This window comes from Leclercia sp., assembly GCF_036780805.1.
Classification (GTDB): Bacteria; Pseudomonadota; Gammaproteobacteria; order Enterobacterales; family Enterobacteriaceae; genus Enterobacter.
The window spans coordinates 1-42172 of record NZ_DAIQCE010000021.1; the positions used below are offsets into that span (position 1 = coordinate 1).

At 57.0% G+C, this 42172-nt stretch carries 36 protein-coding genes and 1 pseudogene; 11 read left to right on the forward strand and 26 right to left on the reverse strand.

Going from position 1 to position 42172, the window contains the following annotated elements; translation table 11 throughout:
* The 5 genes from V7Q49_RS22990 to dapA form a co-directional block, all read right to left on the reverse strand.
* A partial coding sequence (locus tag V7Q49_RS22990; protein ID WP_442913095.1) for a tRNA(Met) cytidine acetyltransferase TmcA occupies positions 1-1346 on the reverse strand: 1346 nt, incomplete at its 3' end.
* A gap of 15 nt (positions 1347-1361) precedes the next feature.
* Positions 1362-2228 carry a KPN_02809 family neutral zinc metallopeptidase gene (gene ypfJ, locus V7Q49_RS22995; RefSeq protein WP_333855562.1) on the reverse strand — a complete coding sequence of 289 codons (867 nt, stop codon included), beginning with the start codon at positions 2226-2228 and terminating at the stop codon, positions 1362-1364.
* A gap of 122 nt (positions 2229-2350) precedes the next feature.
* A complete protein-coding gene (gene purC, locus V7Q49_RS23000; RefSeq protein WP_333855564.1) occupies positions 2351-3064 on the reverse strand; it encodes a phosphoribosylaminoimidazolesuccinocarboxamide synthase in 714 nt (237 codons plus the stop codon).
* Between the two features lie 109 nt (positions 3065-3173).
* Complete coding sequence (gene bamC, locus V7Q49_RS23005; protein ID WP_333855566.1) at positions 3174-4208, reverse strand: outer membrane protein assembly factor BamC; 1035 nt, start codon at positions 4206-4208, stop codon at positions 3174-3176.
* Positions 4209-4224: 16 nt separating this feature from the next.
* Entirely contained in the window at positions 4225-5103 is an 879-nt protein-coding gene (gene dapA, locus V7Q49_RS23010) for a 4-hydroxy-tetrahydrodipicolinate synthase (RefSeq protein ID WP_142486664.1), read from the reverse strand.
* Between the two features lie 145 nt (positions 5104-5248).
* Between dapA and V7Q49_RS23015 the strand changes: the two genes are divergently transcribed.
* Together V7Q49_RS23015 and bcp are read left to right on the forward strand one after the other, a co-directional pair.
* Complete coding sequence (locus V7Q49_RS23015) at positions 5249-5818, forward strand: glycine cleavage system transcriptional repressor (RefSeq protein ID WP_333855568.1); 570 nt, start codon at positions 5249-5251, stop codon at positions 5816-5818.
* The gene (bcp, locus tag V7Q49_RS23020; protein WP_333855571.1) at positions 5818-6288 is read left to right on the forward strand and encodes a thioredoxin-dependent thiol peroxidase; all 471 of its coding nucleotides are present in this window, start codon (positions 5818-5820) and stop codon (positions 6286-6288) included. The genes V7Q49_RS23015 and bcp overlap by 1 nt, the downstream gene beginning before the upstream one ends.
* Positions 6289-6334: 46 nt before the next feature.
* On the opposite strand, the gene V7Q49_RS23025 is transcribed toward bcp, so the two are convergent.
* Positions 6335-7396 carry an AI-2E family transporter gene (locus V7Q49_RS23025; RefSeq protein WP_333855573.1) on the reverse strand — a complete coding sequence of 354 codons (1062 nt, stop codon included), beginning with the start codon at positions 7394-7396 and terminating at the stop codon, positions 6335-6337.
* A 222-nt stretch (positions 7397-7618) separates the two neighbouring features.
* Here V7Q49_RS23025 and bepA point away from each other — a divergent pair, with 222 nt between their 5' ends.
* Positions 7619-9082 (forward strand): beta-barrel assembly-enhancing protease, encoded by a 1464-nt coding sequence (bepA, locus tag V7Q49_RS23030; RefSeq protein ID WP_333855575.1) that lies wholly within the window; start codon positions 7619-7621, stop codon positions 9080-9082.
* A 10-nt stretch (positions 9083-9092) separates the two neighbouring features.
* A complete protein-coding gene (arsC, locus tag V7Q49_RS23035; RefSeq protein ID WP_333855577.1) occupies positions 9093-9452 on the forward strand; it encodes an arsenate reductase (glutaredoxin) in 360 nt (119 codons plus the stop codon).
* Positions 9453-9487: 35 nt separating this feature from the next.
* Here the strand turns inward: arsC and V7Q49_RS23040 are convergent, their stop codons facing one another.
* From V7Q49_RS23040 to V7Q49_RS23055, 4 genes are all read right to left on the reverse strand, one after another.
* Positions 9488-10189, reverse strand: coding sequence for a DnaA inactivator Hda (locus V7Q49_RS23040; protein ID WP_333855622.1), 702 nt, complete (start codon positions 10187-10189; stop codon positions 9488-9490).
* 95 nt (positions 10190-10284) lie between these two features.
* Entirely contained in the window at positions 10285-11574 is a 1290-nt protein-coding gene (gene uraA / locus V7Q49_RS23045; protein ID WP_333855579.1) for a uracil permease, read from the reverse strand.
* An 87-nt stretch (positions 11575-11661) separates the two neighbouring features.
* Positions 11662-12288 (reverse strand): uracil phosphoribosyltransferase, encoded by a 627-nt coding sequence (gene upp, locus V7Q49_RS23050; protein WP_154128364.1) that lies wholly within the window; start codon positions 12286-12288, stop codon positions 11662-11664.
* Between the two features lie 247 nt (positions 12289-12535).
* Positions 12536-13966: a 6-phospho-beta-glucosidase gene (locus V7Q49_RS23055; RefSeq protein WP_333855583.1), complete on the reverse strand. Its 1431-nt coding sequence runs from the start codon at positions 13964-13966 to the stop codon at positions 12536-12538.
* A 279-nt stretch (positions 13967-14245) separates the two neighbouring features.
* On the opposite strand from V7Q49_RS23055, the gene purM reads away from it, so the two are divergent.
* The 4 genes from purM to ppx all read left to right on the forward strand — a co-directional run bounded on the left by purM (position 14246) and on the right by ppx (position 19732).
* A complete protein-coding gene (gene purM / locus V7Q49_RS23060) occupies positions 14246-15283 on the forward strand; it encodes a phosphoribosylformylglycinamidine cyclo-ligase (RefSeq protein ID WP_333855584.1) in 1038 nt (345 codons plus the stop codon).
* The gene (purN, locus tag V7Q49_RS23065; RefSeq protein ID WP_333855586.1) at positions 15280-15921 is read left to right on the forward strand and encodes a phosphoribosylglycinamide formyltransferase; all 642 of its coding nucleotides are present in this window, start codon (positions 15280-15282) and stop codon (positions 15919-15921) included. Before purM ends, purN begins: the two co-directional genes overlap by 4 nt.
* Positions 15922-16126: 205 nt before the next feature.
* The gene (ppk1, locus tag V7Q49_RS23070) at positions 16127-18187 is read left to right on the forward strand and encodes a polyphosphate kinase 1 (RefSeq protein ID WP_333855587.1); all 2061 of its coding nucleotides are present in this window, start codon (positions 16127-16129) and stop codon (positions 18185-18187) included.
* A 3-nt stretch (positions 18188-18190) separates the two neighbouring features.
* A complete protein-coding gene (gene ppx, locus V7Q49_RS23075; RefSeq protein WP_333855589.1) occupies positions 18191-19732 on the forward strand; it encodes an exopolyphosphatase in 1542 nt (513 codons plus the stop codon).
* Between the two features lie 8 nt (positions 19733-19740).
* Here the strand turns inward: ppx and V7Q49_RS23080 are convergent, their stop codons facing one another.
* On the reverse strand, positions 19741-21981 hold the full coding sequence (locus V7Q49_RS23080; RefSeq protein WP_333855624.1) for an EAL domain-containing protein: 2241 nt from the start codon (positions 21979-21981) through the stop codon (positions 19741-19743).
* Between the two features lie 345 nt (positions 21982-22326).
* Between V7Q49_RS23080 and V7Q49_RS23085 the strand changes: the two genes are divergently transcribed.
* Positions 22327-22533, forward strand: a complete 207-nt coding sequence (locus V7Q49_RS23085) for a YfgG family protein (protein WP_333855591.1) — start codon at positions 22327-22329, stop codon at positions 22531-22533.
* A 26-nt stretch (positions 22534-22559) separates the two neighbouring features.
* Here the strand turns inward: V7Q49_RS23085 and V7Q49_RS23090 are convergent, their stop codons facing one another.
* Positions 22560-23444 carry a LysR family transcriptional regulator gene (locus V7Q49_RS23090; protein WP_333855593.1) on the reverse strand — a complete coding sequence of 295 codons (885 nt, stop codon included), beginning with the start codon at positions 23442-23444 and terminating at the stop codon, positions 22560-22562.
* Between the two features lie 98 nt (positions 23445-23542).
* On the opposite strand from V7Q49_RS23090, the gene V7Q49_RS23095 reads away from it, so the two are divergent.
* Positions 23543-24742: an MFS transporter gene (locus V7Q49_RS23095; RefSeq protein ID WP_333855594.1), complete on the forward strand. Its 1200-nt coding sequence runs from the start codon at positions 23543-23545 to the stop codon at positions 24740-24742.
* 21 nt (positions 24743-24763) lie between these two features.
* On the opposite strand, the gene guaA is transcribed toward V7Q49_RS23095, so the two are convergent.
* Together guaA and guaB are read right to left on the reverse strand one after the other, a co-directional pair.
* A complete protein-coding gene (gene guaA / locus V7Q49_RS23100; RefSeq protein ID WP_333855595.1) occupies positions 24764-26341 on the reverse strand; it encodes a glutamine-hydrolyzing GMP synthase in 1578 nt (525 codons plus the stop codon).
* Between the two features lie 63 nt (positions 26342-26404).
* On the reverse strand, positions 26405-27871 hold the full coding sequence (gene guaB, locus V7Q49_RS23105; RefSeq protein WP_333855596.1) for an IMP dehydrogenase: 1467 nt from the start codon (positions 27869-27871) through the stop codon (positions 26405-26407).
* Between the two features lie 159 nt (positions 27872-28030).
* Between guaB and xseA the strand changes: the two genes are divergently transcribed.
* Positions 28031-29404 (forward strand): exodeoxyribonuclease VII large subunit, encoded by a 1374-nt coding sequence (xseA, locus tag V7Q49_RS23110; protein ID WP_333855598.1) that lies wholly within the window; start codon positions 28031-28033, stop codon positions 29402-29404.
* On the opposite strand, the gene V7Q49_RS23115 is transcribed toward xseA, so the two are convergent.
* The 12 genes and pseudogenes from V7Q49_RS23115 to V7Q49_RS23170 all read right to left on the reverse strand — a co-directional run.
* The gene (locus tag V7Q49_RS23115) at positions 29401-29616 is read right to left on the reverse strand and encodes a zinc ribbon domain-containing protein (RefSeq protein WP_333855600.1); all 216 of its coding nucleotides are present in this window, start codon (positions 29614-29616) and stop codon (positions 29401-29403) included. The two genes, xseA and V7Q49_RS23115, sit on opposite strands and share 4 nt — an antisense overlap.
* A 52-nt stretch (positions 29617-29668) precedes the next feature.
* Positions 29669-30703 carry a Gfo/Idh/MocA family oxidoreductase gene (locus V7Q49_RS23120; RefSeq protein WP_333855601.1) on the reverse strand — a complete coding sequence of 345 codons (1035 nt, stop codon included), beginning with the start codon at positions 30701-30703 and terminating at the stop codon, positions 29669-29671.
* 62 nt (positions 30704-30765) lie between these two features.
* Complete coding sequence (locus V7Q49_RS23125) at positions 30766-32319, reverse strand: peptide MFS transporter (protein ID WP_333855603.1); 1554 nt, start codon at positions 32317-32319, stop codon at positions 30766-30768.
* A gap of 300 nt (positions 32320-32619) precedes the next feature.
* Positions 32620-34092, reverse strand: coding sequence for a ribosome biogenesis GTPase Der (gene der / locus V7Q49_RS23130; protein WP_333855605.1), 1473 nt, complete (start codon positions 34090-34092; stop codon positions 32620-32622).
* 109 nt (positions 34093-34201) lie between these two features.
* A complete protein-coding gene (bamB, locus tag V7Q49_RS23135; RefSeq protein ID WP_333855607.1) occupies positions 34202-35380 on the reverse strand; it encodes an outer membrane protein assembly factor BamB in 1179 nt (392 codons plus the stop codon).
* 10 nt (positions 35381-35390) lie between these two features.
* Positions 35391-36011 (reverse strand): YfgM family protein, encoded by a 621-nt coding sequence (locus V7Q49_RS23140; RefSeq protein ID WP_333855610.1) that lies wholly within the window; start codon positions 36009-36011, stop codon positions 35391-35393.
* 13 nt (positions 36012-36024) lie between these two features.
* Positions 36025-37299, reverse strand: coding sequence for a histidine--tRNA ligase (hisS, locus tag V7Q49_RS23145; RefSeq protein ID WP_333855612.1), 1275 nt, complete (start codon positions 37297-37299; stop codon positions 36025-36027).
* A gap of 91 nt (positions 37300-37390) precedes the next feature.
* A complete protein-coding gene (gene ispG / locus V7Q49_RS23150; protein WP_333855614.1) occupies positions 37391-38509 on the reverse strand; it encodes a flavodoxin-dependent (E)-4-hydroxy-3-methylbut-2-enyl-diphosphate synthase in 1119 nt (372 codons plus the stop codon).
* 30 nt (positions 38510-38539) lie between these two features.
* Positions 38540-39544: a cytoskeleton protein RodZ gene (gene rodZ / locus V7Q49_RS23155; RefSeq protein WP_333855616.1), complete on the reverse strand. Its 1005-nt coding sequence runs from the start codon at positions 39542-39544 to the stop codon at positions 38540-38542.
* Between the two features lie 292 nt (positions 39545-39836).
* Positions 39837-41003: a bifunctional tRNA (adenosine(37)-C2)-methyltransferase TrmG/ribosomal RNA large subunit methyltransferase RlmN gene (locus V7Q49_RS23160; protein WP_333855618.1), complete on the reverse strand. Its 1167-nt coding sequence runs from the start codon at positions 41001-41003 to the stop codon at positions 39837-39839.
* 169 nt (positions 41004-41172) lie between these two features.
* Positions 41173-41604 (reverse strand): nucleoside-diphosphate kinase, encoded by a 432-nt coding sequence (ndk, locus tag V7Q49_RS23165; protein ID WP_333855620.1) that lies wholly within the window; start codon positions 41602-41604, stop codon positions 41173-41175.
* Between the two features lie 155 nt (positions 41605-41759).
* Positions 41760-42172, reverse strand: a pseudogene (locus tag V7Q49_RS23170) (peptidoglycan glycosyltransferase PbpC); the annotation flags it as partial.

Consider the following 42172-nt stretch of genomic DNA (forward strand, 5'->3'; position numbering starts at 1 on the left):
AGGGTGGCAGCCAGCGGCGAGCCGCCGTGCGCCGCCAGCGATTGCGCCACCAGATTGCCGCGTGGACGGCGGTAGCCAGCCCACACCGCCTGGCTGAGTGCCGGGCTCAGACCGCCCTCCTCCACCAGCCACAGCGCGCCGCAGACGTTCTCTCCGGCACGGGCGACGGCAAAATGCTGCCCCGGCGCGTCCATCATGCGCCGCAGGTCGAGGGGTGAGGTCCGGTAGTGGGCGGCACAGAGCAGTTTATAGACCGCCGCCGGAACCTCTGGGTCACGGCTCCAGGCCTCCTGCTCCAGCGGCGAACAGATGATATGCCCCTGCGGGACACTCTCGCCGGGTTCGTCATCAAACAGCAGCACCTCGGCGATAATGCGCTCCAGCGGGCAGCCCACCGCCCAGCGCACGGGTTCATTCAGGGTGAAGTAACGCAGCCCGGCAAAACGGGCGCAGAATTTCAGCAGAAAGCCTCTGCCGGTGCCCTCATAGCCCTGCACCGTGGTGGTCAGCAGCACCCGGGGGAAGCGTGTTACCAGCCGCGCCAGCAGCGGGCCGGGGATCGCTGCCGCCTCATCGACGATCAGCCAGTCGGCGCGCTCGTCCGAAGCCAGCAGCGCGTCAGGGGCCATAAAGCGATAGCGGTCGCCACCGAAGCGGGCGATAACCTCCGTTGCGGCTCTGGCGGGGGCCGTCACAATGGCGTGGCCTGCAATACGTTGCAGCAGCATGCCCGCCAGCGCCGACTTTCCGCGCCCGCGCGCTGCGGTCACGGCGGCGACCCCTTCGGGCATCGTCATCAGATGGTCGAGGATCGCGGCCTGCTCGCGCTGTGGCTCACCGCTGGCAGGGTGCCAGTCGTGAGCAGCTACCCTGTGCATACGGGGAGAAGGCGCGCCCTGCTGCCAGCGTATAACCTGCGGATCGCGGGCGATATGGCGACAGAAATGTTCAATAAAGCGTGGCGTGGGGATCGGCTCGGCCCGGTCGCTCCAGCGCAGCGAGTCCCGATCGACTTGCTGCGGCCAAAGCGCCAGGGCGGGCGTGAGTAACACCATCACGCTTCCGGCACGCAAGGTGCCGCCTACGGCCGCAAAAGCCGAGACGTCAAAACCCCGACGGGCATCGAAGATGGCATGGAGAAACTCGCGGCCCAGCAGCTGATTCAGCGCCTGGGGCGAGCAGGACGGGGGCTGGGGAGTATCGTCGCCTACCCACAGCCAGTCGCCGGGACAGGCCTCTTTCAGCCGCAGCGCCTGCTGCTGTGTCCAGGCTTCGTCCCCGCTGAGCACCAGCAGTCGCCGGTGCCCTTCCCGCGCCAGTTGTTCAGGTAGATCTAATAAACTCATCCCTGACATTGTGGATTACATGGCCTTACCGAAGGTGTTGCATTGGGCCGGATCGCCGCCATCAAAACCTTTTTTGAACCAGGTGTAGCGCTGTTCAGAGGTCCCGTGCGTAAAGCTGTCCGGCACGACGTGCCCCTGGCTTTGCTGTTGCAAACGGTCATCGCCAATGGCGTTGGCGGCATTGAGCGCCTCTTCCAGATCGCCCGCTTCCAGCACCCCTTGCTGCTGCATATTGTGGCCCCAGACGCCGGCAAAGCAGTCGGCCTGCAGCTCCATACGCACCGACAGCGCATTGACCTCTTTCTCGCTGGCGTTCTGCTGAAGCTGACGGACTTTAGGCTCGATCCCGAGCAGTTTCTGCACGTGGTGACCCACTTCATGGGCGATGACGTAGCCCTGGGCAAAGTCGCCATCGGCGCCCAGCTTGCGTTTCATGTCATCGTAGAAGGAGAGATCGATATAGACGGTAGAATCGGCAGGGCAGTAGAACGGCCCCATCACCGATTGCCCGGTCCCGCAGCCGGTACGCGTCGCACCGCGGTACATTACCAGCTTCGGCTGCTGGTAAGTCCGGCCCATTTTATCGAACAGCTGGCCCCAGGTATCTTCCGTCGTGGCGAGGATCACCGAGGTAAACTTCGCGGCTTCATCTTCGTTCGGACTGATAGAGCGCGGAGATTGATACTGTTGCTGCTGCATCGGTTGCCCGGTCAGCAGGCCGCTCAGGTCGACACCGTAGTAGCCTGCCACCACAACCACCAGCAGGATAATGATACCGCCCTTGCCGCCCGGTAGCCGAAAGCCCGGGCCGCCCATGGACGGGCCCCCGCTGCTACGTCTGTCATCCACATTGTCACTTTCACGACGCCCTTGCCAGCGCATAACCACCTCGAAAATATCATCATAATAATAAATATGATCGTAGGCGGTTCGGGGCAAGATTACCACTGCAAACAAGGATGAGATGCCAGAGGGACAGGCGTCCCTCTGGCGGTAAGGCGGGATTAGTCGAGTTTAACGCCCAGACGGTGGGCAACGGCTTCGTACGCTTCAATCACGCCGCCCAGGCTTTGGCGGAAGCGGTCTTTGTCCATTTTATCCAGCGTCTCTTTGTCCCACAGGCGGCTGCCATCCGGGGAGAATTCATCACCCAGAACCACCTCACCTTTGTACAATCCGAATTCCAGTTTGAAGTCGACCAGGATCAGGCCCGCGTCGTCAAAGAGCTTCTTCAGCACGTCGTTCGCTTTGAACGTCAGCTCCTGCATGCGCGCCAGGTTCTCTTTGCTCACCCAGCCGAAGGTTTCGCAGTAAGATTCGTTGACCATCGGATCGTGCATAGCATCGTTTTTCAGGAACAGGTCGAACAGCGGCGGGCTAAGTTCGATACCCTCTTCAATACCCAGACGCTTCACCAGAGAGCCTGCGGCGCGGTTACGGACGACACATTCCACCGGTACCATATCCAGCTTTTTCACCAGACATTCGGTATCGGACAGCAACGCTTCCATCTGCGTCGGGATACCCGCTTCTTCCAGCTTGCTCATAATGAAGTGGTTGAACTTGTTGTTCACCATCCCTTTACGATCGAACTGTTCAATGCGCGCGCCATCTCCTGCTGACGTATCATTGCGGAACTCGAGCACCAACAGATCCGGGTTTTCCGTGCTGTATACGGTTTTCGCTTTGCCACGATACAACTCAGCTTGCTTCTGCATCTTCATTACTCCTGGTGTGATGATTTCTGTTCAAAACTGGCGATATTATGCCACGCACACGTTTGCGTAGCACGAAAATAAAAAGGGCTGGATTAACCAGCCCTCCTGTTTATTTGCTGAATGCCGCCTGGAAGACAGCGACCAGCGCATCGTTCTGCGACTGGGTCAGGGTATGACCTTTCGGATCGATAAACTGCAGGCTGCTACGGTTGTCCAGATCGCCGACCTGAAGCTTGTAGTCGCCGGAAGCCAGACCCGGATCGCGTGCGCCCAGCTCTTCCCAGTTGCTGTCAGACAGCGGCTTGTAGGTCACCGCCATGCTGCCGGTTGAGCGGGTGCTGTCGGTCACTTTCATGCCAACGCGCTCAAGGGTGGCAGGCAGACGCTGCCAGACCTGGTTAAACGGACCACGTACGACCAGCATTGGCAGACCGGTATCGTCGGCAGCGCTCTGCACGTCGAAGGTTGCGCCATTGCGGCTCTGAGCAGCATTGGCAGCATCGGTTGCGTTTTTGTCGAGGCCCGCCGCGATGGTGTTAAGCATCTCGGTGCTGTAGCGCTGCAGGGAAGCCGCATCTGAGACAGGCTTGCCCGCCTGCTCCAGGTTCAGCAGCTTAACCACGACCGCCTGCTGATAACCCTGAGGTTTAACAGAGACTTGATAACGTCCACGGTACTGTTGATCTTCATCCAGACGGGTCCATTCGATCCAGTCTGTCGACAGCGTCTGGCTGGCGTCGTCGCGTTGCGTGATGGTGTAGTTCTTCGACTGAATCACGCTGACCACCTGCGGCCACAGCGTGGCATTACGCGCGTTCTCAACCTGCAGCGTCGCGGTATCGCCGGTGAACTGAGTACGCGCCCCGCTCACCAGAGCCAGCGGCTGTGCCGGTGGACGGATATCAAGCGCTTTGCCTACCGCGCCGCTTCCGTTGGTGACCGGAATGTTGTAGTCGCCATTCTGAATCGGCAGGATCATGCCAGCGGGCGCATGAAGTTCAGCAAGCGGCGCAGCATCCAGATAGGATTCGTCACCGCTCACCTGGCGCTTGTAGCGTGAATCTGAGCTACAGGCCGCGAGCAGCATAACAAGCGAAACACCCGCAACCTTCACCAGGCGCGACTTCTGTACTGAGTAAGCCATCAAATCTCCCTAAACTTTACAGCAGACCGGCATGCTTCAGCGCGCTGGTGACCGTTTCGCGACCGTGGTCGGTAATCGGGGTCATCGGCAAGCGCAGCGTATCGGTCGCTACAAGTCCCAACTCCTTACATGCCCATTTCACTGGGATCGGATTGGGTTCGACAAATAATTTGTTGTGCAGCGGCATCAGACGCTGGTTAATCACGCGTGCTTCCTGGTAATGACCGGCAGCGGCCAGTTTACACATTTCAGCCATATCGCGGGCTGCAACGTTGGAGGTCACGGAAATTACGCCGTGGCCGCCGAGCTGCATAAAGTCCAGCGAGGTCGCATCATCACCGCTCAGCAGAATAAAGTCGTCTGAAACCAGCTCTTTGATCTGGTGAACACGGCTTAAGTTCCCGGTCGCCTCTTTAATACCGATAATATTTTTTACTTTCGCGAGGCGGCCAACCGTTTCTGGCAGCATATCGCAGCCAGTGCGTGACGGCACATTATACAGGATTTGTGGCAAGTCAGTATGTTCCGCGATGGCTTTGAAATGCTGGAACAGACCTTCCTGCGTTGGGCGGTTGTAGTAAGGCGTTACCGTCAGGCAACCCACTACGCCGCTGTCGTTGAAACGCTGGGTCAGGCTGATGGCTTCGGCGGTCGCATTGGCACCCGTACCGGCAATAACCGGGATACGCCCGTCAGCCAGTTCGAGGGTCATCATGACCACTTCGCCATGCTCTTCATGGCTCAGCGTAGCAGATTCACCGGTAGTCCCTACCGAAACAATCGCCGAGGTTCCGCTGGCGACATGATAATCAATCAGTTTCTTCAGGCTTGACCGGCAGACATTACCTTTCTCATCCATCGGTGTAACAAGCGCAACAATACTTCCCGTGAACATGGGCCATCCTCTGTGCGTACAAGATTCTCAATGGTACGTTTGGTGCTGTAATAAAAGCAAGGGACATGAGGCCTCCAGGTTATTGTATGCCGGTTTTTTTTATGCTTTCCTTAGAAAGACTAAACCACGCAAAGGAAGAACAGGTTTGACAACCTCATCACAACATCACCTGGTTATCACTGCGCTGGGTGCCGACAGGCCGGGGATCGTGAACACCATCACTCGCCACGTCAGTAGCTGCGGCTGCAACATTGAAGACAGCCGCCTGGCGATGCTGGGAGAAGAGTTCACCTTCATCATGCTGCTTTCCGGATCGTGGAATGCGATCACCTTAATTGAATCGACCCTGCCGTTAAAAGGCGCAGAGCTGGATCTGCTGATCGTGATGAAGCGTACCACCGCTCGCCCGCAGCCGGCCCTGCCGGCAACCGTCTGGGTGCAGGTGGAAGTGACTGACTCCCCGCACTTAATCGAACGCTTTACCGCCCTGTTTGATAGCCATCAGATGAACATTGCCGAGCTGGTCTCCCGTACCCAGCCGGGTGAAGGCGACACTATCCCTAAACTGTTTATCCAGATCACCGCGCACAGCCCGGCCTCTCAGGATGCGTCAAATATCGAGCAAGCGTTCAAAGCCCTCTGTACAGAATTAAATGCGCAAGGCAGTATAAACGTCGTCAATTATTCCCAGCATGAACAAGACGGAGTTGAGTAATGAATCCACTGAAAGCCGGTGACATCGCACCGAAATTTAGCTTGCCCGATCAAGACGGTGAGCAAGTAAATTTAACCGACTTCCAGGGACAGCGTGTTCTGGTCTATTTCTACCCGAAAGCCATGACGCCAGGCTGTACCGTACAAGCGTGCGGTCTACGCGACAACATGGACGAGTTGAAAAATGCCGGCGTAGACGTGCTGGGTATCAGTACCGATAAGCCTGAAAAGCTGTCTCGCTTTGCCGAAAAAGAGCTGCTGAACTTCACGCTGCTCTCCGACGAAGACCATCAGGTTTGCAGCGAGTTTGGCATCTGGGGTGAGAAAACCTTTATGGGTAAAACCTACGACGGTATCCACCGCATCAGTTTCCTGATCGATGCCGAGGGTAAGGTTGAACATGTGTTTGATGACTTCAAAACCAGCAATCACCACGACGTGGTGTTGAACTGGGTGAAAGAGAACGCCTGAAGGTAAACGCAAAACGGCAACCAGAGTTGCCGTTTTTAGCAAAAAACTACTCCTCAACCGCCGGAACATCCGGCCAGGCATGTACCACCGCTTTAATCAGCGTTGCCAGCGGGATGGCAAAGAACACCCCCCAGAATCCCCATAATCCGCCAAAAATCACCACCGAGAGAATAATGACGATCGGGTGCAGGTTCACCGCTTCTGAGAACAGCACCGGCACCAGCAGGTTGCCGTCCAGCCCCTGGATAATCAGATAGACGACGAAACAGCTCCAGAACTCGGTGCCCAGACCAAACTGGAAAAGCGCCACGCACACCACCGGAATGGTAACGACAAAGGCCCCGATGTAGGGGATCAGCACCGAGAAGCCCACCAGTACCGCCAGCAGCAGCGAATAGTTCAGGCCGAAAATAAAGAAGCCAATCCAGGTGGCAATGCCAACGACGATCATCTCCAGCACTTTGCCGCGGATATAGTTGGTGATCTGCTGGTTCATCTCCTTCCACACCTGCCCTGCCAGACCACGGTTACGCGGCAGCACGCGGCGCACCGCGTTCAGCATCTGCTCTTTGTCTTTGACCAGGAAAAAGACCATCAGCGGCACCAGTACCAGATAGACCGCCAGCGTCAGCAGGCCCACCAGCGATGCGAGGGAGAACTTCACCACCGTATCCCCCATCGTCATGATGCGGGTGCGCATGTTTTCAGCCATCGCATCAATAATGCCCGCATCCATCAGAGCCGGATAACGGCGCGGCAGAGTGGCGGCAAAATCAGAGAGCTTGGTGAGCATGCCGGGCATATCGCGAATCAGGTAGATCCCCTGCTGCCAGGCGATCGGCAGCACTACAAAGGACATCACCAGCAGGATACCGACAAAAAAGACCAGCACGATGATGCTGGCCCAGCGGCGGGAACAGCCGATATTTTCCAGCCGGACCGTCGGCCACTCCAGCAAATAGGCGAGCACAATCGCCACCAGCAGCGGGGCCAGCAGCCCGCTAAAGAAGAAGAGGATGCCAAATCCGGCAACCAGAATAACCAGCAAAGCAATGGCCTCGGGATCGCTAAAGCGTCGGCGGTACCACTGCATTAATAACTCGAGCATGCAACCCTTCCCTGAAGATGGTGGCTGGACGTAAAGGGTGAATTGTATCGGAGAGTCAATGAAAAGACTTTCGCTTTTTCCTGCTCTGTCACAAAACGCAAAAGCCTGAAAAGAGGGATTTTCTTATCGCCCTGACGCGGCTACACTCGCAGAGCAGCCGCAGATGAACGATATGCGGGTTATTCGGTCAAATTAGCACACCCACCAGACAGGACAGAAGTTATGTTCAGGCAGTTGAAAAAAACGTTGGTTGCGACGCTCATCGCTGCGCTGACCGCCGGCCAGATGATGCCAGCCTTCGCTGACTCGGCAGAATCGCTGCCTGACATGGGCACCTCGGCAGGCAGCACGCTCTCCATTGGTCAGGAGATGCAAATGGGCGACTATTATGTGCGCCAGCTGCGCGGCAGTGCGCCGCTGATTAACGATCCGCTGCTGGTGCAGTACATCAACTCCCTGGGAATGCGTCTGGTCTCCCATGCGGATTCGGTGAAGACCCCTTTCCACTTCTTTTTAATCAATAACGATGAGATCAACGCCTTCGCCTTCTTCGGCGGCAATGTGGTGCTGCACTCGGCGTTATTCCGCTATGCCGATAACGAAAGCCAGCTGGCCTCGGTCATGGCGCACGAAATTTCCCACGTCACCCAGCGCCATCTGGCGCGTGCGATGGAAGATCAGAAGCGCAGCGCTCCGCTGACCTGGGTGGGCGCCCTGGGCTCCATTCTGCTGGCGATGGCCAGCCCGCAGGCGGGCATGGCGGCGCTGACCGGTACGCTGGCGGGTACCCGTCAGGGGATGATCAGCTTTACCCAGCAGAACGAACAGGAAGCCGACCGCATCGGTATTCAGGTGCTGCAGCGCTCCGGGTTTGATCCGCAGGCGATGCCGGGCTTCCTCGAAAAATTACTCGACCAGGCGCGCTACTCGTCGCGTCCGCCGGAAATTCTGCTGACTCACCCGCTGCCGGAAAGCCGTCTGTCGGATGCCCGCAACCGCGCCAACCAGATGCGTCCGGTCGTAGTCCAGTCCTCGGAAGATTTCTACATGGCGAAGGTGAGAACCCTCGGCATGTACAATTCCGGGCGCAACCAGCTGACCAACGATCTGCTGGACGCGCTGGCCAAAGGCAACGTGCGTGAACAGCGTGCGGCCCAGTATGGCCGGGCATTACAGGCGATGGAGGCCAGCAACTATGATGAAGCCCGCAAGAATTTGCAGCCGCTGCTGAGCGCAGAATCGAACAACGCCTGGTATCTCGATCTGGCCACCGACATCGATTTAGGCCAGAAAAAAGGCCAGGATGCGATCAACCGTCTGAAAGGTGCCCGGGAATTGCGCACCAACCCGGTGCTGCAACTCAACCTGGCGAATGCTTACTTACAGAGTGGGCAGCCGCAGGAAGCCGCTCCCCTTCTCAACCGCTACACCTTCAATAATAAAGATGATCCTAACGGCTGGGACCTGCTGGCCCAGGTGGAATCCGCGCTTGGCCATCGCGATCAGGAGCTGGCGGCTCGCGCCGAAGGCTATGCCCTGGCCGGACGCCTGGACCAGGCTATCTCCTTGCTGAGCAGCGCCAGCTCGCAGGTGAAACTCGGCAGCCTGCAACAGGCCCGTTACGATGCCCGTATCGATCAGCTGCGCCAGCTGCAGCAGCGCTACCGTCCGTATGAAAAGATGTAAAGGAGAAGAGATGTCTGACGCGGTTACGATCTACCACAACCCTCGCTGCTCAAAGAGCCGCGAAACCCTGACCCTGCTGAAATCCAACGGCATTGAGCCGCAGGTGGTGCTCTATCTGGATACGCCGCCGGATGCAAACACCCTTCGCACGCTGTTAAGCCAGCTGGGGATGAGCAGCGCCAGAGCGTTAATGCGCCAGAAAGAGGAGCTTTACAAGGAGCTGGGGCTGGCTGACAGTACGCTCGGTGAAGAGGCGTTAATTCAGGCGATGGTGGATAATCCGAAGCTGATCGAGCGCCCGATTGTGGTGGCTAACGGCAAAGCGCGGATTGGCCGTCCGCCTGAACAGGTACTTGAGATTGTGAAGTAAGCATGAAATAGCCCGGTAGCCTGCGTGCGCCGGGCCTATAGATTGAGAATATCTTTCACAAACGGAATGGTGAGCTTACGCTGGGCGGTGATGGATGCCCGATCCAGCTGATCGAGGGTCATAAACAGCGTACGCATCTCGCGATCCAGCCGCTTTAACAGAAAACGCCCCACGTCTTCCGGCAGTTCAAACCCCCGCAACCGCGCCCGCAATTGCAACGCCAGCAGTTTGTCTTCATCGGAAAGCGGCTGTAATTTGTAGATTTGCCCCCAGTCGAGACGCGAAGCCAGATCGGCCAGACCGAGATTCAGCTGACGGGGTGGGCGATCGCCGGTGATCAGCAGCCGGGTTTTCCCGGACTCCAGGATGCGGTTATAGAGATCAAAAATCGCCATTTCCCACAGCTCATCCCCCGCCACGCATTCGATATTGTCGATGCAGACCAGCGACAGCTGTTCCATCCCGTCGAGCACTTCCGGCACGAACCAGGTGCGTTTATCCAGCGGTACATAGCCGACCGCATCCCCGCGCTGGGAGAGTTCGGCACAGGCAGCGTGCAGCAGATGGCTGCGTCCCGCGCCTTCGCGTGACCAGATATAGATGTAACCGCTGTGCTCCTGGCGCAACACGTTTTGCAGTGCAGCCAGTAAAGAGGGGTTATCACCCGGCCAGAAACTCGCGAAAGTTTCGTCGTCGGGAAGATAAAGTGGCAAAGAGAGCTGTGCCGGTGCGTTCAGAAATACCTCAACCAGGTCTAACTCGGAATCGGCACAGAGTTTAACACGGAACAAGCGGGGAGAGAACCGGGCGGATCGGCCGCCCGGTTGCAGGATCAATGAGAGACTTTTTCGCTCTCTTCGGCGTCCAGGACTACCTCTTCCGGGCGCAGAACGGAGATCAGTTTGAAGATCAGGGCCAGGCCGATACCGACGATGGTCGCCAGCGCCATGCCTTTCAGCTCGGCCGCGCCAATGTGAACCTTGGCACCGCTGACGCCAATAATCAGGATCACCGAGGTCAGGATCAGGTTCTGCGCTTTGCTGTAATCGACTTTGGATTCGATCAGGACGCGGATACCGGACGCACCGATTACCCCGTACAGCAGCAGCGAAACGCCGCCCATCACCGGCACCGGGATGATCTGGATGGCTGCCGCCAGTTTACCCACGCAGGAGAGCAGGATAGCGATAATCGCCGCGCCGCCGATAACCCAGGTGCTGTACACGCGGGTAATCGCCATCACGCCAATGTTCTCACCGTAGGTGGTGTTTGGCGTTGAGCCGAAGAAACCGGAGATGATGGTCGAGAAGCCGTTAGCAAACATCGAGCGGTGCAGGCCCGGGTCGCGGATCAGGTCGCGCTTGACGATGTTCGCCGTGACCACCAGGTGGCCGACGTGCTCGGCAATGACCACCAGCGCCGCAGGCAGGATGGTGAAGATCGCAAACCACTCAAAGCGCGGGGTGTAGAAGGTTGGCAGCGCGAACCAGTGGGCCTGGGCAATCGGAGTGGTATCCACCACACCCATGGCGAAGGAGAGCGCATAGCCCGCCAGCACCCCAATCAGGATCGGGATAATCGCCATAAAACCGCGGAACAGCACCGAGCCAAAGACCGTTACGCCCAGCGTCACCAGCGAGATGATAATGGTTTTGGTATCCGGTGCCTGACCGTCGGCTGGCAACAGACCCGCCATGTTCGCCGCCACACCGGCTAACTCAAGACCGATGACGGCAACGATTGCGCCCATTGCCGCAGGCGGGAACATCACATCCAGCCAGCCGGTGCCTGCTTTCTTCACAATGAAAGCCACCAGGCAGAACAGCACGCCGCACATGATAAAACCGCCCAGCGCCACTTCATAACCTAACGGCAGCAGCAACAGCACCGGGGAGATAAAGGCAAAGCTGGAGCCCAGATAGGCCGGGATTTTCCCTTTACAGATGAAGAGGTACAGCAGCGTCCCGATGCCGTTAAACAGCAGCACGGTGGCCGGGTTAATGTGGAACAGGATTGGCACCAGCACGGTTGCGCCAAACATCGCAAACAGGTGCTGCAAACTAAGCGGGATTGTCTGTAAAAGCGGCGGTCTTTCACTCACCCCGATAGCACGGCGCGTCATAGTGTTTTCCTCTGAGTATTATTGGTTGTGTGTGTTTTATTCAAAAAAAAGCCGACTATCAAAGTCGGCTTCTTTATCGTTATGCGATTACTTAGTACCAAAAATCTTATCGCCGGCATCGCCGAGGCCCGGGATGATGTACCCGTGCTCGTTCAGACCCTGATCGACAGAGGCGGTGTACAGCTCAACGTCCGGGTGCGCTTTTTCCAGCGCGGCAATGCCTTCCGGCGCGGCAACCAGGACCAGCACCTTAATGCTGCTGCAGCCCGCGTTTTTCAGCAAGTCGATAGTGGCGATCATCGAACCACCGGTAGCCAGCATCGGGTCAACGACCAGCGCCATACGCTCGTCGATGTTGGAAACCAGCTTCTGGAAGTACGGCACGGGCTCCAGGGTTTCTTCATTACGGTAGATCCCGACCACGCTGATACGCGCGCTCGGAACGTGCTCCAGCACGCCTTCCATCATGCCCAGACCCGCACGCAGGATTGGCACAACGGTAATTTTTTTGCCTTTGATCTGCTCAACCTGTACCGGGCCGTTCCAGCCTTCAATGGTCACCTTTTCGGTTTCCAGATCGGAGGTTGCTTCATAGGTCAGTAAGCTGCCAACTTCAGAAGCCAGTTCACGAAAGCGCTTAGTGCTGATGTCATGCTCACGCATCAGGCCCAGCTTGTGTTTAACGAGTGGGTGTTTCACTTCCACAATCTTCATTCTCTTTCTCCTTCGGGTGGCAGCCACAAAAAAAATCGCCGGATTATACCGCTTTTTTCGGACAGCGCCATACCCATCTTGCTTGACCGGGATCAACCAAAGTGAATAACAGGCTGCTGAGAGTATAAAAGAGACAAAAAAAACCGGAGAGGGATCTCCGGCTTTGGGGCGGTTTTTTGCCGGGTGGCGCTGCGCTTACCCGGCCTACACAACCGGTAGGCCCGTGCAAGCGCAGCGTCGCCGGGCATTAAAGCGTTTCGCCGTTGCTGGCGATCACCTTCTGATACCAGGCAAATGATTTTTTCTTGCTGCGATTCAGCGTGCCTTTGCCTTCGTTATCTTTATCGACGTAGATAAAGCCATAGCGTTTTTTCATTTCGCCGGTGCCGGCAGAGACCAGATCGATACAGCCCCACGGGGTGTAACCCATCAGATCCACACCATCTTCCACCACCGCTTTCTTCATCTCGCGGATATGGGCGCTGAGATAGTCAATGCGGTACTGGTCGTTCACCGTCCCGTCGCTCTCCAGCACGTCGATAGCGCCAAAACCGTTCTCGACGATAAACAGCGGCAGCTGGTAGTGGTCCCAGAACCAGTTCAGGGAGTAGCGCAGCCCCACAGGGTCAATCTGCCAGCCCCAGTCCGATTTCTGCACGTAGGGGTTGGAGACCAGGCTCTTACTTTCGTCGTAATCCAGCTGGGGGTTATCCGCTGTCACTTTGGTGGCAAACGACATGTAGTAGCTGAAGCCGATGTAATCCACGCAGCCCTGCTTCAGCGCCGCTTTATCCTCTTCGGTGATATCGAGCTCAAAACCACGACGGGCAAAGTAGTTCAGCAGATGCTGCGGATAAGCGCCGCGCACGTGCACGTCGGTGAACCAGTAGCGGCGGTGCATGGCGTTCATCGCCATCATCATGTCGTCCGGGGCGCAGGTCAGCGGATAGATAGGGCACATGGCGATCATGCAGCCGATACGCAGGGACGGGTTGATGTCGCGTCCGGCTTTGACCGCCAGGGCGCTGGCCACCAGCTCGTAGTGCGCGGCCTGGAACATGACCGGCTCGCGATCTTCGCCCGGCTGATAGTGCAGGCCAGAGTTGGTGAACGGGGCGAAATCCTCGTGGAAGTTGGCCTGGTTGTTGATTTCGTTGAAGGTCATCCAGTACTTCACTTTGTGCTGATAACGCTTAAACACCACGCTGGCAAAGCGCACAAAGAAGTCGATCAGTTTACGGTTACGCCAGCCGCCGTATTCGCTCACCAGGTGATAAGGCATTTCGAAGTGCGAGAGGGTAATTACCGGCTCGATGCCGTGCTTCAGGCACTCATCAAAGAGATCGTCGTAAAACTGCAGGCCCGCTTCGTTGGGCTGCTGCTCGTCGCCTTTGGGGAAAATACGCGTCCAGGCAATCGAGGTACGGAAGCATTTAAAGCCCATTTCCGCGAACAGCTGGATATCTTCTTTGTACCGGTGATAGAAATCGATGGCTTCATGGTTGGGGTAGTTTTTGCCCGGCAGCACGCCGTCGGTGATTTCGCGCGGGACGCCGTGCGCGCCTGCGGTCATTACGTCTGCGACGCTTGGGCCCTTCCCGCCCTCCTGCCAGCCGCCTTCAAGTTGATGCGCCGCCACCGCGCCGCCCCACAGAAAACCCTCTTTGAATCCTGACATGCGATATCCCTCATTCAGCGTTAATTATCGGCAAAAAAGAGTACAGAAACCGGTTTCAGTGAAATGATGTGCATTCAGCTAAGGGGTTGCAAGCATAAGAATGTACCCGGTTTCATTTTCGTGAACGGGTTCAAGTTTGTGCCCCAGGCTACGATTTTGTCAGGAATTTCAGGGTCGCTTTTTTCTGTTGCAGAATGGGCTCGCAAACGTTTGCCTGGACTGTTAGAATTGCGCCGATTTTTCTTACTATCGCAATGCAATCGCGTGGGGACTTGAGCCGTGACCAACAAAACTTCTCTCAGCTACAAAGATGCCGGTGTAGATATTGACGCAGGTAATGCGCTGGTTGACCGTATCAAAGGGGTAGTTAAAAAAACCCGCCGCCCGGAAGTGATGGGTGGGCTGGGAGGATTCGGCGCCCTGTGCGCGCTGCCGCAAAAATACCGTGAACCGGTCCTGGTCTCGGGCACCGACGGCGTGGGCACCAAGCTGCGTCTGGCGATGGATCTGAAACGCCACGACACCATCGGCGTTGACCTGGTCGCTATGTGCGTAAACGACCTGGTGGTTCAGGGCGCTGAGCCGCTGTTCTTCCTCGACTACTACGCGACCGGCAAGCTGGACGTCGACACCGCAGCCAGCGTGATCAGCGGTATCGCGGAAGGCTGCCTGCAGTCTGGCTGTGCACTGGTCGGCGGCGAAACTGCTGAAATGCCGGGGATGTATCACGGCGAAGATTACGACGTTGCCGGCTTCTGCGTGGGCGTGGTCGAAAAATCCGAAATCATTGACGGCAGCAAAGTGACCGACGGCGACGTGCTGATTGCGCTGGGTTCCAGCGGCCCGCACTCCAACGGCTACTCGCTGGTGCGTAAAATTGTCGAAGTGAGCGGCTGCGACCCGCTGACCACCGAGCTGGAAGGCAAACCGCTGGCCGATCACCTGCTCGAACCGACCCGCATCTATGTGAAATCCATTCTGGAACTGATCGAGAATGTGGATGTTCACGCTATCGCTCACCTGACCGGTGGCGGTTTCTGGGAAAATATTCCGCGCGTGCTGCCGGACAACACCCAGGCCGTCATCGACGAATCATCCTGGCAGTGGCCAGCGGTGTTTAACTGGCTGCAGGATGCCGGTAACGTCAGCGATCATGAAATGTATCGCACCTTCAACTGCGGCGTAGGGATGTTGATCGCCCTGCCGGCCAGCGAAGTGGACAAAGCCCTGGCGCTGCTGCAGGCCAAAGGTGAAAATGCGTGGAAAATCGGTATCATCAAAGCATCTGATTCCGAACAGCGTGTGGTCATTGAATGAAAAACATAGTGGTGCTCATTTCCGGTAACGGAAGTAATTTGCAGGCTATCATCGATGCCTGCAAACAGAAGAAGATCAACGGCACCCTCCGCGCAGTATTCAGTAACAAGGCCGATGCGTTCGGCCTTGAGCGTGCCCGCGAAGCGGGCATTGCGGCGCATGCGCTCAGCGCCTCTCAGTTTGCCAGCCGCGAGGCCTTTGACCGCGAGCTGGTGCAGGAGATCGACGCCTACGCACCGGATGTGGTGGTGTTGGCTGGCTATATGCGGATCCTCAGCCCGGCGTTTGTGGCGCACTTTGCCGGCCGCCTGCTGAATATCCACCCTTCCCTGCTGCCAAAATATCCCGGCCTGAATACCCACCGTCAGGTGCTGGACAATGGCGACGAGGAGCATGGCACCTCGGTCCATTTTGTCACCGACGAACTGGACGGTGGCCCGGTGATCCTGCAGGCGAAAGTGCCGGTGTTCGAAGGCGACAGCGAAGAAGATGTCACCGCCCGGGTTCAGGCCCAGGAGCATGCCATCTACCCGCTGGTAGTGAGCTGGTTTGTTGACGGCCGCCTGGAGATGCGCAACGGTGCCGCCTGGCTGGACGGTGCGCCGTTACCTCCGCAAGGACATGCCGCAGAAGAGTAGTTTTTTACCGGGTGGCGCGACGCTTACCCGGCCTACCTTAGCGCTGGCCCGCCAGGGCTATGCCGCCAACCCTCTCTTTTCCCTCAAGAATAAATTTAACTGTCATACTTTTCTGACACAGTTGGACATATAGTGGAAATGCTCGCCATAATAAAGGCGAGACGGATTTGCCACGTCCTGTGATTGAACTGGAGTGTGAGTAGTAATGGGTCAGGAAAAGTTATACATCGAGAAAGAGCTAAGCTGGTTAGCATTCAACGAGCGCGTGCTTCAGGAAGCGGCGGATAAAAGTAACCCGCTGATTGAGCGCATGCGTTTTCTGGGGATTTACTCCAATAACCTGGACGAATTCTATAAAGTTCGCTTTGCTGAACTGAAGCGTCGAATCATCATTAGCGAAGAGCAGGGTTTAAACTCGAATTCGCGTCATCTGCTTGGCAAGATCCAGTCCCGGGTCCTGAAAGCCGATCAGGAATTTGACAGCCTGTATAACGAATTGCTGCTGGAGATGGCTCGCAATCAAATCTTCCTGATCAACGAGCGACAGCTCTCGGTTAACCAGCAGAGCTGGCTGCGCCACTATTTCAAACATTATCTGCGTCAGCACATCACCCCGATTCTGATTAACCGCGAAACGGACCTGGTGCAGTTTCTGAAGGATGACTACACCTATCTGGCGGTGGAGATTATCCGCGGCGACAGCATTCGCTATGCGCTGCTGGAGATCCCGTCGGACAAGGTGCCGCGCTTCGTCAACCTGCCACCGGAAACGCCGCGTCGTCGCAAACCGATGATCCTGCTGGATAACATCCTGCGCTACTGCCTGGACGACATCTTCAAGGGCTTCTTCGATTACGATGCCCTGAACGCCTATTCGATGAAGATGACCCGTGACGCCGAGTACGATCTGGTGCATGAGATGGAAGCCAGCCTGATGGAGCTGATGTCCTCCAGCCTCAAGCAGCGTCTGACCGCCGAGCCGGTGCGCTTTGTCTATCAGCGCGATATGCCGGACGCGATGGTCGAGATGCTGCGCGAAAAGCTGACCATCTCCCGCTACGACTCCATCGTGCCGGGCGGCCGCTACCACAACTTCAAAGACTTTATCGGCTTCCCGAACGTCGGCAAAGCCAACCTGGTGAACAAGCCGCTGCCGCGCCTGCGCCATATCTGGTTCGATAAGTTCCGCAACGGCTTCGACGCCATTCGCGAGCGCGACGTCCTGCTCTACTATCCGTACCACACCTTTGAGCACGTGCTGGAGCTGATGCGCCAGGCGTCGTTTGACCCCAACGTGCTGGCGATCAAAATCAACATCTACCGCGTGGCGAAAGACTCGCGCATTATCGATGCGATGATCCATGCCGCCCACAACGGGAAGAAAGTGACCGTGGTGGTGGAGCTGCAGGCACGCTTCGACGAAGAGGCCAACATTCACTGGGCTCGTCGTTTGACCGAAGCGGGCGTGCACGTGATCTTCTCGGCTCCGGGACTGAAGATCCACGCCAAGCTGTTCCTCATCTCCCGTAAAGAGGGAGACGACGTGGTGCGTTATGCCCACATCGGTACCGGTAACTTCAACGAGAAGACAGCGCGTATTTATACCGACTACTCCCTGCTCACCGCCGATGCGCGCATCACCAACGAGGTGCGCCGGGTCTTTAACTTCATTGAGAACCCGTATCGTCCGGTCAGCTTCGACTATCTGCTGGTGTCGCCGCAGAACTCCCGTCGGCTGCTGTATGACATGATCGACCGTGAGATCGCCAATGCCCAGAAAGGCCTGCCTTCCGGCATTACGCTGAAACTCAACAATCTGGTCGATAAAGGGCTGGTGGATCGCCTGTATGCCGCTTCCGGGTCAGGCGTTCCGGTCAATCTGCTGATCCGCGGCATGTGCTCCCTGATCCCCGAGCTTGAGGGTATCAGCGACAATATTCGCGTCATCAGCATCGTTGACCGTTACCTCGAGCACGATCGCACCTATATTTTTGAGAACGGTGGCGATAAGCAGGTCTACCTCTCTTCTGCCGACTGGATGACCCGCAACATCGACTATCGTATCGAGGTCGCGACGCCGCTGCTCGATCCACGACTTAAGCAACAAGTTATTGATATTATTGATTTACTGTTAAACGATACCGTGAAAGCACGGTATATCGATAAAGAACTGAGTAACCGCTATGTGCCGCGTGGCAACCGCCGTAAGGTGCGGTCACAACTGGCGATTTACGACTATATCAAATCACTCGAGCAACCCGATTAACCTATGCCGATAAACGATAAGACCCCACGACCGCAGGAGTTTGCTGCGGTCGACCTTGGTTCTAACAGCTTCCACATGGTCATTGCCCGTGAGGTAGATGGCGCAATGCAGATCATCGGTCGTCTGAAACAGCGCGTCCACCTGGCTGACGGCCTGGGTGCAGACAACATGCTCAGCGAAGAGGCGATGGAGCGCGGGCTGAACTGCCTGTCTTTGTTTGCCGAACGCCTGCAGGGTTTCACCCCGTCGAGCGTCTGCATCGTCGGGACCCATACCCTGCGCCAGGCATCGAACGCCACGGACTTTTTAAAGCGCGCGGAGCAGGTGATCCCCTACCCTATCGAGATCATTTCGGGCAATGAAGAAGCCCGTCTGATTTTCATGGGTGTGGAACATACTCAGCCCGAAAAAGGCCGCAAGCTGGTGATCGATATCGGCGGTGGCTCTACCGAGCTGGTGATTGGCGAAAACTTTGAGCCGCATCTGGTGGAAAGCCGCCGGATGGGCTGCGTCAGTTTCGCACAAATCTACTTCCCGGGCGGCGCCATCAGCCGGGAAAACTTCCAGCGCGCGCGCATGGCCGCGGTGCAAAAGCTGGAGTCGCTTGCCTGGCAGTATCGACTGCAGGGCTGGAACGTGGCACTCGGTGCCTCGGGTACCATCAAAGCCGCCCATGAAGTACTGGTGGAAATGGGCGAGAAAGACGGTTTTATCACCCCGGAGCGTCTGTCGATGCTGATGGAAGAGGTGATCAAGCATAAGAGCTTTGATGCCCTGAGCCTGCCGGGCCTCTCGGAAGAGCGCAAAGCGGTGTTTGTCCCGGGTCTGGCGATCCTGTGCGGCGTGTTCGATGCGCTGGCTATCCGTGAGCTGCGCCTGTCTGACGGCGCGCTGCGCGAAGGCGTGCTGTATGAGATGGAGGGCCGGTTCCGCCATCAGGATATTCGCAGCCGTACCGCGCAGAGCCTGGCGAATCAGTACAACATCGACCGCGAGCAGGCGAGACGCGTGCTGGAAACCACGACCCATATGTATGAGCAGTGGGAAACCCAGAACCCGAAACTGGCGCATCCGCAGCTGGCGGCCCTGCTGAAGTGGGCGGCGATGCTGCACGAAGTCGGGCTGAATATCAATCACAGCGGGATGCACCGCCACTCGGCCTACATTCTGCAAAATAGCGACCTGCCTGGCTTCAACCAGGAGCAGCAAACTATGATGGCCTCGCTGGTTCGCTATCATCGTAAAGCCGTTAAGCTGGACGAGCTGCCGCGCTTTACGCTGTTCAAGAAAAAACAGTTCCTGCCGCTGATCCAGCTGTTACGTCTGGGCGTGCTGCTCAACAACCAGCGTCAGGCGACAACCACGCCGCCGACGCTGACGCTCACCACGGACGATAACCACTGGACGCTGAGCTTCCCGCACGACTGGTTTAGCCAGAACGCGCTGGTGCTGCTGGATCTGGAAAGAGAGCAGCAGTACTGGAGCGCCGTCACTGGCTGGTGCCTGAAAATCGAAGAAGAGCACTCTCCGAACGTTGCCGCGTAATATCCCCTTCAGGCGCTCTTCGTGAGCGCCTGAAGGGGTAGCAACGTCTCCAGCGGTACGGGTTTGCCGATTAAATACCCCTGGAAATAATCAATTCCCAGCGCCTCGGCGGCGCAGCGGATCTCCTCGCTCTCGACATATTCCGCCACCACCAGCATTCTCTTCATTCGTGCCAGATGGCAAATCGAGGCCACAATCTGATAATCCAGGCTGTTGTTGACGATGTTACGAATAAAGCTGCCGTCAATCTTCAGGATATCGGCATCCACGCTCTTTAAGCGGGCGTAACTGGCGTAGCCGGTACCAAAGTCATCAATCGCCACCCGGCATCCCATCTCCTGCAAATGGTTCATCGTCTGCATAGCCAGCCCGGCGTTGCCAAAACTGCTGCTCTCGGTGATCTCGAAGATGAGCTGCCAGCTCTCAATGGCATAGGTTTGCAGCATGCGGCTCACCTCCAGCGGCAGCTGCGCCCGACAAACGGAGGACGGCGACAGATTGATGGCAAAACGCTGCCCAGGCAGAGTCTCGCGGTTGTCAGCCATAAACTGTAATGTCTTCTCCAGCACCAGCAGATCGATACGCGAAGAGAGACCAAACTCCTGTGCGACAGGCAGAAACTCATCGGGCGAAATCAGCTCTGCGCCATCGTTTTGCAGACGGAGCAGCACCTCGTGATAGTCATCGCCGCGTATCCCCTTTACCGGCTGCGCCAGCAGGGTAAATTCATCTTTCTCCAGCGCACGCTGCAGGCGGTTCATCATCGCGACTTTGTCTTTCAGACCGCGTTGCAAATTGATGGCACCCCGTTGCTGTAAGTTTTCCGGGTGATTGGTCGCCAGGGAGAGATCCGCAATGGTACTCAGCTCGCCCAGCAGCAGATAAAGATGCACCACCGGCGAACGCACGTAGCAGAAGCTGACCCCCACCTGCGGCTGGAGCGGCATTCCGTCCCAGAGGAAGCGGAAACGCTTGATGTGTACATCCAGTTCGTCAATGCGGGACTGATGCGACTCGGTGTTCAGCCGCATCACCAGATCGTGCCCCGACAGCTGATAGACGCACTCGTCCGGCTGCAGATAGTCATTAATCCACGCCGCCAGTTTCTGTTTGTACTGAATACGCAGCAGGACGCCATAGTTGCGCCCCAGCACTTCCAGCTCCGGGATACGCAGGAAGCAGAGCACCGACCAGGGCTTTTTGCCCAGCGCGCGGTTGAGTGCCCGCAGGTTTGGCATATGCACCACCGGGTCGAGAAACGCCAGCCGTCTGGCGCGGATATTAATCGCCCGCTGCCGTGTCGCCAGCATCGCCATGTAAACCACCACGAAGGTAAAGACCAGATAGCTGGAGGAGGTGATGGTGAGCTGAATGTCGTACCCCTGTGCCCGGGGGATATAGCTGTCAAAAAAGTGAATAGAGATAATCAGAACCGGCGTCCAGATGAGGGACATCAACTTATAGCCGAAGCGCATCGATCCCCACAGCATCACCGGCATCAGCAGCGACAGCGTGTAGTTGGTGCTGAAGATGGTGCTGTTTTCGGTGATAGGCCACAGGAGCAAGGCCAGCAGTGCGCTGGTTGCCGCCAGCCAGATAGCCACTTCCGTCGCCGTCACCTTACGGTCGATCTGGCCCACAATCTGCGACAGCAGGCTTCGCAAATAGCGGGGGTGGCGAAGGATGCGGATGAGCAGATAGCAGAATGGCACGCCCGTCAGGCAGCCGACCAGTAAGCCCTGATAATTAATCAGCGAGCGGATCCCGGGGATGCTGATTCCCGCCAGCTCAAAACGTGTCTTATAGACGCCAAGATAGACGGCGAACTGAAACAGCATCAGGAATATTGTGGCAGGACAGAACATCTGCCAGAACAGCCGCTGCGCCATCAGCCGCGCATCACCATAGGAGACCTGATTGCGACGAGGAGCAAAAACCCGATAACCGCCCCAGCTGAGGATTATCGGAATCAAATAATGGCCAATCACCACGGTGGTTTCGTACCCCCCCACCAAAGGGTAGTAATGCAGAAAGAGCGTAATCACGATGCCAGGTATCGCCGCCGTGCCGTAAAAGAGCATCAGTGACAATAAGAACGCCAGCGGCATGTAATAGAGCACCACTATGTTCCCCTGAACCTGGGTGTAGGTAGAGGCAAGGCGTGCGAGGGGCAGTAGAACCACTGGCAGGATCAATGGCAGCATCCACCAACGGTCTTTATATTTTTTGTAAAACGCGAAAATAGTCATAGATGCCATAGTTAAGCCGCTCATCCAGGGCAGTTCAGACAGGCATCCAACCTGACGACATTGTCGTGCTGACGAAATAACGCTTACACGAAAGGAGGAAAGATTTTAGTAAGCCATGGCGAGGGAGATTTGACTTAAATCAAAGAGATTAATGCCGGGGAAGAATATTCACATTTTTTAACCCTACTTTTGTGCTAATTATCAGTAGCGTAAATAAAGTTATTATTAAACATAACAATCAGTAGATTAATCGTTGACAGAATTTTACATTTCGAATAATTGACCCCTGTTGCCCCGTATGCCTTAATGGCACATCGCCCGCAGGGTATTTTCAGGAACACTACAGTGAGTCAGGCCACACGTATGCGAAAACGACATCGGTTTAACACTCGGATGACGCGTATCATACTCCTAATCAGCTTATTCTTTTTTGTGGGCCGCTTCGTTTACTCCTCCATTGGAGCCTGGTATCACCACCAGGAAAAAAAGCAGGCGCAACAATCCAGCCTCTCAGGCGAATACGCCGAACGCTCCACCACCACTATTAATTAAACCTACTGTTTTTCGGGCTAATTAAATTATTTCGCCGACTGTAATAATCGAATAATTTCGCTGATCCCTTTACTCAGCACTTTATCCTGACGCATAACAATGGCTAACTGGCGCTGTAACACCGGCGTAAGCGAGCGCACGCATAACCCCTGCCTGTCCTCCGCACAATCCACCGCCATGCGTGGAATAATGCTGTATCCCAGCCCGACGCGAACCATACGTTTGATGGCTTCAATACTGCCGGACTGCATGATCGGCTGCACCTCCACACCGCTGGCCTGAAACCAGGCGTCGATCACCGCCCTTGTGCTGCTCCCGCTTTCAAAGGCGATAAAGGGGTGAGCCTGTAGCTCAGGTGCGGTCAGCGTGGCAAACAGCCCCTGCCAATCCTCGGCCGCAATAAATACAAACTCTTCATCCAGCACCGGCGCGATCGCCAAAGCCGACCCCGCAGCGGGTAAGGTCACCAGCCCCAGATCGAGACGGTTCTCCTCTATGGCGCGTACAATCTCCAGGGTATTGCCGGTAGTCACCCCGACCCGCAGCAGAGGATGCTCCTGACGCAGCTGCTGTAACAGCGGCGGCAAAAGATGGATGCAGGCCGTCGCCCCCATCCCAATGGTAATAGTGCCACTCACCTCATGGCTGAACGCGGCCACCGCCCGGATCGTCTCGTCCACCGCCTGCTCGATCCGCTCGCCGTGGGTCAATAACGCCAGTCCGGCTGCCGTGGCTTTAACGCCCCGCCCGGTACGCTCGATTAATCGCGCCTGCAGAAACTGCTCCAGCTGGCGGATTTGCAAACTTACCGCCGGTTGCGAAAGTCCCAGCACGTCCGCAGCCGCAGAAAAACTGCCCCGCTGAACGACCAGTCGAAAGGTCGCCAGCTGTCCCAGATTCAGCGTCGTCATCACAAAGTTTCTCTTATAGGAGCCATAAACGCACCGGCCTGCCTGCGGTCTGATGCGCGGGATATGCTCAGGATAACTGTCTGAAGGAATGAAAGATAATGAAAAACCTGGCCATGCCCCGCACGCTTCCCCTCACCACCGGCTGTAATCAGCTTATCAACTGGGGGATCTCCTTTTACATGCCAGGCACCTTCGCCCGGGCCATCACGGCGGATAGCGGCTGGTCGTCACCGGCGATCTATTCGGGCCTGACGCTCGCCATGCTGGTGATGGCTGCTCTCTCCCCGTTTGTCGCTACACTGCTGGCGCGCGCGGGTGGGCAACGGGTGGTGATGATCGGATCGCTGCTGATTTCCGCCAGCTGTGTAGTGATGGCCAACGCCCACTCCCTTGTCGCCTGGTACGCCGCCTGGGTTGTGACCGGGATCGGCATGCGCCTGTCGCTGTACGATGCGCTGTTTGCGGCGCTGGTGAATCTCTACGGCCAGCAGGCGCGGCGTACCATCTCCCGCGTCACCCTGGCGGGCGGGCTGGCTTCGGTAGTGTTCTGGCCACTGGGCGAGGCGCTGCTGACGATCATGAGCTGGCGGAGCGCCCTGCTGGTTTATGCCCTTTTCGGCCTGCTGAGCGCCGTGTTAACCCTGTCGTTACCCAATCAGACACGCCCGACATTTAAACAAGTGACCCCACCAGCCGATGGGCAGGATCGCCGTAACGGCTGGCTGTATGCCGCCTTTATTGCGCTGATCACTTTTGTCTCTAACGGCACCTCCACTCACCTGCCTGAATTTATCGCCAGCGTCGGCCTGCCGGTGACCATCGGCATGTTATGGGGGATTGGGCAGACCGGAGCGCGGTTCCTGGAGGTGGTGGCCGGGGCGGGACTTACCCCGCTGCGCCTGACGGTGCTTACTGCGCTCGCCATGCCGGTGTGCTTTCTGCTCGGGCTGAGCAGCACGCTGTTCCTCTGGTCTGCCGCCGGCTTTGTGCTGGGCTACGGCGCGATTAACGGGCTGGTGACCATCGTAAAAGCCACGCTGCCGCTGCAGCTATTCGCCCCTGAAGAGTACGCCAGGCGCACCGGGGTGCTGCTGATCCCGGCCCAGCTGATGGCGGCGGCCTCACCGCTGGCCTATGCGTGGTTGAACCGGGCATTTGGGACGATCGGCGCGATGTGGCTTTCCTGGGGGCTGACGCTGGCGATCGCCGGACTGGCGGTGGCTATCGTGAAGGGTCAGGCGTTGCGCAGAAATCATGAAACTGGCAGTAAAAAGCCCGCAGAATGCGGGCTTGAATAGAGAGCGATTAACGGGTGGGGATTATTCCCACTCAATCGTCGCCGGTGGCTTACCGCTGATGTCATACACCACGCGGGAAATACCGTTAACTTCGTTGATAATGCGGTTAGACACGCGGCCTAAGAAGTCATACGGCAGGTGCGCCCAGTGGGCAGTCATGAAGTCGATGGTTTCCACCGCACGCAGGGAGACAACCCAGTCGTACTTACGGCCATCGCCCATCACGCCGACAGAGCGAACCGGCAGGAACACGGTGAACGCCTGGCTCACTTTGTTGTACAGGTCAGCTTTGTGCAGTTCTTCGATGAAGATTGCATCGGCACGACGCAGCAGGTCGCAGTACTCTTTCTTCACTTCGCCCAGCACGCGCACGCCCAGACCCGGGCCCGGGAACGGGTGACGGTAGAGCATGTCGTACGGCAGACCCAGCTCCAGGCCGATCTTACGCACTTCGTCTTTGAACAGCTCGCGCAGCGGCTCAACCAGACCCATCTTCATCTCTTTCGGCAGGCCGCCCACGTTGTGGTGAGATTTGATGACGTGTGCTTTACCGGTGGCCGAAGCCGCGGATTCGATCACGTCAGGGTAGATGGTGCCCTGTGCCAGCCACTTCACGTCTTCCAGGCGCAGCGCTTGTTCGTCGAACACTTCTACGAACACGCGGCCGATGATTTTACGCTTCGCTTCCGGATCGTTTTCGCCTGCCAGCGCGTCGAGGAAGCGCTGCTCGCCTTCCACGTGAACGATGTTCAGACCGAAGTGGTCACCGAACATGTCCATCACCTGCTGGGCTTCGTTCAGACGCAGCAGACCGTTGTCCACGAAGACGCAGGTCAGGTTTTTGCCGATGGCGCGGTGCAGCAGCATCGCGGTCACGGAGGAGTCCACGCCGCCGGACAGGCCGAGGATCACTTTGTCATCACCAACCTGCTGGCGAATACGTTCAACCGCATCGTCGATGATTTTTGCTGGCGTCCACAGGGCTTCACACTGGCAGATGTCGATGACAAAACGCTCCAGCATGCGCAGACCCTGACGGGTATGGGTTACTTCCGGATGGAACTGCACGCCGTAAAAGCGTTTTTCTTCGTTAGCCATGATGGCAAACGGGCAGCTCTCGGTGCTGGCAACGGTCACAAAGTCGGACGGGATAGCGGTGACTTTGTCGCCGTGGCTCATCCACACGTCGAGCAGCGCTTTGCCGTCGGCGGTCAGGGAGTCTTCGATACCGCTGATCAGCGCGCTTTCAGTCTGGACTTCAACCTGCGCGTAGCCGAACTCACGCTCGTTAGAACCTTCTACATGGCCACCCAGCTGCATCGCCATGGTCTGCATGCCGTAGCAGACGCCGAACACCGGCACGCCTGCTTCGAACACATACTGCGGCGCGCGCGGGCTGTTATCTTCGGTGGTGCTTTCCGGGCCACCGGAGAGGATGATACCGCTTGGATTGAATTCGCGAATCTGTGCTTCCGTGACATCCCACGCCCACAGTTCACAGTAAACGCCCAGCTCACGGACGCGACGTGCCACCAGCTGAGTGTATTGCGAACCGAAATCCAGAATGAGAATGCGATGTTTATGAATATTTTCCGTCATTGACGCTAATTCCGAGGCAAGTGAAACAAAATCGCCCGGCATATAGCCGGGCGTGGAAACTTATCAGGAGCCCATGCGGTAGTTCGGGGACTCTTTGGTGATGGTCACGTCGTGAACGTGGCTTTCCTGAATACCCGCACCGCTGATACGCACGAATTCCGCTTTAGTACGCAGCAGGTCAATGGTACCACAGCCGGTCAGGCCCATACAGGAGCGCAGGCCGCCCATCTGCTGGTGAATGATCTCTTTCAGGTAGCCTTTATAGGCCACGCGACCTTCGATACCTTCCGGCACCAGTTTGTCGGCGGCGTTATCGGTCTGGAAGTAACGGTCGGAGGAACCTTTGGACATCGCGCCCAGAGAACCCATCCCGCGGTAAGATTTGTAAGAACGGCCCTGGAACAGTTCGATTTCGCCCGGGGACTCTTCAGTACCGGCCAGCATAGAGCCCACCATTACCGCAGCCGCACCGGCCGCGATCGCTTTAGCGATATCGCCGGAGAAGCGGATACCGCCGTCAGCGATAACCGGAATACCGGTACCTTCCAGCGCTTCAACCGCGTCGGATACCGCAGTGATCTGCGGAACGCCCACGCCGGTCACGATACGGGTGGTACAGATGGAGCCAGGACCAATCCCGACTTTCACCGCGCTGCAACCGGCTTCAGCCAGCGCGCGAGCGCCTGCGCCCGTTGCTACGTTACCGCCGATGATCTGCAGATCAGGATATTTAGCACGGGTCTCACGAATACGTTGCAGCACGCCTTCGGAGTGGCCGTGAGAGGAGTCGATCAGCAACACGTCAACGCCTGCGGCAACCAGCGCATCAACGCGCTCTTCGTTGCCCGCACCCGCGCCAACCGCAGCACCGACGCGCAGACGGCCATGCTCGTCTTTACAGGCGTTCGGTTTACGTTCTGCTTTCTGGAAGTCTTTAACGGTGATCATGCCGAGCAGGTGGAAGCTATTGTCCACAACCAGCGCTTTTTCAACACGTTTTTCGTGCATTTTTGCGAAGACCACGTCGCGGGATTCGCCTTCACGCACGGTAACCAGACGCTCTTTTGGCGTCATGTAGACGCTGACCGGCTGGTTCAGGTCGGTGACGAAACGCACGTCACGACCGGTGATGATGCCCACCAGTTCGTTATCGGAGGTCACAACCGGGTAGCCTGCAAAGCCGTTACGCTCGGTCAGCGCTTTTACTTCGTGCAGGGTGGTCGTTGGCAGAACGGTCTGTGGATCGGTAACGATGCCAGATTCATGTTTCTTCACGCGGCGAACTTCTTCCGCCTGGCGCTCGATAGACATGTTTTTATGGATAAAGCCAATGCCGCCTTCCTGAGCCAGGGCGATAGCCAGGCGCGCTTCAGTCACGGTGTCCATTGCCGCGGAGAGCATAGGAATGTTCAGGCGAATGGATTTGGTCAACTGCGTGCTGAGGTCGGCAGTATTCGGCAGAACGGTGGAATGAGCGGGAACGAGGAGGACGTCGTCAAACGTCAGTGCTTCTTTAGCGATACGTAGCATGGGCAATATCTCTGACCTGGGTGGTTAAATATTGCCGTGGCATTATACAGAGCGTAACCGATTGCATCTACACTTTTTTATAAAAAATGCTTGCGATTGCCTCTTATCAGGTTACTATCGACTGAATAACTTGCTGATTTAGAATTTGATCCCGCTCACATGTTATCCTCTCAATCCCCCTCAATTTATACCGTCAGCCGCCTTAATCAGACGGTCCGTTTGCTGCTTGAGCAGGAAATTGGCCAGGTGTGGATTAGCGGAGAGATCTCCAATTTCACCCAGCCGGCATCCGGTCACTGGTACTTCACCCTGAAGGACAATACCGCTCAGGTGCGTTGCGCGATGTTCCGCAACAGCAACCGTCGGGTCACCTTCCGGCCGCAGCACGGGCAGCAGGTTCTGGTTCGCGCCAGTATCACCCTGTACGAGCCGCGCGGTGATTATCAGATTATCGTCGAGAGCATGCAGCCTGCAGGTGAAGGGCTTCTCCAGCAGAAATATGAGCAGCTGAAAGCCACGCTTTCGGCAGAAGGGCTGTTCGATCAGCAGCATAAACAGCCCCTCCCCTCCCCTGCCCACTGCGTGGGGGTGATCACCTCGAAAACCGGTGCCGCGCTGCATGACATCCTGCACGTGCTGAAACGCCGCGACCCTTCTCTGCCGGTCATCATCTACCCGACCGCGGTGCAGGGCGACGATGCGCCCGGGCAGATTGTCCGCGCTATTCAGCTTGCCAACGCCCGTCAGGAGTGTGACGTGCTGATCGTCGGGCGAGGCGGCGGTTCGCTGGAAGATTTGTGGAGCTTTAACGACGAACGCGTGGCGCGGGCGATTTTTGCCAGCCAGATCCCGGTGGTTAGCGCCGTTGGACACGAAACCGACGTGACCATCGCCGATTTTGTCGCTGACCTGCGGGCACCCACGCCGTCTGCCGCGGCAGAAGTGGTGAGCCGTAACCAGCTCGAGCTGCTGCGCCAGATGCAAAGCGGCCAGCAGCGCCTCGAGATGGCGATGGACTACTTCCTCGCCAACCGCACCCGTCGTTTTACCCAGCTACACCATCGTCTGCAGCAGCAGCACCCGCAGCTGCGTCTGGCGCGTCAGCAAACGGTGCTGGAACGTCTGCGCCAGCGGATGAACCTCGCGGTAGACACTCAGCTTAAACGGGCGGTGCAGCGCCAGCAGCGCAGCACACAGCGCCTGAACCAGCACAACCCGCAGCCGCGCATTTATCGCGCGCAAACGCGTATTCAGCAGCTGGAGTATCGCCTCGCGGAGAACCTGCGCGCGCGGCTGAGCAGCACCCGCGAACGCTTCGGTAATGCGGTCACCCATCTGGAAGCCGTCAGCCCGCTCTCGACGCTGGCGCGCGGCTACAGCGTGACCACCGCGACCGACGGCAAAGTGCTGAAGCAGACGAAACAGGTGAAAGCGGGTGATGTGCTCACCACCCGGCTGTCAGACGGCTGGGTGGAAAGCGAAGTGAAAGGCGTGACGGCGGCGAAGAAAACGCGCAAGAAAAAGCAGGTTTAAACCGGCACAAACTCCACGCGCTTTTTCGAGATCAGACCGTGGCCGTTCTGGCAGAAATAATCCACCGCACCGCAGGCTTTTAACACCTGGAGTGGCTGATGGCACTCCGGGCAGCGCGCTTCCAGGGCGATATCTTTGTTGCAATTATCGCAGTGCGCCACACCGTTTTGCGGTTCAATCTCCGCATGGCAATCCGGGCAGGTAATCGACATGATGACTCCTTTGAAGGACATTCAGTTCTGCCCTGATGTTAACACGATGCCTTCAGTGGGGGCCACGCAGCTGTTGCTGTAATGTCAGCAGGATTTTCACCTCTTCCAGCCTGCGCTGCGTCGTGCGGCTCACCTCCTCCGGATCGCGTGCAAACAGGCTCTGCTCACCCAGAATATGCTCCGCCAGACAACGTTCATAGATCGTACCGCCAAAATGCCAGGACTGAACCTTATCGCCATCGATCAGCGCCAGCACATCTTCCGCCCCGCGTCGGTCGTGGCTGATAACGCCACCGTCCCGCAGATGCAGCCGCAGCCCTTTTTGCCCGCCGGACGGCCCGGCATATTTGTTCAGCCAGATATCCACCGGCACGCCGCCGAGCTGCCCCTGAAGATGCGCCTCGCCTTCCGCCGTGGTCAGATCGCCTTTCGCGATATCGCGCCCCAGTCGGTCTCTGGCCGCCATAACCTGTAGGTTTATATCCCCGCTTCCTCCCAGATAGCGCGCCGTTTCGCGCATCATCGCCAGCACGTGCGTACCAATATCCAGGATCACCCCGTCAGGATGGCGAAGCGTTCGGGTATCGGGTTCTCCGGTGGCAAAGTTGAGCGCGACAGGCTCCCCCGCCGCGTTAAACCCGCTCGGCTCCTGTAAAAAGCCCTCGATGCGGACGATATCCGTATAAGCCCCGACCAACCCCAGCTGCACCAGGTTAATACGCGCCATCCAGTGATCGAGCGCCAGCACCCGGGCGGCCGCCTCTGGCCTGGCCAGCAGCGTTTTCAGCCTGGCGATTTGGGCAAGGGTGGCGACAATCGGCTTTTCGACCACAATACGCGGGATGGAGGAGGCCAGCGCCTGCTCAAGCACCTCAAGGTGCTGTAGCGATGCGGTGGTGATAAACAGCGTATCGAGAGGTTGAGCAAGGAGGTCGGCAAGCGACGGACTGCGCGTGACGCCAGCAAGCGTCTTTGCTGGCTGGATATCGAACCCAACACAGTGGAGGGAGGTGCCGAAGGTACTTTGTAGTGCGGGTAAGTAGGCGGTTTCCACCACCGCGCCAAGTCCAACAAACCCAATCTGCATATATCACCTCTGTCGTGGCAAGGCCGGAGCGTAACCCACGCTCCGGCCAGCTCAGGCTGATATCAGGCGTTGGTGACCGGTTTCGGCTCGTTATTCGTCTGCGCATTTTCCAGCATACGACGCACCGGAACAATGAGCACCATCAGAACAGCAGCACAAATCAGCAGCGCGATGGAGCAGCGCGCGAAGAGGTTCGGCAGCATATCTAACTGATCGGCTTTAACATGACCGCCAATCAGACCCGCCGCCAGATTACCGAGGGCGCTGGCACAGAACCACAAGCCCATCATCTGGCCGCGCATTCTTTCCGGGGCCAGCAGGGTCATGGTCGCCAGACCAATCGGGCTCAGGCACAGCTCACCGAGGGTCAGCATCAGGATACTGCCCACCAGCCAGAACGGCGATACGCCCGCACCACCGTTATTCAGGACGTTCTGCGCCGCCAGCATCATCAGGCCAAAGCCCCCTGCCGCACACAGAATACCGATCACGAACTTGGTGATGCTGCTCGGACGAATATTGTTGCTCGCCAGCTTCGGCCAGGCCCAGCTAAAGACCGGTGCCAGCAGGATAATAAACAGGGCGTTAATCGACTGGAACCACACCGCCGGGATTTCAAAATCACCGATCATACGGTTGGTGTAGTCGTTGGCAAACAGGTTGAACGAGGTCGGCTTCTGTTCAAACGCAGACCAGAAGAAGGCCGCAGACACCAGCAGGATAAAGCAGACCAGCAGTCTGGCGCGCTCTTTGCGGTTCAGGCCGGCAAACATGAACAGCCAGATGAAGTACAGCGCCACCGAGGCGGCAATCACGTATACCAGCACGCTGGCCACCGCAACCGGGTTGATCACAATCACGCCCTGGGCAATCAGGGTGACGATAATCGCCACGCCCGCCGCCAGCGCCAGTAACCAGCCGCCAACGCCGTTTTTCTTCACCACCGGGCTGTTCCAGGTGGAGTCCAGCCCCACTTCGCTGTCGTAGCGCTTCATCGACGGCACGGCAAACAGACGGAAGATGACCAGCGCCACCAGCATCCCGATGCCGCCAATACCAAAGCCCCAGTGCCAGCCGTGGGATTTAATCAGCCAGCCGGAGATCAGCGGCGCGATAAAGGACCCCATGTTGATGCCCATGTAGAACAGCGAGAAGCCGCCGTCACGACGCGCATCGCCTTTCTTATACAGCGTGCCCACCATCACCGAGATACAAGTTTTGAACAGGCCCGAGCCCAGCACGATAAACATCAGGCCGATGAAGAACAGGTTGTTGCCCATCACCGCGGATAGCGCAATCGACAGGTGGCCGAGCGCAATCAGAATCGAACCGTACCAGACCGCTTTCTGCTGGCCGAGCCAGTTATCCGCCAGCCAGCCGCCCGGCAGCGCGGCCAGGTACATGGTTCCGGCGAAGATCCCGACGATAGCGGAAGCATTCTCACGCGCCAGCCCCATGCCGCCGTCGTAGACGGTAGCCGCCATAAACAGGATCAGCAGCGGACGAATACCGTAAAACGAGAAGCGCTCCCACATCTCCGTGAAAAACAGCGCGCCGAGCGGATAAGGATGGCCGAAGAAAGTTCGGCTTTCGTTTTTATTAACAGAGGATTGCATAATTCTCCCGAGATGATGTGTCGTCGTACTTGTAAACACCGGAAAGCGGCCGCCCGATTAGCGATCGGGTGGCTTTTTTACATCCGGCGAAATGTTATTTAACCATTTGATAACCTGAGGCAACTTTTGTCCAGCCCCTATACCCCTATCAAAAGATGAAAGTTCGACAATCGTCTTATTTCTTAGATTTTATGTTGGATAAACATGAATAGTGATTGACATCACATCAATAATTATTCGTCCGATTTAAGCGTAAAAAAACCCGCGACAGGCGCGGGTTTATCAGCAGAGCAGCAAGGATTATTTGCTTTTCTTGATGTGTTTAATCAAACGCTTACGCTTACGCATCTGGTTCGGCGTCAGGGTGTTACGTTTGTTGGCAAACGGGTTATCCCCTTCCTTGAACTGGATGCGGATCGGCGTACCCATTACGTCCAGCGATTTGCGGAAGTAGTTCATCAGGTAGCGTTTGTAAGAGTCCGGCAGATCTTTTACCTGGTTACCGTGAATAACCACGATCGGTGGGTTATAACCGCCGGCGTGGGCATATTTCAGCTTCACGCGACGACCGCGCACCAGCGGTGGCTGATGGTCTTCAGCCGCCATGGTCATGATGCGGGTCAGCATCGCGGTACCGACACGACGGGTTGAGCTGTCGTAGGCTTCGCGCACCGATTCGAACAGGTTGCCCACGCCGCTGCCGTGCAGGGCAGAGATGAAGTGGACGCGGGCAAAGTCGATGAAGCCCAGACGGAAGTCCAGCATCTCTTTGACCTGCTCACGCACTTCGTTGCTCAGGCCGTCCCACTTGTTGACGACGATAACCAGCGAGCGCCCACTGTTGAGGATAAAGCCGAGCAGGGAGAGATCCTGATCGGAGATGCCTTCACGGGCATCGATAACCAGCATCACCACGTTGGCGTCTTCAATCGCCTGCAGGGTTTTGATTACCGAGAATTTCTCGACCACATCGGTGATTTTCCCGCGCTTACGCACGCCCGCGGTGTCGATCAGAACGTATTCACGCTCGTCACGCTCCATCGGGATGTAGATGCTGTCGCGAGTGGTGCCCGGCATGTCATACACCACCACGCGGTCTTCACCGAGAATACGGTTAGTAAGCGTTGACTTACCGACGTTCGGACGACCGACGATGGCCAGCTTGATCGGCAGATCCTGCGGGTTGAAGTCGTCTTCCGGCTCCTCTTCACCCTCTTCGCCTTCTTCAAACTGCGCCCAATATTCGGCGTCTTCGTCGACCTCTTCCGGCGGGCTGATCTCGTCAACGTACGGCAGCAGCGCGGTTTCCAGCAGGCTGGTCACGCCACGACCGTGCGAGGCGGCGATCGGGTAGATATCACCCAGGCCTAATGACCAGAAATCGGCCATCGCCTGATCGGGATCGATACCGTCGGTTTTGTTCGCCACCAGGAAGGTCGATTTTTCACGCGAGCGCAGGTGCTTGGCGATGGCAACGTCGGCAGGCATCAGGCCCGCGCGCGCATCAACCATAAACAGCACGATGTCCGCTTCTTCAATCGCCAGCAGAGATTGTTCCGCCATGCGGGTTTCAACGCCGTCTTCTGTCCCGTCGATACCGCCGGTATCGATACAGATAAACTCACGACCTTCCACTTCTGCACGACCGTACTTACGGTCACGCGTGAGCCCCGGGAAATCCGCAACCAGCGCATCACGGGTGCGTGTTAAACGGTTAAAAAGAGTGGATTTTCCAACGTTCGGGCGCCCGACAAGCGCGACCACAGGTACCATGTTTAAAGCCTCATAAAATTCGATATCACGTCGCGTTTGCGGCGTTTTTTAAAAAATCAAAACGGCCCCTGAGCAACAGGAGCCGTTGAGTATACTACAACCGCGGTGATTAACGCGTGATCGCGTACAGCGTACCGTCTTTTGCCTGGATCAGCAGTTTGCCGTCAGCCACCACCGGCTCGGTCTGGAAACCGGAACCGTCGACTTTATCCTGGGCGACAAAACGACCGTTGCTCGGGTCAATCCAGTGCATGTAACCTTCGCTATCACCCACCACCAGGCTGCCGTTATAGAGCGCCGGCGCGGTCAGCAGACGGTGCAGCAGATCGCTCTGCGTCCACAGCGTCACGCCGCCTTCGGTGCTCAGCGCCAGCAGGCGGTCGTTCTGATCGACCAGATAGATGCGGTTGCCATCCACCACGAAATCATTCACCGAGCCCAGCTCGCGTTTCCACATCACCTGGCCGCTGCGCAGATCCATCGCGGTCAGGTTGCCGTTATAGGCCAGAGCGTAGACAACGCCATTGACGATAACCGGCGTGGTATCCACATCGCTCAGACGGTCGATTTCGGTCGGACCGGTTGCCTGAGAGATACGCTGCTGCCAGATCAGCTGACCCTGCTGCATCAGTACGGCGCTGACGCGACCGTTATCGCCGCCAACAATGGCTGCACCAAAGGCAGTGGCTGGCGCAGATTCACCGCGCAGGGAGAGCGCAGGCATATCCAGGTTAACGGTCCACTTCACCGCACCATCAGCTTCATTCAGCGCCTGCAGCTGACCGTTGGCGGTATGCACCAGCACCATACCGTCGCTGACGACCGGACGGGAGAGCGCTTCGCCCGCAACGCGGGTCTGCCAGGCAATGGAGCCGTCGCTGGCGTTAAGGGCATAGACCTGTGCTTTTTCGCTGCCGATATAGACATGACCACCGGCAACCGTTACGCCACCTGACAGCAGAGCCGGCGTGCGTGACAGCCAGCCGCTTTTTTCTGCCAGATTAATCGACCACACCTCTTTGCCGTCATCGGCGTTAACGGCTTTTACGATGCCTTTGCGGTCAGCCGCATAGACAACACCGTCCGCAGAAGCCGGATGCAGGTTGGAGTAGAAGTCGCCAATACCGTTACCGACAGAGGTGCTCCATGCGGTAGACGGCGCAAACTGGTTTTCAACCGTTGGCAGTGGAGACATGGTGACAACATCTTCTTCGCCGCTGAACAGTGAACAGCCGCTCAATAACGTAACGGAAAGCAGTCCTGGCAGAAGTAATTTACGCAATTGCATCGGGTCCCTCTCAGACGGACAAATTATTTATTTTCATCTGCATCATTTCGCTCAGCGCGGGTGAGGCGTTACTTTTCACGCCTGCTTCCCATGCGCTGCGCGCGCCTTGTTTGTCACCCTTGCTCAGCAGTGCTTCACCACGCAGGTCGGCAACAATAGAGGCAAAACCTTCACCTTTGACAGCGTCGAGGGTTTTCAGCGCTTCGTCAGGTTTCTTCTGCTGCACCTGAATACGGGCAAGACGCAGATTGATGAGCGCTTTCAGGTTATCGTTGCCTGCGGCGGCCAGACCCTGCTGCAGCTGGGCTGCCGCTTTATCCAGCTCGCCTTTATCGACGAACTGCTGAGCCACTTCCAGCGACGCCAGCGCACCGTAGGTGTTTTTGTTGTCGGCGGCAAATTTCTCTGCCGCCGCCAGGGTTTGTGGCTGATCGGCTTTGATGGCGCTCACGGTATTTTCATACTGTAAGGAGGAGCCACGCGCGGAATCGACCTGATGACTGTTCCAGTAACGCCAGCCCACCAGGGCGCCAACACCTAAAATGACCCCAACAGCCAGCGCTTTGCCGTTTTCAGCAAAGAAGCGTTTGATCGCATCAACCTGGTCGTTTTCGTTCTCGTACATTTCCACGCAGTCCTTCTCCTTAGCCCAGTAGAGTGCGCAAGTGCGCCGCAACGCCGTCCTGCGTTACCGTTGTTTGCTCACCAGAGCGCAGATCCTTCACTACTACTTCGCCGTTAGCCACTTCTGACTCGCCGAGTACCAGTGCGATTCGCGCGCCCCACTTGTCGGCACGGGCGAACTGTTTCTTGAAGTTGCCGCCGCCGTGGTTGGTCATCAGCTTAGCCGCTGGCAGTGCATCGCGCACGCGTTCGGCAAGCTGCATTGCCGCAGACTGCGTTTCCGCGCCTGAGGCTACCAGGTATATATCGACAACAGGATCGGCTTTAAATTCCGGATTAACTGCCTGAACTAACAAAACAAGTCGCTCAAGGCCCATGGCGAAACCTACCGCAGGGGCAGGACGACCGCCTAACTGCTCTACCAGACCATCATAACGACCGCCCGCACAGACCGTTCCCTGTGAACCGAGGCTGGTGGTAACCCACTCAAACACGGTGCGGTTGTAGTAGTCCAGACCGCGTACCAGACGTTGGTTGACGGTATAAGTAATACCGGCCGCTTCCAGCAGTTTGCACAGACCGGCAAAGTGTTCGCGGGAATCGTCGTCCAGATAATCGCCCAGGGCAGGCGCATCGTTCAGCAGGGCCTGCACGTCAGGGTTCTTGGAATCCAGCACGCGCAGCGGGTTGCTGTACATACGACGCTTGCAGTCTTCGTCCAGCTTCTCTTTATGCTGCTCGAGGAAGGCCACCAGCGCATCGCGGTAGTTTGCACGCGCGTCAAGAGAACCGATGGAGTTCAGCTCCAGAGAAACGTGGTCAGCGATACCCAGCGCGCGCCACCAGCGGGCAGTCAGCATAATCAGCTCGGCGTCGATATCCGGGCCCTGCAGACCAAAGGCTTCCACACCCAGCTGGTTAAACTGGCGGTAACGGCCTTTCTGAGGACGTTCGTGACGGAACATTGGGCCGATATACCACAGGCGCTGCTCCTGATTGTACAGGAGACCATGCTCGATGCCGGCGCGTACACATCCCGCCGTACCTTCCGGACGTAAGGTCAGGCTGTCGCCGTTACGATCCTCAAAGGTGTACATCTCTTTTTCAACCACATCGGTGACTTCACCGATAGCGCGTTTGAATAACGGGGTCTGCTCTACAATCGGCAAACGGATTTCGCTGTAACCGTAGCTGCCGAGCACCTGCTTAAGGGTGCCTTCAATGCGCTGCCAGATGGCGGTCTCGGCAGGCAGATAATCGTTCATGCCGCGAATGGCTTGAATATTCTTTGCCACGTTTGTTCTCTTTCTATAGACAAAAATGAACCCTGGGGTTCATAACCGAAGGGTTCAATCATACACAGGAAGCGAACCGCTTCCCATCACGTTATTTTTCGACCTGGTGCACGCTGATGCGCTGCGCTTCATCCAGCATGGTGGCTTTGGCGCGGATACGGGCTTCAAGCTGATCGATCATGTCGTTATTATCCAGACGATCTCTGCGGACGCCATCTTCATAGAGACCACTTTTCTTGTTACCGCCCGTGACGCCCAATGTTGACACCAGCGCCTCACCCGGACCGTTCACCACACAGCCGATAATCGAAACGTCCATCGGGGTGATGATATCTTCCAGACGCTGCTCAAGCGCATTCACCGTACCGATAACATCAAACTCCTGACGCGAACAGGTCGGACAGGCGATAAAGTTGATGCCACGGGAACGAATACGCAGCGATTTCAGGATATCAAAACCGACTTTGATCTCTTCCACCGGATCGGCGGCCAGCGAGACACGCAGGGTGTCGCCAATGCCTTCGTTCAGCAGCAGGCCGAGGCCAATCGCTGATTTCACCGCACCGCTGCGCGCGCCGCCGGCTTCGGTGATCCCGAGGTGCAGAGGCTGATCGATCTGCTTCGCCAGCAGACGATAGGATTCAACGGCAAGGAACACGTCCGAGGCTTTAACGCTGACTTTGAACTGATCGAAGTTCAGACGATCGAGATGATCCACATGACGCATGGCCGATTCGAGCAGCGCCTGCGGGGTCGGTTCGCCGTACTTTTCCTGGAGATCTTTTTCCAGCGAACCGGCGTTCACGCCGATACGGATGGGGATGTTCTTGTCGCGGGCGCAATCAACGACCGCGCGGATACGCTCTTCGCTGCCGATGTTGCCGGGGTTGATACGCAGGCAATCGACGCCGTATTCCGCGACTTTCAGCGCGATACGGTAATCGAAGTGAATATCGGCAACCAGCGGAACGGAGACCTGCTGTTTGATGAGTTTGAAAGCTTCCGCCGCATCCATTGTCGGCACGGAAACGCGAACAATATCTGCGCCTACACGTTCTAACGCTTTGATCTGATTGACCGTCGCCGCCACATCGGTGGTACGGGTGTTGGTCATCGACTGAACGGCGATGGGAGCACCATCGCCAATTGGCACATTCCCGACGTAAATACGTTTCGATTTTCTACGTGGAATAGGAGCCTGGTTATGCATGGAAAATCTCCCGCGTTGCCTGTCTGTTACTTACTGTGCTGCTGATTGTTCGGCATTGAGGGTCAGTCGCGCAACCTGGCTAGTTCTGATAAAACGGCTCAGATCGACAGGTTTACCCTGGAACTGGATCTGGACCGCTGCCGGAGCACCAATCTTGAGCTTATAAGGTGCCTGGCCTGCCAGATTTAACGTGCCGTCCTTACGCTGCAGTCCGCTGAACAGCTTTTTGCCGGTCGCGTCGGTCACTTCAAGCCAGCAGTCGGCGCTGAAGTTCATGACCAGCGCGTTTGGGTCGGCCGGTGCCGCCGCTACGCCAGCCGGATCGGATGGCAGAGGCTGAACCGCGTTATCCGCGGTGGCTGCCGGTGCAGTCCCGACGTTCGCCTGAGAAGGCGAAACAACGGCGCTGTCAGCCGGAGCCTGGGCTGTTTGATTAGCAGCTGGCGCAGAAGTCTGCGCCGTTGCTGTATCGGTAGTGTCGGTCGCTGGCGCTGGTGCCTGCGGTTCGCTGGCGGTTGCGGAGGCGTCGGTATTCAGTGGGATGCTCTGAGCGCCATCGCCCGCAGAGCCATTCAGCTCGGCGGAGGATTGATCGGCCATGGTGGTGATCTCTTCCTGCTGCGCTTTATGGTTCTGCCACCACCAGGCGCCTGTCAGGCCGATAACCACAAACAAGACCAGCCAGGTAAAGGTCATCAGCCAGCCATCACGTTTTTTACGACGTTTGCCCAGCGAAAAACTCTGCATCGGCGCGACTTTCGCCGCTCTGACCGGTGCCTGTTTTTCCATCATCGGCAGCAGTTCGTCTTCAGGGATATGCACCAGTTTTGCATAGGAGCGGATATAACCACGCAGAAACGTTGAAGCGAGTTCGGCAGGTGCCTTATCTTCTTCAATATCGCGGACCGTGGAAACCTTCAGGCATAAGCGTTCCGCAACGGCTTGCTGGCTTAGTCCGAGTTGTTCACGGGCGTTGCGAAGACGAACGCCCGTGGAAAGTGCTGCATTTTGGTCGTGAGTGGCTTCAGTATTCATTCGCTACAACTACTGGTACGTGAAAATTGAGGATCCTGGCGCCGGTGAGTCACAATGCCACCCGCACCGCGAAACTTCTGGTCAGTTAACCTTAGTAAGACAGCACAATACTGTCAGGTTTTCGTTGACAGAAGCGGCTTGTCAGTGAGGCTAAACTGTTGTTGCGTCGTTACATACTGCCTTAAAGTCATATAAAACGCACCGTAATTATTACCCATACACCGGTGCAATGACTGTTTATTCGCATCTTACGCTGCCACGGCGCAGATAATGCGCCGTGACTGCATAATAATTACACGGCCTTGATATCGATAGCCTCACCCTGCATACGTTTACGCAGCGTACGCTTGGTGCGGTCGATAACATCACCGGCCAGCTGACCACAGGCGGCATCAATATCATCACCACGGGTTTTACGCACGATAGTGGTGAAGCCGTACTCCATCAGAACCTTGGAGAAACGGTCGATACGGCTGTTTGAGCTACGGCCATACGGCGCGCCCGGGAACGGGTTCCATGGGATCAGGTTGATCTTGCACGGCGTATCTTTCAGCAGTGCCGCCAGCTCGTGCGCATGCTCGGTGCCGTCGTTGACGTGATCCAGCATGACGTACTCGATGGTGACGCGTCCCTGGTTGGCATTGGACTTCGAAATGTAGCCCCGCACCGAGTTCAGGAAGGTCTCGATATTGTACTTCTTGTTGATTGGCACGATCTCATCACGGATGGCATCGTTCGGCGCGTGCAGCGAAATCGCCAGCGCAACGTCAATCATATCGCCGAGCTTATCCAGCGCAGGCACAACACCTGACGTGGAAAGGGTTACGCGACGTTTGGACAGGCCAAAGCCGAAGTCGTCGAGCATGATTTCCATGGCCGGAACCACGTTGGTCAGGTTCAGCAGCGGTTCGCCCATTCCCATCATCACCACGTTGGTGATTGGACGGGTGCCGGTCACTTTTGCCGCGCCGACGATCTTCGCCGCACGCCAGACCTGGCCGATGATTTCCGATACGCGCAGGTTACGGTTAAAGCCCTGCTGCGCCGTGGAGCAGAACTTACACTCCAGCGCACAACCGACCTGGGAAGAGACGCACAGCGTGGCGCGATCGTCTTCCGGGATATAGACCGTCTCAACGCGCTGATCGCCTACGGCAATCGCCCACTTAATGGTGCCGTCAGCTGAACGCTGCTCTTCCACCACTTCCGGAGCGCGGATTTCAGCGACGTCTTTCAGCTTGTTACGCAGCACCTTGTTGATGTCAGTCATGTCATCAAAGTCGTCGCTGCAATAGTGATACATCCATTTCATCACCTGGTCGGCACGAAACGGCTTCTCGCCCATCTCTTTGAAGAACTCGCGCATCTGCTGACGGTTCAGGTCCAGCAGGTTGATTTTTCCATTTTTATTTGGAACCGCAGCAATGGCGACTTCGGAGGTATTAACTAGTTCAGACATAATATATTCCGGCCTCGTTGTTACACGTTATGGCCCGTGGAGGGTTAAAAAGAAACGCCCCGGCAAGCAGTCTGCTCATCCGGGGCGTTGCATTGTACAAAGTCTGGCGCAGGGATGCCACGTCTGCACGCGGCATTTACGAAAATAATGTGTAAACGAAACCGTTAAATTAACGGGTACGCGCGCACACTTCGCCTTCTGCGAAGAAGAAAGCGATTTCACGAGCGGCAGATTCTACAGAGTCGGAACCGTGGGTGCCGTTCTCGGTGAAGCTGTCAGCGTAATCTGCGCGCAGAGTACCTGCCAGAGCGTTATCCGGGTTGGTTGCACCCAGCAGATCGCGGTGACGCTGAACGGCATTTTCGCCTTCCAGTACGGAAACCACGATTGGGCCAGAGGTCATGAACTCAACCAGGCCGTCGAAGAATGGGCGACCTTCGTGCTCAGCATAGAAACCACGAGCCTGCTCAACGGTCAGATGCAGCATTTTGGTGCCAACGATTTTGAACCCTGCCGCTTCAAAGCGAGCAAAGATGCTGCCAATAACGTTTTTTGCCACCGCGTTTGGTTTGATGATGGAAAAAGTACGTTCAATAGCCATGATTACCTCTGTGATTTGTTCTGTTGTTTTGCATTCATGCGAAATATATGGCGCGGATTATAATGAGCATTCACGCCATTGCCTATGGATGGATGTAACATTTTTTTAAAATAAGACGAGTTTTAACAACAGATCCTGGCTAAAACCTGTTTTATCTATTGCAAGGTAAAATCGACGGTTGCCACCTGCCCTGCCTCATCCATCACCAACAGTTGATAATCCCCTACGCTGTCCAGGTGCAACGTAACCGCTCGCCCCTGCACGTTCAGCAGCTCGCCGTTAAGGAACCACCAGCGGGCCCCGTCGCTTCCGCTGGCCTGCAACGGCAACGACACGCGCGCCTCCCCCGGCAGACGCTTTATCACCGCCCCCTGGCGAATGCCTGAGAGGATCAGCGGCGCCGGAAACCCCTGGCCGAGCGGCGGGCAGGTTGCTGAAGCAGGCGGAATGCGCACCGCGCGGCGTTCTGCCTGCGGCAGCCACGGCTCCAGCGGCAGCGGCCAGACGTCAATGGTATGTTCCTGCGCCTGCGGGCAGTCCGCCGCTACGCGTTTGCCGCTGTTATCCA

Excerpts from the sequence above, each read along its gene's own strand:
- V7Q49_RS23055 (WP_333855583.1), bottom strand. The coding sequence starts at position 13,966 with ATGTCAGGATTCAAAGAGGGTTTTCTGTGGGGCGGCGCGGTGGCGGCG.
- V7Q49_RS23160 (WP_333855618.1), bottom strand. The coding sequence starts at position 41,003 with ATGTCTGAACTAGTTAATACCTCCGAAGTCGCCATTGCTGCGGTTCCA.
- ispG (WP_333855614.1), bottom strand. The coding sequence starts at position 38,509 with ATGCATAACCAGGCTCCTATTCCACGTAGAAAATCGAAACGTATTTAC.
- V7Q49_RS23115 (WP_333855600.1), bottom strand. The coding sequence starts at position 29,616 with ATGTCGATTACCTGCCCGGATTGCCATGCGGAGATTGAACCGCAAAAC.
- ndk (WP_333855620.1), bottom strand. The coding sequence starts at position 41,604 with ATGGCTATTGAACGTACTTTTTCCATCATCAAACCAAACGCGGTGGCA.
- purN (WP_333855586.1), top strand. The coding sequence starts at position 15,280 with ATGAAAAACATAGTGGTGCTCATTTCCGGTAACGGAAGTAATTTGCAG.
- uraA (WP_333855579.1), bottom strand. The coding sequence starts at position 11,574 with ATGACGCGCCGTGCTATCGGGGTGAGTGAAAGACCGCCGCTTTTACAG.
- guaA (WP_333855595.1), bottom strand. The coding sequence starts at position 26,341 with ATGACGGAAAATATTCATAAACATCGCATTCTCATTCTGGATTTCGGT.
- ppx (WP_333855589.1), top strand. The coding sequence starts at position 18,191 with ATGCCGATAAACGATAAGACCCCACGACCGCAGGAGTTTGCTGCGGTC.
- purC (WP_333855564.1), bottom strand. The coding sequence starts at position 3,064 with ATGCAGAAGCAAGCTGAGTTGTATCGTGGCAAAGCGAAAACCGTATAC.
- V7Q49_RS23095 (WP_333855594.1), top strand. The coding sequence starts at position 23,543 with ATGAAAAACCTGGCCATGCCCCGCACGCTTCCCCTCACCACCGGCTGT.
- der (WP_333855605.1), bottom strand. The coding sequence starts at position 34,092 with ATGGTACCTGTGGTCGCGCTTGTCGGGCGCCCGAACGTTGGAAAATCC.
- V7Q49_RS23025 (WP_333855573.1), bottom strand. The coding sequence starts at position 7,396 with ATGCTCGAGTTATTAATGCAGTGGTACCGCCGACGCTTTAGCGATCCC.
- V7Q49_RS23125 (WP_333855603.1), bottom strand. The coding sequence starts at position 32,319 with ATGCAATCCTCTGTTAATAAAAACGAAAGCCGAACTTTCTTCGGCCAT.
- guaB (WP_333855596.1), bottom strand. The coding sequence starts at position 27,871 with ATGCTACGTATCGCTAAAGAAGCACTGACGTTTGACGACGTCCTCCTC.
- V7Q49_RS23120 (WP_333855601.1), bottom strand. The coding sequence starts at position 30,703 with ATGCAGATTGGGTTTGTTGGACTTGGCGCGGTGGTGGAAACCGCCTAC.
- ypfJ (WP_333855562.1), bottom strand. The coding sequence starts at position 2,228 with ATGCGCTGGCAAGGGCGTCGTGAAAGTGACAATGTGGATGACAGACGT.
- rodZ (WP_333855616.1), bottom strand. The coding sequence starts at position 39,544 with ATGAATACTGAAGCCACTCACGACCAAAATGCAGCACTTTCCACGGGC.
- V7Q49_RS23090 (WP_333855593.1), bottom strand. The coding sequence starts at position 23,444 with ATGACGACGCTGAATCTGGGACAGCTGGCGACCTTTCGACTGGTCGTT.
- upp (WP_154128364.1), bottom strand. The coding sequence starts at position 12,288 with ATGAAGATTGTGGAAGTGAAACACCCACTCGTTAAACACAAGCTGGGC.
- arsC (WP_333855577.1), top strand. The coding sequence starts at position 9,093 with ATGTCTGACGCGGTTACGATCTACCACAACCCTCGCTGCTCAAAGAGC.
- bcp (WP_333855571.1), top strand. The coding sequence starts at position 5,818 with ATGAATCCACTGAAAGCCGGTGACATCGCACCGAAATTTAGCTTGCCC.
- V7Q49_RS23080 (WP_333855624.1), bottom strand. The coding sequence starts at position 21,981 with ATGACTATTTTCGCGTTTTACAAAAAATATAAAGACCGTTGGTGGATG.
- bamC (WP_333855566.1), bottom strand. The coding sequence starts at position 4,208 with ATGGCTTACTCAGTACAGAAGTCGCGCCTGGTGAAGGTTGCGGGTGTT.
- bamB (WP_333855607.1), bottom strand. The coding sequence starts at position 35,380 with ATGCAATTGCGTAAATTACTTCTGCCAGGACTGCTTTCCGTTACGTTA.
- xseA (WP_333855598.1), top strand. The coding sequence starts at position 28,031 with ATGTTATCCTCTCAATCCCCCTCAATTTATACCGTCAGCCGCCTTAAT.
- ppk1 (WP_333855587.1), top strand. The coding sequence starts at position 16,127 with ATGGGTCAGGAAAAGTTATACATCGAGAAAGAGCTAAGCTGGTTAGCA.
- bepA (WP_333855575.1), top strand. The coding sequence starts at position 7,619 with ATGTTCAGGCAGTTGAAAAAAACGTTGGTTGCGACGCTCATCGCTGCG.
- dapA (WP_142486664.1), bottom strand. The coding sequence starts at position 5,103 with ATGTTCACGGGAAGTATTGTTGCGCTTGTTACACCGATGGATGAGAAA.